This is a genomic window from Blastococcus atacamensis (assembly GCF_002938425.1).
GTDB classification, from domain to species: Bacteria; Actinomycetota; Actinomycetes; order Mycobacteriales; family Geodermatophilaceae; genus Blastococcus; species Blastococcus atacamensis.
Window position 1 is genome coordinate 1 of sequence record NZ_POQU01000008.1, and the last position, 55,692, is coordinate 55,692.

General features: G+C 72.6%; 58 protein-coding genes, 1 tRNA gene and 1 pseudogene (1 of these 60 only partly in view). 32 read left to right on the forward strand and 28 right to left on the reverse strand.

Annotation, left to right across the window (positions count from 1 at the left end):
* The first annotated feature begins 24 nt into the window (after nt 1–24).
* On the forward strand, nt 25–882 hold the full coding sequence (locus C5508_RS03610) for a Cof-type HAD-IIB family hydrolase (RefSeq protein WP_104523593.1): 858 nt from the start codon (nt 25–27) through the stop codon (nt 880–882).
* Nucleotides 883–926: 44 nt separating this feature from the next.
* Here C5508_RS03610 and arc read toward each other — a convergent pair whose 3' ends face one another.
* Nucleotides 927–2,705 carry a proteasome ATPase gene (arc, locus tag C5508_RS03615; protein ID WP_104523594.1) on the reverse strand — a complete coding sequence of 593 codons (1,779 nt, stop codon included), beginning with the start codon at nt 2,703–2,705 and terminating at the stop codon, nt 927–929.
* Nucleotides 2,706–2,878: 173 nt separating this feature from the next.
* Nucleotides 2,879–3,814, reverse strand: coding sequence for a tRNA (adenine-N1)-methyltransferase (locus C5508_RS03620; protein ID WP_269801750.1), 936 nt, complete (start codon nt 3,812–3,814; stop codon nt 2,879–2,881).
* Between the two features lie 95 nt (nt 3,815–3,909).
* Here C5508_RS03620 and C5508_RS03625 point away from each other — a divergent pair, with 95 nt between their 5' ends.
* Nucleotides 3,910–4,860: a RecB family exonuclease gene (locus C5508_RS03625; RefSeq protein WP_104523596.1), complete on the forward strand. Its 951-nt coding sequence runs from the start codon at nt 3,910–3,912 to the stop codon at nt 4,858–4,860.
* A 12-nt stretch (nt 4,861–4,872) separates the two neighbouring features.
* Here the strand turns inward: C5508_RS03625 and C5508_RS03630 are convergent, their stop codons facing one another.
* Entirely contained in the window at nt 4,873–5,085 is a 213-nt protein-coding gene (locus tag C5508_RS03630) for a hypothetical protein (protein ID WP_157943968.1), read from the reverse strand.
* A gap of 166 nt (nt 5,086–5,251) precedes the next feature.
* Nucleotides 5,252–5,956 carry an HAD family hydrolase gene (locus C5508_RS03635; protein WP_104523598.1) on the reverse strand — a complete coding sequence of 235 codons (705 nt, stop codon included), beginning with the start codon at nt 5,954–5,956 and terminating at the stop codon, nt 5,252–5,254.
* A 263-nt stretch (nt 5,957–6,219) separates the two neighbouring features.
* Here C5508_RS03635 and C5508_RS19415 point away from each other — a divergent pair, with 263 nt between their 5' ends.
* Both C5508_RS19415 and C5508_RS03645 read left to right on the forward strand, forming a co-directional pair.
* Entirely contained in the window at nt 6,220–6,858 is a 639-nt protein-coding gene (locus tag C5508_RS19415) for a GGDEF domain-containing protein (RefSeq protein ID WP_157943969.1), read from the forward strand.
* A 3-nt stretch (nt 6,859–6,861) separates the two neighbouring features.
* Nucleotides 6,862–7,077 carry a nucleotidyl cyclase domain-containing protein gene (locus C5508_RS03645; protein ID WP_104523599.1) on the forward strand — a complete coding sequence of 72 codons (216 nt, stop codon included), beginning with the start codon at nt 6,862–6,864 and terminating at the stop codon, nt 7,075–7,077.
* Between the two features lie 85 nt (nt 7,078–7,162).
* On the opposite strand, the gene metH is transcribed toward C5508_RS03645, so the two are convergent.
* On the reverse strand, nt 7,163–10,957 hold the full coding sequence (metH, locus tag C5508_RS03650; protein WP_104523600.1) for a methionine synthase: 3,795 nt from the start codon (nt 10,955–10,957) through the stop codon (nt 7,163–7,165).
* A 213-nt stretch (nt 10,958–11,170) separates the two neighbouring features.
* Here metH and C5508_RS03655 point away from each other — a divergent pair, with 213 nt between their 5' ends.
* A complete protein-coding gene (locus tag C5508_RS03655; RefSeq protein WP_198597843.1) occupies nt 11,171–12,040 on the forward strand; it encodes a PAC2 family protein in 870 nt (289 codons plus the stop codon).
* A 90-nt stretch (nt 12,041–12,130) separates the two neighbouring features.
* Complete coding sequence (locus tag C5508_RS03660; RefSeq protein WP_104523601.1) at nt 12,131–12,418, forward strand: SHOCT domain-containing protein; 288 nt, start codon at nt 12,131–12,133, stop codon at nt 12,416–12,418.
* Between the two features lie 4 nt (nt 12,419–12,422).
* Here the strand turns inward: C5508_RS03660 and C5508_RS03665 are convergent, their stop codons facing one another.
* On the reverse strand, nt 12,423–13,478 hold the full coding sequence (locus tag C5508_RS03665; RefSeq protein ID WP_104523602.1) for an HD domain-containing protein: 1,056 nt from the start codon (nt 13,476–13,478) through the stop codon (nt 12,423–12,425).
* Nucleotides 13,475–14,728 carry a cysteine--1-D-myo-inosityl 2-amino-2-deoxy-alpha-D-glucopyranoside ligase gene (gene mshC / locus C5508_RS03670; protein WP_104523603.1) on the reverse strand — a complete coding sequence of 418 codons (1,254 nt, stop codon included), beginning with the start codon at nt 14,726–14,728 and terminating at the stop codon, nt 13,475–13,477. The genes C5508_RS03665 and mshC overlap by 4 nt, the downstream gene beginning before the upstream one ends.
* A 75-nt stretch (nt 14,729–14,803) precedes the next feature.
* Here mshC and C5508_RS03675 point away from each other — a divergent pair, with 75 nt between their 5' ends.
* Nucleotides 14,804–15,520 carry a maleylpyruvate isomerase family mycothiol-dependent enzyme gene (locus C5508_RS03675; protein WP_104523604.1) on the forward strand — a complete coding sequence of 239 codons (717 nt, stop codon included), beginning with the start codon at nt 14,804–14,806 and terminating at the stop codon, nt 15,518–15,520.
* A gap of 137 nt (nt 15,521–15,657) precedes the next feature.
* Here the strand turns inward: C5508_RS03675 and C5508_RS03680 are convergent, their stop codons facing one another.
* From C5508_RS03680 to C5508_RS03705, 6 genes are all read right to left on the reverse strand, one after another.
* A complete protein-coding gene (locus tag C5508_RS03680; RefSeq protein WP_232796897.1) occupies nt 15,658–15,942 on the reverse strand; it encodes a VOC family protein in 285 nt (94 codons plus the stop codon).
* A 141-nt stretch (nt 15,943–16,083) separates the two neighbouring features.
* Nucleotides 16,084–16,833 carry an SCO1664 family protein gene (locus C5508_RS03685; protein WP_104523605.1) on the reverse strand — a complete coding sequence of 250 codons (750 nt, stop codon included), beginning with the start codon at nt 16,831–16,833 and terminating at the stop codon, nt 16,084–16,086.
* A 14-nt stretch (nt 16,834–16,847) separates the two neighbouring features.
* Nucleotides 16,848–17,399, reverse strand: a complete 552-nt coding sequence (locus tag C5508_RS03690) for a DUF3090 family protein (protein WP_104523606.1) — start codon at nt 17,397–17,399, stop codon at nt 16,848–16,850.
* A gap of 63 nt (nt 17,400–17,462) precedes the next feature.
* Nucleotides 17,463–18,161, reverse strand: a complete 699-nt coding sequence (locus tag C5508_RS03695; protein WP_104523607.1) for a histidine phosphatase family protein — start codon at nt 18,159–18,161, stop codon at nt 17,463–17,465.
* 123 nt (nt 18,162–18,284) lie between these two features.
* The gene (locus C5508_RS03700; protein WP_104523608.1) at nt 18,285–19,139 is read right to left on the reverse strand and encodes an alpha/beta fold hydrolase; all 855 of its coding nucleotides are present in this window, start codon (nt 19,137–19,139) and stop codon (nt 18,285–18,287) included.
* A gap of 42 nt (nt 19,140–19,181) precedes the next feature.
* Nucleotides 19,182–20,024, reverse strand: coding sequence for an undecaprenyl-diphosphate phosphatase (locus tag C5508_RS03705; protein ID WP_104523609.1), 843 nt, complete (start codon nt 20,022–20,024; stop codon nt 19,182–19,184).
* Nucleotides 20,025–20,185: 161 nt separating this feature from the next.
* Here C5508_RS03705 and C5508_RS03710 point away from each other — a divergent pair, with 161 nt between their 5' ends.
* Nucleotides 20,186–21,166 carry an aldo/keto reductase gene (locus C5508_RS03710; protein ID WP_104523610.1) on the forward strand — a complete coding sequence of 327 codons (981 nt, stop codon included), beginning with the start codon at nt 20,186–20,188 and terminating at the stop codon, nt 21,164–21,166.
* Entirely contained in the window at nt 21,163–23,115 is a 1,953-nt protein-coding gene (locus tag C5508_RS03715; RefSeq protein WP_104523611.1) for an AAA family ATPase, read from the forward strand. The genes C5508_RS03710 and C5508_RS03715 overlap by 4 nt, the downstream gene beginning before the upstream one ends.
* A 12-nt stretch (nt 23,116–23,127) precedes the next feature.
* Here C5508_RS03715 and C5508_RS03720 read toward each other — a convergent pair whose 3' ends face one another.
* From C5508_RS03720 to C5508_RS03735, 4 genes and pseudogenes are all read right to left on the reverse strand, one after another.
* Complete coding sequence (locus tag C5508_RS03720) at nt 23,128–23,754, reverse strand: maleylpyruvate isomerase family mycothiol-dependent enzyme (RefSeq protein WP_104523660.1); 627 nt, start codon at nt 23,752–23,754, stop codon at nt 23,128–23,130.
* Nucleotides 23,755–23,918: 164 nt separating this feature from the next.
* Nucleotides 23,919–24,203, reverse strand: a pseudogene (locus tag C5508_RS20175) (DUF2470 domain-containing protein); the annotation flags it as partial.
* A gap of 231 nt (nt 24,204–24,434) precedes the next feature.
* A complete protein-coding gene (locus tag C5508_RS03730; RefSeq protein ID WP_104523612.1) occupies nt 24,435–24,737 on the reverse strand; it encodes a hypothetical protein in 303 nt (100 codons plus the stop codon).
* Nucleotides 24,738–24,804: 67 nt separating this feature from the next.
* A complete protein-coding gene (locus C5508_RS03735) occupies nt 24,805–25,077 on the reverse strand; it encodes a hypothetical protein (RefSeq protein ID WP_104523613.1) in 273 nt (90 codons plus the stop codon).
* A gap of 130 nt (nt 25,078–25,207) precedes the next feature.
* On the opposite strand from C5508_RS03735, the gene C5508_RS03740 reads away from it, so the two are divergent.
* The gene (locus C5508_RS03740; protein WP_104523614.1) at nt 25,208–25,411 is read left to right on the forward strand and encodes a DUF5703 family protein; all 204 of its coding nucleotides are present in this window, start codon (nt 25,208–25,210) and stop codon (nt 25,409–25,411) included.
* Here the strand turns inward: C5508_RS03740 and C5508_RS03745 are convergent.
* Together C5508_RS03745 and C5508_RS03750 are read right to left on the reverse strand one after the other, a co-directional pair.
* Nucleotides 25,404–26,240 carry a pentapeptide repeat-containing protein gene (locus C5508_RS03745; RefSeq protein ID WP_104523615.1) on the reverse strand — a complete coding sequence of 279 codons (837 nt, stop codon included), beginning with the start codon at nt 26,238–26,240 and terminating at the stop codon, nt 25,404–25,406. The two genes, C5508_RS03740 and C5508_RS03745, sit on opposite strands and share 8 nt — an antisense overlap.
* A 39-nt stretch (nt 26,241–26,279) precedes the next feature.
* Nucleotides 26,280–27,236 (reverse strand): NADPH:quinone oxidoreductase family protein, encoded by a 957-nt coding sequence (locus C5508_RS03750; RefSeq protein ID WP_104523616.1) that lies wholly within the window; start codon nt 27,234–27,236, stop codon nt 26,280–26,282.
* A 133-nt stretch (nt 27,237–27,369) separates the two neighbouring features.
* Here C5508_RS03750 and C5508_RS03755 point away from each other — a divergent pair, with 133 nt between their 5' ends.
* Complete coding sequence (locus C5508_RS03755) at nt 27,370–27,942, forward strand: class I SAM-dependent methyltransferase (RefSeq protein ID WP_104523617.1); 573 nt, start codon at nt 27,370–27,372, stop codon at nt 27,940–27,942.
* A 4-nt stretch (nt 27,943–27,946) separates the two neighbouring features.
* On the opposite strand, the gene C5508_RS03760 is transcribed toward C5508_RS03755, so the two are convergent.
* Nucleotides 27,947–28,210, reverse strand: a complete 264-nt coding sequence (locus tag C5508_RS03760; protein ID WP_104523618.1) for a hypothetical protein — start codon at nt 28,208–28,210, stop codon at nt 27,947–27,949.
* A 486-nt stretch (nt 28,211–28,696) separates the two neighbouring features.
* Here C5508_RS03760 and C5508_RS03765 point away from each other — a divergent pair, with 486 nt between their 5' ends.
* Nucleotides 28,697–28,912 carry a hypothetical protein gene (locus C5508_RS03765; protein WP_157943970.1) on the forward strand — a complete coding sequence of 72 codons (216 nt, stop codon included), beginning with the start codon at nt 28,697–28,699 and terminating at the stop codon, nt 28,910–28,912.
* Between the two features lie 965 nt (nt 28,913–29,877).
* Here C5508_RS03765 and C5508_RS03775 read toward each other — a convergent pair.
* Both C5508_RS03775 and C5508_RS03780 read right to left on the reverse strand, forming a co-directional pair.
* Nucleotides 29,878–30,681: an SDR family oxidoreductase gene (locus C5508_RS03775; RefSeq protein WP_104523621.1), complete on the reverse strand. Its 804-nt coding sequence runs from the start codon at nt 30,679–30,681 to the stop codon at nt 29,878–29,880.
* A 12-nt stretch (nt 30,682–30,693) separates the two neighbouring features.
* Nucleotides 30,694–32,019, reverse strand: coding sequence for a M20/M25/M40 family metallo-hydrolase (locus tag C5508_RS03780; RefSeq protein WP_104523622.1), 1,326 nt, complete (start codon nt 32,017–32,019; stop codon nt 30,694–30,696).
* Between C5508_RS03780 and C5508_RS03785 the strand changes: the two genes are divergently transcribed.
* The 3 genes from C5508_RS03785 (at nt 32,018) to C5508_RS03795 (ending at nt 34,106) form a co-directional block, all read left to right on the forward strand.
* Nucleotides 32,018–32,902: a GGDEF domain-containing protein gene (locus C5508_RS03785; RefSeq protein WP_104523661.1), complete on the forward strand. Its 885-nt coding sequence runs from the start codon at nt 32,018–32,020 to the stop codon at nt 32,900–32,902. The two genes, C5508_RS03780 and C5508_RS03785, sit on opposite strands and share 2 nt — an antisense overlap.
* Nucleotides 32,903–32,969: 67 nt before the next feature.
* Nucleotides 32,970–33,054, forward strand: a tRNA-Leu gene (locus tag C5508_RS03790).
* A 251-nt stretch (nt 33,055–33,305) separates the two neighbouring features.
* A complete protein-coding gene (locus C5508_RS03795; RefSeq protein ID WP_104523623.1) occupies nt 33,306–34,106 on the forward strand; it encodes a hypothetical protein in 801 nt (266 codons plus the stop codon).
* 158 nt (nt 34,107–34,264) lie between these two features.
* Here C5508_RS03795 and C5508_RS03800 read toward each other — a convergent pair whose 3' ends face one another.
* Nucleotides 34,265–35,092 carry a GIY-YIG nuclease family protein gene (locus C5508_RS03800; protein ID WP_104523624.1) on the reverse strand — a complete coding sequence of 276 codons (828 nt, stop codon included), beginning with the start codon at nt 35,090–35,092 and terminating at the stop codon, nt 34,265–34,267.
* Nucleotides 35,093–35,844: 752 nt separating this feature from the next.
* Here C5508_RS03800 and C5508_RS03805 point away from each other — a divergent pair.
* A complete protein-coding gene (locus C5508_RS03805; protein ID WP_198597844.1) occupies nt 35,845–36,627 on the forward strand; it encodes a DUF6544 family protein in 783 nt (260 codons plus the stop codon).
* Here C5508_RS03805 and C5508_RS19420 read toward each other — a convergent pair.
* Nucleotides 36,593–36,838, reverse strand: a complete 246-nt coding sequence (locus C5508_RS19420; RefSeq protein ID WP_232796898.1) for a phosphatase PAP2 family protein — start codon at nt 36,836–36,838, stop codon at nt 36,593–36,595. The genes C5508_RS03805 and C5508_RS19420 overlap by 35 nt on opposite strands.
* Entirely contained in the window at nt 36,835–37,242 is a 408-nt protein-coding gene (locus C5508_RS19425; RefSeq protein ID WP_157943972.1) for a hypothetical protein, read from the reverse strand. The genes C5508_RS19420 and C5508_RS19425 overlap by 4 nt, the downstream gene beginning before the upstream one ends.
* Before the next feature lie 242 nt (nt 37,243–37,484).
* On the opposite strand from C5508_RS19425, the gene C5508_RS03815 reads away from it, so the two are divergent.
* Together C5508_RS03815 and C5508_RS03820 are read left to right on the forward strand one after the other, a co-directional pair.
* Nucleotides 37,485–38,288 (forward strand): ABC transporter ATP-binding protein, encoded by an 804-nt coding sequence (locus C5508_RS03815; RefSeq protein WP_232796899.1) that lies wholly within the window; start codon nt 37,485–37,487, stop codon nt 38,286–38,288.
* Between the two features lies 1 nt (nt 38,289).
* Nucleotides 38,290–40,821 (forward strand): ABC transporter permease, encoded by a 2,532-nt coding sequence (locus C5508_RS03820; RefSeq protein WP_104523626.1) that lies wholly within the window; start codon nt 38,290–38,292, stop codon nt 40,819–40,821.
* Nucleotides 40,822–40,873: 52 nt separating this feature from the next.
* On the opposite strand, the gene C5508_RS03825 is transcribed toward C5508_RS03820, so the two are convergent.
* A complete protein-coding gene (locus C5508_RS03825) occupies nt 40,874–42,376 on the reverse strand; it encodes a PAS domain-containing sensor histidine kinase (protein ID WP_157943973.1) in 1,503 nt (500 codons plus the stop codon).
* Between the two features lie 280 nt (nt 42,377–42,656).
* Here C5508_RS03825 and C5508_RS03830 point away from each other — a divergent pair, with 280 nt between their 5' ends.
* From C5508_RS03830 to C5508_RS19430, 14 genes are all read left to right on the forward strand, one after another.
* Nucleotides 42,657–43,850, forward strand: coding sequence for a sensor histidine kinase (locus C5508_RS03830; protein WP_104523628.1), 1,194 nt, complete (start codon nt 42,657–42,659; stop codon nt 43,848–43,850).
* Nucleotides 43,847–44,515 carry a response regulator gene (locus C5508_RS03835; protein ID WP_104523629.1) on the forward strand — a complete coding sequence of 223 codons (669 nt, stop codon included), beginning with the start codon at nt 43,847–43,849 and terminating at the stop codon, nt 44,513–44,515. Before C5508_RS03830 ends, C5508_RS03835 begins: the two co-directional genes overlap by 4 nt.
* Nucleotides 44,516–44,654: 139 nt before the next feature.
* Nucleotides 44,655–45,035: a hypothetical protein gene (locus tag C5508_RS03840; protein ID WP_104523630.1), complete on the forward strand. Its 381-nt coding sequence runs from the start codon at nt 44,655–44,657 to the stop codon at nt 45,033–45,035.
* A 72-nt stretch (nt 45,036–45,107) separates the two neighbouring features.
* Nucleotides 45,108–45,341, forward strand: coding sequence for an FBP domain-containing protein (locus C5508_RS03845; protein ID WP_232796900.1), 234 nt, complete (start codon nt 45,108–45,110; stop codon nt 45,339–45,341).
* 140 nt (nt 45,342–45,481) lie between these two features.
* The gene (locus C5508_RS03850; protein ID WP_104523632.1) at nt 45,482–45,676 is read left to right on the forward strand and encodes a PLDc N-terminal domain-containing protein; all 195 of its coding nucleotides are present in this window, start codon (nt 45,482–45,484) and stop codon (nt 45,674–45,676) included.
* Complete coding sequence (locus C5508_RS03855; RefSeq protein ID WP_104523633.1) at nt 45,673–46,635, forward strand: ABC transporter ATP-binding protein; 963 nt, start codon at nt 45,673–45,675, stop codon at nt 46,633–46,635. The genes C5508_RS03850 and C5508_RS03855 overlap by 4 nt, the downstream gene beginning before the upstream one ends.
* Nucleotides 46,632–47,453: a hypothetical protein gene (locus C5508_RS03860; protein ID WP_104523634.1), complete on the forward strand. Its 822-nt coding sequence runs from the start codon at nt 46,632–46,634 to the stop codon at nt 47,451–47,453. The genes C5508_RS03855 and C5508_RS03860 overlap by 4 nt, the downstream gene beginning before the upstream one ends.
* A gap of 116 nt (nt 47,454–47,569) precedes the next feature.
* Nucleotides 47,570–48,034, forward strand: a complete 465-nt coding sequence (locus C5508_RS03865) for a DinB family protein (RefSeq protein ID WP_157943974.1) — start codon at nt 47,570–47,572, stop codon at nt 48,032–48,034.
* A gap of 701 nt (nt 48,035–48,735) precedes the next feature.
* Complete coding sequence (locus tag C5508_RS03870) at nt 48,736–49,539, forward strand: hypothetical protein (RefSeq protein ID WP_157943975.1); 804 nt, start codon at nt 48,736–48,738, stop codon at nt 49,537–49,539.
* A gap of 114 nt (nt 49,540–49,653) precedes the next feature.
* Nucleotides 49,654–50,313, forward strand: a complete 660-nt coding sequence (locus C5508_RS03875) for an SDR family NAD(P)-dependent oxidoreductase (protein WP_104523636.1) — start codon at nt 49,654–49,656, stop codon at nt 50,311–50,313.
* Nucleotides 50,314–50,363: 50 nt separating this feature from the next.
* Complete coding sequence (locus C5508_RS03880) at nt 50,364–51,071, forward strand: head GIN domain-containing protein (protein ID WP_157943977.1); 708 nt, start codon at nt 50,364–50,366, stop codon at nt 51,069–51,071.
* Nucleotides 51,072–51,096: 25 nt separating this feature from the next.
* On the forward strand, nt 51,097–51,318 hold the full coding sequence (locus C5508_RS20665) for an alkyl sulfatase C-terminal domain-containing protein (protein WP_408607756.1): 222 nt from the start codon (nt 51,097–51,099) through the stop codon (nt 51,316–51,318).
* A gap of 517 nt (nt 51,319–51,835) precedes the next feature.
* Nucleotides 51,836–52,702 carry a Rieske 2Fe-2S domain-containing protein gene (locus C5508_RS03885; RefSeq protein WP_104523638.1) on the forward strand — a complete coding sequence of 289 codons (867 nt, stop codon included), beginning with the start codon at nt 51,836–51,838 and terminating at the stop codon, nt 52,700–52,702.
* A gap of 318 nt (nt 52,703–53,020) precedes the next feature.
* Nucleotides 53,021–53,674, forward strand: a complete 654-nt coding sequence (locus C5508_RS19430; RefSeq protein WP_157943978.1) for a hypothetical protein — start codon at nt 53,021–53,023, stop codon at nt 53,672–53,674.
* 373 nt (nt 53,675–54,047) lie between these two features.
* On the opposite strand, the gene C5508_RS03890 is transcribed toward C5508_RS19430, so the two are convergent.
* Both C5508_RS03890 and C5508_RS03895 read right to left on the reverse strand, forming a co-directional pair.
* The gene (locus C5508_RS03890; protein WP_232796901.1) at nt 54,048–54,563 is read right to left on the reverse strand and encodes a universal stress protein; all 516 of its coding nucleotides are present in this window, start codon (nt 54,561–54,563) and stop codon (nt 54,048–54,050) included.
* A gap of 555 nt (nt 54,564–55,118) precedes the next feature.
* Nucleotides 55,119–55,692, reverse strand: the 3' portion of a protein-coding gene (locus tag C5508_RS03895) for an Acg family FMN-binding oxidoreductase (protein WP_104523640.1). The gene runs 461 nt beyond the window's last position; the window shows 574 of its 1,035 coding nt (coding positions 462–1,035); the start codon falls outside the window, past its right edge; its stop codon occupies nt 55,119–55,121.

The window sequence follows — 55,692 nt, forward strand, 5'->3', positions numbered from 1 at the left end:
GCCGGGGGCCGGGAGGATGGGCGCATGCAGCCACCCCTCGGGCTCCTCCTGGACGTCGACGGGCCGGTGGTGAGCCCGGCCACGCGCACGGTGGCGCAGGCGCTGCTGGCCGACCTGGCGGCCCTCCTCGACGCCGGCGTGCCGGTGGTCCTCAACACCGGTCGCTCGGTCGCCTTCACCCGTGAGCACGTGCTGGAGCCCCTCGTCGCCACCGGGCTGACGGAGGCGGCCAGGTTGCATGCGGTGTGCGAGAAGGGTGGCGCGTGGACGACGGCCCGTCCCGACCGTGTCGACGACGCCCGCACCGACCTCTCGCTGCGGGTGCCGGACGTGTGCCACTCCCTGCTCGCCGAGCTCGCACGGAGCTATGGCGACGCGCTGTTCGTCGACCACACGAAGCAGGTCATGGCCACGGTCGAGGCGCGCAGCGACGTGCCGCTGGCCCGCTACCGGGGGCGGCAGCGGGCCTTCGACGCGGAGCTGCTCGCGGGGCTCACCGCCGCCGGCCTCGGCGTGCGGCTGGGCGACGAGCGGTTCCCTGACCGCGACGGCCGCACGCCGTGGCGGATCGATCCGTCGGTCATCGCCACGGACGTCGAGGCGAGCACCTCGGGCAAGGCCCTCGGTGCCCGGCGGGCGCTGGAGCTCCTGGCGGACGACGGGCCGCTGCCGCACACCTGGCACACGGTCGGGGACTCCCGCTCCGACTACGCGATGGCCGATCACCTGCTCGAGCAGGGCTACGCCGTCACCCACGTCGACGTCGGGCCGCTGCCGCCCCTCGTCGATCGCCCCTACGCCGTTCTCACTGTGCCGGGGCTGGCCGACGAGCAGGCGGGTGCCGCGCACCTGCGCGCGGTGTTGGACCGGATCTTGGGCTGACGAGGCGCCCGGCTCCTGGGTGCGGAGCCGGGCACCCTCGCCCGCTAGAGGTACTGGCCGGTGTTCGTGGCCGTGTCGATGGCGCGGCCGGACTCGTTGCCCTTGCCGCTGATGAGCGTGCGGATGTAGACGATCCGCTCGCCCTTCTTGCCCGAGATCCGCGCCCAGTCGTCGGGGTTGGTCGTGTTGGGCAGGTCCTCGTTCTCCTTGAACTCGTCCACGCAGGCCTGCATCAGGTGGCCGACCCGCAGACCCGACGTCCCGGTCTCCAGGTGCTCCTTGATGGCCATCTTCTTGCCGCGGTCGACGATGTTCTGCAGCATCGCGCCGGAGTTGAAGTCCTTGAAGTACAGGACTTCTTTGTCACCGTTGGCGTAGGTGACCTCGAGGAAGCGGTTCTCCTCGCTCTCGGTGTACATGCGCTCGACGGTGCGCTGGATCATCCCGGCGATCGTGGCCTCGCGGCTGCCGCCGTGCTCGGCCAGGTCGTCAGGGTTGATCGGCAGCGACGTCTTCAGGTACTTGCTGAAGATGTCGCGCGCCGCCTCGGCGTCCGGTCGCTCGATCTTGATCTTCACGTCGAGCCGGCCGGGCCGCAGGATCGCCGGGTCGATCATGTCCTCGCGGTTGGAGGCGCCGATGACGATGACGTTCTCCAGGCCCTCGACGCCGTCGATCTCGCTGAGCAGCTGCGGGACGATCGTCGACTCGACGTCGGAGGAGACACCCGACCCGCGGGTGCGGAAGATCGAGTCCATCTCGTCGAAGAACACGATGACCGGCGTGCCCTCGCTGGCCTTCTCGCGAGCCCGCTGGAACACCAGCCGGATGTGCCGCTCGGTCTCCCCCACGTACTTGTTGAGCAGCTCCGGGCCCTTGATGTTGAGGAAGTAGGACTTCCCCTGGCTCGTGTCTCCATCACCCTTGGCGGCGGCGACCTTCTTGGCCAGTGAGTTCGCGACCGCCTTGGCGATCAGCGTCTTGCCGCAGCCGGGCGGGCCGTACAGCAGGATGCCCTTGGGCGGCCGCAGCTCGTAGGTGCGGAACAGATCGGCGTGCAGGAACGGCAGCTCGACGGCGTCACGGATCTGCTCGATCTGCCGGGACAGGCCACCGATGTCCTCGTAGTCGATGTCGGGGACCTCTTCGAGGACGAGCTCCTCGACCTCGCTCTTGGGGATCCGCTCGTACACGTAGCCCGAGCGGCTCTCCAGCAGCAGCGAGTCGCCGACGCGCAGCGGCTGGTCGGCCAGCGAGTCGGCGAGGTAGACCACGCGCTCCTCGTCGGTGTGCCCGATCACCAGCGCGCGCCGGGTGACGCCGTCGATCGGCTCGAGCAGCTCCTTCAGCATGACGACGTCGCCCTGGCGCTCGAAGGACCGCGCCTCGACGACGTTCATCGCCTCGTTGAGCATGACCTCCTGGCCGACGCGCAGCTCCGCCACCTCGACGTTCGGGGAGACCGAGACCCGCAGCTTGCGACCACCGGTGAACACGTCGACGGTGCCGTCGTCGTACCGGGTCAGGAAGACGCCGTAGCCCGACGGCGGCTGGCCGAGCCGGTCGACCTCCTCCTTGAGGTTCACCAGCTGCTCGCGGGCCTCCCGCAGCGTGCTGGCGAGCTTGTCGTTGCGTTCGGAGAGGAAGGCTGCCCGCCCTTCGGCCTCGCCGATCCGCTCCTCCAGCGCGCGCACCTGGCGCGGGCTGTCGGCCACCTTGCGGCGGAGCAGACCGATCTCTTCCTCGAGGTAGGAGATCTGAGTGAGCAGCGCAGCGACGTCGCGCTCGCGCCGCGCGTTCGTCTCGTCAGGACCCAGGCCCATCGCGCACCTCCGCAGTGTCGGGGGAGCCAGGACGCAAATCTATACACGCGCGCCGACACTTCGCCGTCGCCTCGCCAAGGCCGGTACGGGGTGCTAGTGCGGTGTCGTGCGCGCGGCCGCGGCCACCCCCTGGGCCCCCGCCGAGCCCAGGAAGGGGAAACGGTGGACCTTCTTCAGTGCTTCTGGGCGCGTCGCTGTCGGATCGGGGCGACGGCGCCCTCGGCCAGGCGGCGAGCGGTCACCAGGAACGCCGTGTGGGCCACCATCCGGTGCTCGGGACGCACCGCGAGGCCCACGGCGTGCCACGGGCGCAGCAGCGACTCCCAGGCGTAGGGCTCAGTCCAGACGCCCTGCGCGCGCAGCGCCTCCACGTAGGTCGACAGCTGGGTCACCGTGGCGACGTAGCCGACCAGCACCCCGCCGGGACGCAGCGCCGCGGCGACCGTGGGCAGCACCGCCCACGGCTCGAGCATGTCCAGGACGACGCGGTCGACGACCTCCTCGGCCGGGTGGTCGGCCAGGTCGCCCAGCCGCAGTTTCCAGTTGTCCGGGACCTCGCCGAAGAACGCCCCGACGTTGCCGCGGGCGACGTCGAGGAAGTCCTCGCGCCGCTCGTAGCTGGTGAGCGAGCCTTCCGAGCCGACGGCCCGGAGCAGCGAGCAGCTGAGGGCACCCGAGCCGGCGCCTGCCTCGAGCACCCGCATGCCGGGACCGACGTCGCCGAAGCCGACGATCTGGGCGGCGTCCTTGGGGTAGATGACCTGCGCGCCGCGCGGCATCGAGAGCACGTAGTCGGCCAGCAGCGGGCGCAGCGCCAGGTAGCCGGTGTTCGCCGTCGAGTGGACGACGGAGCCCTCGGGGGCACCGATGAGGTCGTCGTGCTCGATGGCCCCGCGGTGGGTGTGGAACTGCTTGCCCGGCGTCAGGACCACGGTGTGGTGACGGCCCTTGGGATCGGTGAGCTGCACCCGGTCACCGGCCACGAACGCGCCCTCGACCGCGGAAGGACCCTCCTGCCCCCCACCGCTCGCAAGCTCGCGGCGGGCCCCTGCAGAAGGGCCGTCGATCGCACTGCTGACTTCGATGTCGGGCTCGGGCTGTGTGTCCACGGGCGGTCAGCGTACGGACGGCGCGGGTGTGACCCGGAACGCCGATGCGGCGCGGACACTCGGAAGTGTCGGAGGGGCGACCTAGCCTCGGGTGCATGACGGCGATGGTGCACACCGACCCCCAGGCCGACGCGTCCGCTGCAGTGGTCGCGCCGCCGGTCGAGCAGGCGGCTGCGCCGCGTCGCCCGTCGCTGTCCCCCAGCCGGGCGGCAGACTTCAAGACCTGTCCGCTGCTGTACCGATTCCGTACCATCGACCGGCTGCCCGAGCGCAAGAGTCTCGCCGCCGTGCGCGGCACGCTGGTGCACTCGGTCCTGGAGCGGCTCTACGACCTGCCACCCGCCCGGCGCACGCCCGAGGGTGCGCTGGAGCTGCTGGAGCCGGCCTGGGCCGAGCTGCGCGAGGAGCCGGGGATCGCCGAGCTGTTCGAGACGGCCGACGAAGCCGGTGCCGAGACCGACGTGAACGCGCCCGAGTCGGTGGAGGCGTGGCTGGCCTCGGCGGGGAAGCTCGTCGAGCGCTACTTCACGCTGGAGGACCCCCGCCGCATCCAGCCCGAGGGGCGCGAGGAGCTGGTCGAGGTCACGCTGCCCGACGGGCTGCTGCTGCGCGGCTACGTCGACCGGCTCGACGTCGCTCCGAACGGCGCGCTCCGGGTGGTTGATTACAAGACCGGCTCGATGCCGCGGGAGGCGTTCGAGTCCAAGGCGCTGTTCCAGATGAAGTTCTACGCGCTGGTGCTCTGGCGCACCCGCGGCGTGGTGGCCGCCCAGCTCAAGCTCATCTACCTCGGCGACGGCGACGCGCTCACCTACGCCCCGGACGAGCAGGAGCTCCTCCGCTTCGAGCGGACGCTGCTGGCCATCTGGTCGGCGATCGAGCGGGCGGTCGCCACCGGGGAGTTCCGGCCCAACAAGAGCCGGCTGTGCGGCTGGTGCGACCACCAGGCGGTCTGCCCCGCGTTCGGGGGCACTCCCCCGCCCTTCCCCGCCGACGCCGCCGCCGCGGCCGGCTGGCGGACGACCCTGCCGGTCACGCCCGTCTGACATCCGAGCGGGTCAGCGGGTCAGGCTCACGACCACGAACCCGATCCCGACGATCACCAGGAAGGCGCCGCCGAGCCGCTGGAGCCGGCGGTGCTCCGCGGGCGGGACGTCGTGCATGCTGTGCCGCTGGTAGAGCGAGAACCTCGTGCGATCCATCTTGCCCAATACGCCTGCGCCGCCGAGCAGCACGGCACCGATGCCGACGATCACGAGCACCACGTCCATGGCGCCGGACGCTAGTGACGTGGCGATCGCTCGGCGGCCGATCACGCCCTCGGTCACCCGACCGGGTTGCCGAGCTCCTCCCCGGCCCCCGCCGGAGGCCGCGCCCGCTCTCGCGGGCTCATCGGCCGGCCGGACCCGCGGCCGGCAGGGGCTACCGCCGGCGGGTTCAGCGGTCGGCGGGCTCCACCGCCGGGCCACCGGCCAGCACCTCGATCAGCGCCTCGGCGTCCGTACCGAGCAGTGTGTCGACCAGCGTGAGCCCGGGCGCGGGCGGCACCGGCTGCAGCGCGGGCACACCGAGGACCGCCATCCCCGCCGCCAGCCCGGAGGTCACCCCGACCAGCGAGTCCTCGACGACCACGCAGGACGCCGCGTCCACGCCGAGCGCGGCGGCCGCCTGCAGGTAGGGCGCGGGGTCGGGCTTGCGCGCGGGCACCTCGTCGCCGCAGACGGTCAGGTCGAACGGGTCGGCCCCCAGATCGGCGGTGATGCTGCCCAGCACGATGTCGGCGAGGCGGCGCGGCGTCGTCGTCACCAGGGCGGTGCTCAGCCCCGCGTCGCGCACCGACTCCAGCAGCTCGCGGGCGCCCGGCCGCCACGGGATGCCGGTGGACATCAGCTCACCGGCCCGGTCCTCGACCCAGCGGGCGTCGGCCAGCAGCTGCTCCTCGGTGCGCTCGACGTCCAGATCGGCGTAGAGCACCTCCATGGAGCGGCGCATGGACGTCCCGACCGTCGCCGCGCGCGCCTCGGGCGACATGACGCCGCCGAGGGAGTCCGCGAGCTCGAACATCGCCTCGCCCCAGTACTCCTCGGTCTGGACGAGGGTGCCGTCCATGTCGAACAGGACGGCGGCAAGGGTGCGCGGCATGGGAGAGCAGTCTTCCTCGGCTACTGGTTTCCCGGGCGCGGATCGCAAGAGGCCGGGTCGGTCTTCGGCGCATGGCCTGGGCCCGAGTCTCCCAGCCGGTGCCGGACGGGCGGGCGGAACCCCCGGCGGGCCGGTCGGGACAGGCGGCCGGCCGGCGTCGTCGGACTCCCTCTCGGAGGGAGGTACCTCGACAAGGCGCAGCTCAGGGGTCCAGCTGGCGCCGGCGGCTCAGCCCCACGCGGGACGTCGCCTCCCCGCGGGCGATGGCGCACACGCTGGCCCCGTACTTCGTCGCGGGTGGCTCCGCCGCCGTCCTGGCCGCAGCCCGTGGGACCGATGAGGTCGGTCGCCGCTGGTCCGTCGCCGGAGCCGGTGTGCTGGCCCTCACGGTGGGCACCGCCCTGTTCCGCTGGGGCGTCCGCCTGCCGCGCGTCGTCCTGGGCGGCCTGGTCACCGTGGGCTCGTCGCTGATCAGCCTCGTCGTGCTGCCAGCCCCGACGCGGCCACCGACGTCGGTCGCCCACATGGCCACCACGGTCGCGGGCACCTCGGCGGCGCTGCTCCTCCTCGGCGATGCGCCGGCGATCCACGCGGTCGCGCTGGCCGTCGTCGTCGTCACCCTCGCCTCGGTCACCCGCACCCTGGTCCTGCGCGCCTCCGACGCCGGATCGGACGCGCTCACGGGCCTGGCGAACCGGCGCGGGTTCGACGAGGCACTCGACGAGCGCACGAGGAACGGGACGACGCTGTCGGCCGCCCTGCTGGACCTCGACCACTTCAAGCAGATCAACGACACCGACGGGCACGAGGCCGGCGACCGGCTGCTGCGACGGGTCGCCGACAGCTGGCGGCAGGCGCTGCCTGCGGGAGCCCTGCCGGCGCGGCACGGCGGGGACGAGTGAGCCGTGCTGATGCCCGGGGTCTCCGGTCCCGAGGCACTGGCCCTGGCGCGCCGCCTCTGCGGCCTCGTCCCCGACGTGAGCGTGTCGGTCGGTGTCACCGAGCGCCGGGCCGGCGACACCGCCGCGCGGCTCATGCGGCGCGCCGACCTGACGCTCCACCAGGGCAAGGTCGACGGCCGCGGCGCCGCCGCCCTGCACACCGAGACCGCCACCGCCTGAGCCGGTCCCCGGTGACGCACTGGAACGGCCCTCGTGCAGGGACCCACGGCGAGCGGAGCGAGCCGTGGGGGGCACGAGGGCCCTTCTATTCGTTCTCGGTGCGGTAGCCCAGGTTCGGCGACAGCCACTTCTCCGCCTCGTCGACCGTCCAGCCCTTGCGGCGGGCGTAGTCCTCGACCTGGTCGCGACCGACCCGGCCGAGCACGAAGTACCGCGACTCCGGGTGTGAGAAGTAGAAGCCGCTGACCGCGGCACCCGGCCACATCGCCAGGTTCTCGGTCAGCTCGATGCCGGCGGTGGCCTCGACGTCGAGCAGGTCCCAGATGGTCCGCTTCTCGGTGTGCTCCGGGCACGCGGGGTAGCCGGGAGCCGGGCGGATGCCCTGGTACTTCTCGGCGATGAGCTCCTGGTTGTCGCGTGTCTCGTCCGGTGCGTAGCCCCAGAACTCCTTGCGCACCCGCTCGTGCAGCCGCTCGGCGAACGCCTCGGCCAGCCGGTCGGCCAGCGCCTCCAGCATGATCGCGCTGTAGTCGTCGAGCTCCTTCTTGAACGCCTTCACGCGCTCGGCCGACCCCAGCCCCGCGGTGACGGCGAACGCGCCGACGTAATCGGCCAGCCCGGTCCCCTTCGGGGCCACGAAGTCCGCCAGCGACTTGCGCGGTGAACCGTCACGGCCCTCCGTCTGCTGCCGCAGCTGGTGCAGCGTGGTGCGGACCTCCGCGCGCGACTCGTCGGTGTAGACCTCGATGTCGTCGCTGCCCACCTGGTTGGCCGGGAAGAGGCCGAAGACGCCGCTGGCCCGGAGCCACTTCTCCTCGACGATCCGGTCCAGCATCTGCTGCGCGTCCTCGTACAGCCGGCGCGCGGCCTCGCCGGTCGTGGGGTTGTGCAGGATGTCGGGGAACCGTCCGCGCATCTCCCACGCGCTGAAGAACGGCTGCCAGTCGATGTAGTCGCGCAGCTCCGCGAGCGGGTAGTCGTGGAAGTGCCGCACGAACTGGGTGGCCTCCCCGAGGGCGCAGGCCGGACCGTCGCACACGTCCTTGGCCTGCTGCAGCAGCATCCGCGGCCGCGGCGGCGTGTAGCCGGTCCAGTCGATCGGGGTCGCGGCGGCCCGGGCGGCCGCGATCGGCAGCAGCTTGCGGGTGTCCTGGCGCGCCGCGTGCCGCTCGCGCAGGGTGTCGTAGTCGCGGTCGGTCTCGGCCAGCAGCGTCGGGCGCTGCTCGTCGGACAGCAGCGCGGCGACCACCGGCACCGACCGGGACGCGTCCTTCACCCAGATGACGGGACCGTGGTACTTCTTGTCGATCTTGACGGCGGTGTGCGCGCGCGACGTCGTCGCCCCGCCGATGAGGAGCGGGATCTCGAAGCCCTGCCGCTCCATCTCCGAGGCGAGGGTGACCATCTCGTCCAGCGACGGGGTGATCAGCCCGGAGAGGCCGATGATGTCGGCGCCCTCCTCCTTGGCGGCGTCCAGGATCTTCTGCGGCGGCACCATGACGCCGAGGTCCACGACGTCGTAGTTGTTGCACTGCAGGACGACGCCGACGATGTTCTTGCCGATGTCGTGGACGTCGCCCTTGGCCGTCGCCATGAGGACCTTGCCGTTGCTGCGCTCGGCGTCGCCGGGCTGCTTCTCCGCCTCGATGAACGGGATCAGGTACGCGACGGCCTTCTTCATGACCCGTGCGGACTTCACCACCTGCGGCAGGAACATCTTGCCGGCGCCGAACAGGTCGCCGACGACGTTCATGCCGTCCATCAGCGGGCCCTCGATGACCTCGATGGGCCGCCCGCCACGGTCGGCGATCTCCTGGCGCAGCTCCTCGGTGTCGTCCTCGACGTGCGCGTCGATGCCCTTCACCAGCGCGTGGGTGATCCGCTCGCCCACGGGCAGCGAGCGCCACTCCTCGGTGGCGACCTCCTTGACCGAGCCGTCACCGGCGTAGTCCCCGGCGATCTCGAGCAGCCGCTCGGTGCTGTCCGGGCGGCGGTTGAGGATCACGTCCTCGATCCGCTCGCGCAGCAGCTCCGGCACCTCGCTGTAGACCTCGAGCTGGCCGGCGTTGACGATCGCCATGTCCAGGCCTGCGGCGATGGCGTGGTACAGGAAGACGGAGTGGATCGCCTCGCGGACGGGGTTGTTGCCGCGGAAGGAGAACGAGACGTTCGAGACACCGCCGGACACCAGCGCGCCAGGCAGGTTCTCCTTGATCCAGCGGGTCGCCTCGATGAAGTCCAGCCCGTAGTTGGCGTGCTCCTCGATGCCCGTCGCGACGGCGAAGATGTTCGGGTCGAAGATGATGTCCTCGGCGGGGAAGCCGACCTGCTCGACGAGGATGTCGTAGGCCCGGCGGCTGATCTGGGTGCGGCGCTCGAAGGTGTCGCCCTGGCCGTCCTCGTCGAAGGCCATGACGACGATCGCGGCGCCGTACTTGCGGCACAGCCGCGCGTGGTGGACGAACTTCTCCTCGCCCTCCTTGAGGGAGATGGAGTTGACGATCGCCTTGCCCTGGATGTTCTTGAGGCCGGCCTCCATGACCTCCCACTTGGAGGAGTCGACCATCACGGGCACGCGGGAGATGTCGGGCTCGGCGGCGATCAGCTTGGTGAAGCGGTCCATCGCCTCGACGCCGTCGATCATCCCCTCGTCCATGTTGACGTCGATGACCTGCGCGCCGGCCTCCACCTGCTGCCGCGCCACGGTGAGGGCGGTCGCGTAGTCCCCGGCCTTGATCAGGTTCCGGAAGCGCGCCGAGCCGGTGATGTTGGTGCGCTCGCCGACGTTGACGAACAGCGACTCCTCGGTGACCGTCAGCGGCTCGAGCCCCGACAGCCGCAGCGCCGGCCTGACCTCCACCGGGGTGCGGGGAGCCCGGCCCTCGACGGCCCGCGCGATCGCCGCGATGTGCGCCGGCGTGGTGCCGCAGCAGCCGCCCACCAGGTTGACGAAGCCGCTCTCGGCGAACTCGGCGAGGATGGCGGCCGTCTCCTCCGGCGCCTCGTCGTACTCACCGAAGGCGTTGGGCAGTCCGGCGTTGGGATAGCAGGAGACGAACGTGTCGGCGACGCGCGAGATCTCGGCGATGTAGGGGCGCATCTCCTTGGCCCCGAGCGCGCAGTTGAGCCCCACCAGCAGCGGGTGCACGTGCCGCACGGAGTGCCAGAAGGCTTCGGTCACCTGCCCGGACAGCGTGCGTCCGGAGGCGTCGGTGATCGTGCCGGAGATGAGGACCGGCCAGCGGCGGCCACGCTCCTCGAACAATGTCTCCAGGGCGAAGATCGCCGCCTTGGCGTTGAGGGTGTCGAAGATCGTCTCGACCAGCAGTGCGTCCGAGCCGCCGTCGACCAGCCCGTTGGCCTGCTCCAGGTAGGCGGCCACCAGCTGGTCGTAGGTGACGTTGCGGGCGCCGGGGTCGTTGACGTCCGGGGAGATCGACGCCGTCCGGCTGGTGGGGCCGATCGCCCCGACGACGTAGCGCGGCTTGTCCGGCGTCCGGGCCGTGGCAGCGTCCGCCTCGGCGCGGGCCAGGCGGGCCGAGGCCACGTTCAGCTCGTAGGCCAGCTCCTCCATGCCGTAGTCGGACAGCGAGATCGACGTCGCGTTGAAGGTGTTGGTCTCGATGAGGTCGGCGCCGGCGTCGAGGTACTCGCGGTGGATGCCGGCGATGATCGCCGGCTGGGTGAGGCTCAGCAGGTCGTTGTTGCCCTGGACCTCGCTCGGCCAGCCGGCGAACCGCTCGCCGCGGTAACCGGCCTCGTCGGGGCGGTTCCGCTGGATCGCCGTCCCCATGGCGCCGTCGAGGACCAGGATGCGCTGCTGCAGCGCGGCGGTGAGCGCCTCGGTGGCGTCGGGCCGGAGGGCGGAAGAATCGGACACGGCAGATCCCCAAGGGCAATCTCGATGGGCGTGCGGGCTGCGTCCCGGGTGTGGGCGCTCCGTCACCCCGGCGGGCTGGCCCAGGCCTGGGCGTCCCCGATGTCGCGACCATGGTCTCATCCCGGCGCCCGCGAGCCCAGCAGCCCCGGTGCCCGGGGGGTATGGCGCACCGGCCGGCCGGGGGCGGCGACGGATCGACGTAGGCTGACAGGGGTGACCGACCCGATGTCCAGTGCTGATGACCTGCCGCAGCTCACCGACCCGGTGGTCGTCGTCGCCTTCGAGGGCTGGAACGACGCCGGTGACGCCGCGACGGGCGCCATCGAGCACCTGGAGCTGATCTGGGACGCCAAGCCGCTCGCCGCCCTGGACCCCGAGGACTACTACGACTTCCAGGTCAACCGCCCCACCGTCTCGCTGGTGGGCGGGGTCAGCCGCCGCATCGAGTGGCCGACCACCCGCATCTCGGTGGCCCGCCCGGAGGGGCTGGACCGCGACGTCGTCCTCATCCGCGGCATCGAGCCGAACATGCGCTGGCGCGGCTTCTGCGAGGAGCTCCTCGAGATCCTGCACGAGCTCGACGCCGGCATCGTCGTCGCGCTCGGGGCGCTGCTGGCCGACACGCCGCACACCCGGCCCACTCCGGTGACCGGCTCGGCCTACGACACCGAGTCGGCGCGGGCCTACGGGCTGGAGACGTCGCGGTACGAGGGGCCGACCGGCATCCTCGGCGTCTTCCAGGACGCGTGCGTCCAGGCCGGGCTGCCCGCGATCAGCTTCTGGGCCGCGGTGCCGCACTACGTCTCGCAGCCGCCGTCGCCGCGGGCCACGGTCGCCCTGCTGCAGCGGCTCGAGGAGGTCCTGGAGACCACCGTGCCGCTGGGCGCCCTCCCGACCCAGGCCGACGAGTGGGTCAAGACCGTCGACGAGATGGCCAACGAGGACGAGGAGGTCGTCGAGTACGTGCGCTCCCTGGAGGAGCGGGCCACCGAGGTCGACCTCTCCCAGGCCAACGGCGACACGATCGCCCGGGAGTTCGAGCGGTACTTGCGCCGCCGCGGCGGCTCCGCCGGCGGAGCGTGAGCTCGGCCTCGTCGCAGGGGCCCGCGCGAGCGTTCGAGCGGTGGGGAGCGGCGAGGTCCTTCGGCTGGCTTTCCTGAGCTCCCCGGCTTCATGCTGGCCGCGCTCGGCGTGTTCGCGGTCTTCTTCCTCGGCGTGGTCGCCTTCATCGTGACGAGCGCCGTGCGCAGCCGGAGGGTCCTGCGGGCCGCCGGGCTCGATCCGGTGGCGGCGCACGCGCAGCTCACCGCCCGCATCGCCCAGGGTCCCCTGGCGTCGCCGATCCAGGGCCTGGAGCAGCGGCTGGCGGAGCTGGACGAGCTGCGCCGTCGTGGTCTGATCACCGCCGAGGAGCACACGGCCGCCCGGGCGGCGGCGCTCAGCGGCCCTCGCCCGACCTGAGCGGTCAGCGCTCGCCGAGCAGGGGCCGCATCTGCGCCGACGCGTCGGCGTCGAACAGCCGGTCGTGCGTCGCCAGGGCGAAGCGGTCGGTCATCCCGGAGACGTAGTCGACGACCTGGGTGAGCACCGGTGCCTCCGTGTCGCGGTAGGTCGCCGGGATCAGCTCGGGGTGCGCCAGGTGGTGATCGACCAGACGGCGGATGACGTCGACGGCGACGTGCTTCTGGCCGGCGGCGACGTCGGAGGCGTAGACGCGGGCGAACATGAAGTCGCGCAGCTCGTGCATGGCGGCCAGGGCCTCCGGGGCCATGACGACCGCCCCGGCGGCGGTGTCGGCAGCGGCCAGCGACCCCTGGACGACGGCGTCGATCATGGACCCGACCATCTCGCTGCCGGGCTGCCCGAAGACGGCCAGTGCGCGGGCGGGCAGGTCACCGGCGCGAATCACCCCGGCCCGGGCGGCGTCCAGGGCGTCGTGGGACAGGTAGCCGATCCGGTCGGCGTACCGGACGCACTCGGCCTCGCGGGTCGACGGCGGCGGGTCGATCTTCCAGCTGTGCGCGCGGATGCCGTCGCGCACCTCCCAGGTGAGGTTGAGGTTCTCGAGCACCTCGACGATCCGGACGCCCTGCGCCGCGTGGTGCCACCCGCCCTCGACGTAGGGGTCGAACGCGTCCTCGCCGATGTGGCCGAACGGTGAGTGCCCGACGTCGTGGCCCAGCGCGATGGCCTCGGCGAGGGACTCGTTGAGCCCCAGCGCCCGGGCCAGCGACCGCGCCACCTGGGTGACCTGCAGCGTGTGCGTGAGGCGGGTGACGAAGTGGTCGCCGTCGGGGTGCAGGAAGACCTGCGTCTTGTGCTTGAGGCGGCGGAAGGCCTTGGCGTGCAGGATGCGGTCGCGGTCGCGCTCGAACGCCGTCCGCAGGGAGTCCTCCGCCTCGGGGCGGGCGCGCCCCCGCGAGTCGGCCGCCCGGGTGGCGGCGGGCGCCAGCTGCTCCTCGGCCCGCTCCCGCGCGGCCCGATCGGTCAGCCGGAACGGGCCGGCGGGCGCACCGGTCATCCGCAGTCGCCCAGGTCCACGCCGAGCAGTGCGTCGACGGCGTCGCAGATGACCCGGGGAGCCTCCTCCTCGAGGTCCGCTCCCCCGGCCAGGGTGCGTCGGGCCCAGTCGTCGATCAGCGCGATCGCGCCCGGGCTGTCCAGGTCGTCGGTCAGCCGCTCGCGGAGCCCGTGCAGCACCGGCCCGGCCGGCGCGCCGGCATCCAGGTCGACGGCTCGCCGCCAGGTGTCCAGCCGCTCCTCGGCCTCCTGCAGCAGGGCCGGTGTCCACGCGCGGTCGGTCCGGTAGTGCCCCGACAGCAGTGCCAGGCGGATGGCCATCGGGTCCACGCCCTCGCCCCGCAGCTTGGAGACGAACACCAGGTTGCCCCGGCTCTTGCTCATCTTCTCGCCGTCGAGGCCGATCATGGCGGCGTGCACGTAGGCCCGCGCGAAGGGCTTGGTCGCGGTCAGTGCCTCGGCGTGCACGGCGGAGAACTCGTGGTGCGGGAACACCAGGTCACTGCCACCGCCCTGGACGTCGAAACCCATCCCGATGGTGTCCAGCGCGATGGTGGCGCACTCGATGTGCCAGCCCGGCCGGCCCTCGGCGCCGCGCGGCCCGGCCCAGGTGGGCTCGCCCTCCCGGCGCCCGCGCCACAGGAGTGGGTCCAGGCGGTTGCGCTTGCCCGGCCGGTCGGGGTCTCCCCCGCGCTCGGCGAAGAAGCCCAGCATCGTCGGCTCGTCGTAGCCGGACTCGCTGCCGAAGCCCGGGGCCTGCGAGACGTCGTGGTAGACGTCACCGGTGCCGTCGTCCAGCACGTAGGCCAGGCCCTCGTCCAGGAGCTGCTCGACGTGCGCGACGACGCGTGGGATCGCCTCGACCGCGCCGACGTAGTCCTCCGGCGGGAGCACCCGCAGCGCCGTCATGTCCTCGCGGAACAGCGCGGTCTCGCGCATGCCGAGCACGACCCAGTCCTCGCCGTCGCGGTCGGCCCGGTCCAGCAGCGGGTCGTCGATGTCGGTGACGTTCTGCACGTAGTGCACCGCGTGGCCGGCGTCGCGCCACAGCCGGTTGACGAGGTCGAACGCCAGGTAGGTGGCCGCGTGCCCGAGGTGCGTCGCGTCGTACGGGGTGATGCCGCAGACGTACATGCGCGCCGTGCGATCGGGCGTCGTCGCGACGATCTCGCCACGGGCGGTGTCGTAGACCTTGAGGACGGGACCGGTGCCGGGCAGGGTCGGCAGCAGCGGGGCGGGCCAGGAGAGCACGACACGAGCCTAGAGGCGAGGTCCGACGCCGTCGGGCCGCACGTCCGTGCGGGTCATCCGGTCGGAGGGGGCACGATGGAGATCGGCGAGTACCTGCCGGCCCTGCGACGCGTGGACGCCCGGTTCGCCGACGCCGCCGCGGAGGCCGTCCTGGCCCGCGGCTGGGCGGCTCCGGTGCCCGCGTGCCCGGGGTGGTCGCTGGCCGACCTGGTGTGGCACCTCGCGGAGGTCCAGCACTTCTGGGCGTGGATCGTGCGCACCCGTGCGCAGGACCCGTCGGCCTACGCGGCTCCTGCGCGGCGCGAGGACGGTGAGTTGCTCGCGTACGGAGCGGCGCGGAGCGCGGAGCTCGAGACCGCACTCGCCGGCGTCGACCCCACGGAGCACGTGTGGACCTGGGCGCCGCGCAAGGACATCGCCTTCGTGCTGCGGCGGCAGCTGCAGGAGGCGACGGTGCACACCGTCGACGTGCAGCAGCTGCTCGGCGATGTCCGCCCGATCCCGCCCGACGTCGCACTCGACGGCCTGGACGAGTGGCTCGAGGTGATGGTCCCGGGCGCGCTGCCGCAGGGTCCCCGGGAGGACGCGCAGCCGGTCGTTCTGCACGCCGTGGACGCCGACGCCGAGCGGACGCTATTCCCGGGCGCCGGGCCCCTGCCGGTCGCCACGCTGACCGGCACCGCCGGGGACCTCCTGCTGGCTGTCTGGCGGCGGCTCCCGCTGGACGCGCTCACCGTCGACGGCGACGCGGCGCAGGCGGCGGCGATGATCGACCTGGTGGACCTGGGGTAGGCCTTCGGCGCACGACGTCCTGTCGGCGGCCACAACTGGTTCGAGGCCTGCGGCCGCCCCGCCCATCGCGAGATCCGCTCCCGCAACCGCGTGATGCACCGGTGCGCGGAGCACGCTCCCGACTGACCGACGACACCTCACGGCCAGGTGACGGCGTGGCGGTCGCATTCCTCGCCGGTCTGGACGCCGACGACGCAGAGCACCAGCCCCGCCGGGTCGAGCATCTGCCAGAACGACCCCATGTCCCGGTGGCGGGTGGCACCCAGCGTCTCCAGCAGCGCCACCTCGGCCTCGACGTCGTCGCTCTCGATGTCCACGTGCCAGCGGAGCGGCGTCCACTCCCCGGTCCGCTGCACCTCGACGTGGAACCCGCCGGCGAACGAGCCGAGAGAGGCCCACTTCCCGTCGTCGGGGTCCGGCACGGGGGAGCGACCCGTGGCACACCCGCCCAGAAGTCGCGACCGGGCCGGATCCCCGCGTTCTCACGCCAGCGGGCGGCTCTCCGCGGCGAGGTAGCAGCGCGCATGCGCACGCGGGCGAGTCCGAGCCGCCGGGTCAGCGGCTCAGAAGGGCGGCCAGGGCAGCGCGGGCCAGTCGCCGCTGGGCTCGGGGTGGCGGCCGGTGCGCAGCAGGTCGGCCACCCGCCGCTGCGTGCAGCGCACCTCGGTGCGCGTGAGGTGCTCGTGCAGCTGCTCCCCGAGGTCGCCGCGAAGCTCCTCGGCGATGCGCTCCAGCACCTCGACCGCCTCGGCCGGCAGCCGCTTGCCCGCCCAGCGCCACAGCAGCGTGCGCAGCTTCGGGTCCACGGAGAAGCAGATGCCGTGGTCGACGCCGTACACGTGGCCGTCGGCCATCGGGATGATGTGGCCGCCCTTGCGGTCGGCGTTGTTGACCACCGCGTCGAAGACGGCCATCCGGCGCAGCGCGGGGTCGTCGCGCCGCACGAACTCGGCGAGGTCGACGTCCTCGTCGCCGTCCATCCAGAGCTGCACCATGCCGGGGCCGAACTGCCCCTCGCGCAGCACCGTCGGGGGCACGACCCGCCAGCCGGTGGCCTCCGAGACCAGGTACGCCGAGATCTCCCGCCCGGCCAGGGTGCCGTCGGGGAAGTCCCAGAGCGGCCGCTCTCCCGCCACCGGCTTGTAGACGCACTCGGCGGCGAGTTCGTCGGTGCGGATGGTCCCGACGAGCGTCACGTTGGAGGCGTCGAGCATCCGGCCCTCGAGGTCGATCTCGCCGTCGCGCAGCAGCGTCAGGGCCTCGGCGTCGTCGGCCGGTGAGCGCAGGTCGGGCTCGGCCGGCTGCTCGTTCATCGGGGCGCCGCCGGTCAGCGGCGGTAGCCGTTCTGCCGGGGGCACACGTGCCCGACCGGATCCAGCGGCAGCGAGCACAGCGGGCACGCGGGACGGCCGGCGGCGACGACGCGGCGGGCCCGTGCGATGAAGGCGCGGGCGGCCATCGGTGTGATGGTCACCCGGAGCGCGTCGGGGCCCTCGTCGCTGTCGGAGAGGATCGCGTCCTCCTCGATCGGCTCCTCGCCGGCGGCGACGGCCTCCACGACGACGGCCTCGGCCGACGCGTCCCAGGCCAGCCCCATGGCCGCGACCCGGAACTCCTCCTCGACCGGCGCGGTCAGCGGCTCCAGGTCGTCGACGTCGGCCTCGGGCGGGATGACCGTGTTCGCCCGGCCGCTCACTTCGTCGAGGAGCTCGTTCATCCGGTCGGCGAGCACCTGCACCTGCGTCTTCTCCAGGGCCACGCTCACGGTGCGGCCGGCGTCGTCGGAGGCCTGCAGGTAGAACGTCCGGTCCCCTGGCTGGCCCACCGTCCCCGCGACGAAGCGGGTGGGGCGTTCGAAGAGATGGACCTGGCGTGGCACGCGCCCCACGTTACGCGGGAGCGGTGTCGCCCCGCCGTCCGCGACGCGGTCCGAAAGCCGACGTCAGGCCGGTGCCCCGGCGCCGCCGCCCACCACGGCGTCGGAGGAGGCCTTGCGACGGCGTCCCTTGCGGGTAGTGCGGATCAGGGCCGAGACGTCGCCGCCGGCGTCGTTGATCCGCGCCACGAACGGCCGGGTGTCGGTGTAGGTCACCACCGAGATCGACGCGGGGTCGACGACGATGCGCTGGAACTGGTCGAGGTGCAGGCCCAGCGCGTCGGCGAGGATCGCCTTGATGACGTCGCCGTGGCTGCAGGCGAGCCACACCGCGTCGGGGCCCAGGCGCGCGTTCCACTCGCGGACGGCGGCCACCGCCCGTGCCTGGGTCTGCGCCAACCCCTCGCCGTCGGGACCGGGGAACACGGCAGCGGAGGGGTGCTGCTGCACGACCTTCCACAGTGGCTCCTTGGCCAGCTCCTTGATGGCGCGGCCGGTCCAGTCGCCGTAGCGGGCCTCGCCGAGCCGGTCGTCGGTCCGCAGCTCCAGCTCGCGGCCGGCCAGGACCGCGCCGGCGGTCTGCCGGCAGCGCTCCAGCGGGCTGCTGACGACGGCCGCGAGCGGGACCTTCGCCAGCCGCTCCCCCACCGCCTGCACCTGCGCCTGGCCGGTCTCGTCGAGCTGCACGCCCGGTGTCCACCCGGCGAGCACCCCGCCGGCGTTGGCGGTCGTGCGGCCGTGGCGCAGAAGGATGACCGTCGTCATCGGGCTCGCCTCATCGACCGGCCGGCGAGCAGGGGCCCGACGCGAGCGTGCGAGCGGTGGGGGGCTCGGGGGTCCTTGTGCACGCCGTGGAGCCTAGTGACCGCGCCTGGGAGTTCCGGCCGCTCAGGAGGCGTCGAAGACCTCGCGCAGCCGCGCGGCGAACGCCTCCGGCTTCCCGGGCTGCCCGAACTCCGGTCCGAGGAAGCCGCCGTGGCCACCGGGGAAGACGACCGGCTCCTGCCCGAGCGCCCGGGCGACCGCGACCGACGTGCGGCCGGTCAGCAGCTCCGCCGACTCCTCGCCGACGGCGACCACGATCCGCGTCGGAGCGGCGGCGAGGGCGGCGACGTCGGGCCGGTAGGCGGTCACCGGGTTCGAGGCGCCCGAGAGCAGCGGGTCCTCGCGCGCGCCGTCGTCGTCCGCCGGCAGGCCGAAGGCGGCGGGGTCCGGCAGCCGGACCCCGAAGTCCTCGGGGAACTCGCCGGTCCAGGAGGTGAGCGCGAGAAAGGCGGCCATGCCGTGGCCCCAGCCCTTCTCGCGGTAGGCGGCCTGGACGGCGCGCTCGGCGGCGACGGCCCGGTCGGCGTCGGGGAGCAGCGTGATCAGCGGGGGTTCGTGGGCCACGACCGTGGTCACGTCCCCGGGGTGCGCGGCCACGAGCGCCAGCGCCGTCACCGCTCCACCGCTGCTGGCGAACATCTCCACCGGTCCGCCGATGACCTCGATGATGCGGTGCACGTCGTCGGCGTTCTGCTCCGGCGTGTGCTCGCTCCGGCCGTCCTTCCGCGTGCTGCGGTCCATGCCGCGCGGGTCGTAGGTGACGACGGTGCGGTCGGCCAGGTATCCCGCCAGCGTGCCGAAGCCGCCGGCGCCCATGGGCGCTCCGACGAGGAACAACGGGGGCCGGCCGTCGGCCGGCGGCAGCGAACCGTGGACGTCGTAGGCGAGCGTGGCCTCGGAGAGCTCGAGCATGGTCATGCGGGGCAGACCGTTTCGGCGCCCGGAACTCATCGGCGGGGCTCAGGCGCCGGCCGCGGGGTCCAGCACGCCGGAGAACACCAGGCCGAGGATGAGCAGGCCGAGCAGGATCCGGTAGACGACGAACGGCGTGAAGCTGCCGCGGTCGAGGTAGCGCAGCAGCCAGGCGATGACGGTGAGCCCCACGCCGAAGGCCAGCACGGTGGCGAGGATCGTCGGCCCCCAGGAGACCGGCGTGCCGCCGTCCTGGTCACCGCCGAGCTCCTCGTAGACCTGGTAGAAGCCCGAGGCCAGGACGGCGGGGACGGCGAGCAGGAACGAGTACCGCGCGGCCGCGGCCCGCGAGTAGCCGAGGAAGAGCCCGGCGGTGATCGTGCCGCCGGAACGCGAGACGCCCGGGATGAGGGCCATCGCCTGGGCGAAGCCGTAGCCGATGCCGTGCGGCACGGTGAGCTGGTCGAGCTCGCGCTGCTTGGCCCCGATCCGGTCGGCGGCGAAGAGGACCAGCGAGAAGACGATCAGCGCGGTGGCGACGATGCGCAGGTCGCGGAACGTCGTCTCGATGTCGTCCTGGAACAGCAGGCCGAGGATGCCGATCGGCAGGCTGCCGATGATGATCAGCCAGCCCATCCGGGCGTCCGGGTCGCCCTTCCGCCGGCCGCCGAGCGAGGCGATCCAGGCGGTGATGATCCGCCCGATGTCGCGCCGGAAGTACAGCAGGACGGCGGCCTCGGTGCCGATCTGGGTGATGGCGGTGAACGCCGCACCCGGGTCGCCCCAGCCGAACCCCTCGCCGACGACCCGCAGGTGGGCGCTGGAGGAGATCGGCAGGAACTCGGTGAGCCCCTGCACGATCCCGAGGACGACGGCTTCGATCCAGCCCATGTCAGCGGTCCCCGGGGAGGACGGCGGCGGCCGGACGGCGGAGGGATCGTTCGGGCACGACCCGGAACCCTAGGCGGCGGCACGCGGACCCGCGGCGCGGCACCCCGGGCGGGCCGGTCCCTGCGGGTGGACGTCGTCCGGCGACGGTAGGTTGGCCGGTCGTGGAGCAACGGGCGCTGGGTCGCAGCGGACTGGTCGTCTCCCGGCTCGCGCTGGGCACGATGACGTGGGGCGGCGACACCGACGAGGACGAGGCCGCCATGCAGCTGACGGCCTTCGTCGACGCCGGCGGCACGCTCGTCGACACCGCCGACGTCTACTGCGACGGGGAGAGCGAGCGGATCCTCGGGCACCTGCTCACCGACGTCGTCCCGCGGGCGGACGTGCTGGTCGCGACCAAGGCCGTGGGCCGCACCGGCAAGGGGCCGATGGGGCGGGGCGCGTCCCGTGGGCACCTGATCTCGGCGCTGGACGCCTCCCTGGAGCGCCTGGGCCTGGACCACGTCGATCTGTGGCAGCTGCACGCCTGGGACGAGACGACGCCGCTCGAGGAGACCCTGGCGGCCTGCGATCTCGCCGTCTCCTCCGGACGGGCCCGCTACATCGGGGTGAGCAACTACACCGGCTGGCAGACCGCGCAGGCCGCCACCTGGCAGAAGGCATGGCCGGGTCGCACGCCGGTCGTGAGCACGCAGGTCGAGTACTCGCTGCTGCAGCGCGGGGTGGAGCGCGAGGTGGTCCCCGCCGCGGAGGCGCTGGGCGTCGGCGTGCTCGCCTGGTCACCACTGGGCCGCGGCATCCTCACCGGCAAGTACCGGCACAGCACGCCGTCGGAGTCCCGGGGCGCGTCGCAGCAGTGGCAGGGCTTCATCGACGGCCTGCGGTCGGCGAAGTCCGACCGCATCGTCGAGGCGGTGATCACCGCCGCCCAGGGGCTGGGCACCACGCCGCTGGCCGTCGCCCTGGCATGGGTGCGGGACCGGCCGGGCGTCGTCGCCCCGGTGGTCGGCGCGCGCACCGCCCAGCAGCTCCAGGCGTCGCTGGACGCCGACGGCGTGCGGCTGCCCGCCGCGATCCGCACCGCCCTGGAGGACGTGTCGGCTCCGCCGTTCAGCTATCCCGAGCGCCGGTCGGACCGGTGAGCGCCGCACCCTCCTCCCCCGGCGGCGACCAGGTCTTCGCCGCCTTCTGCGCGGCCGGGCTCTGGCCGGGCCTGGGCAAGCGCGCGGCCGCGGAGCTCCCTGGCGCGGGGATCACCGGACCGGACGACGTCACCGCCGACCGGCTGACGAAGCTGCCCCGCGTCGGGCGGCAGCGCGCCGAGCGGCTGTTCTCCAGCTTCCTGGCCGCTGCGCCGACCTACGAGGTGGTGGGGCTGCTGGTCGCCGCCGGGCTGCCGGCCAAGCTGGCCGCGGGGGTCGCGGACGGCCTGGGGCCCGACGCCGCCCGCCGGCTGCGCGACGACCCCTGGGCGCTGCTCGGGCTCCCCGGTGTGACCCTGGGTGACGCCGACCGGCTGGCGATCGCCGTCCTCAAGGGCGCCGACCGGCAGGACAGCCGGCGCGGCCGGGCGATCGTCGTCCTCACCCTGCGGACGGCGACCCGCGACGGGCACACCGTGCTGCCCGCGGACCTGGTCGTCTCGGCGCTGCAGGCCGAGGGCATCAGCGACCCGGTGGCCGCGATCGTTGCTGCGGTCGACGGCGGCGAGGTGCTGGAGCACGAGCCGCCGGAGCCGGAGTTCGACGAGGACGCGGACGAGCAGCCCGAGCCGGATCCGGCGCTGCGGATGCTGTCGCTGGCCCGCTTCGGCATGGCGGAGGAGGCCGTGGCGGAGAACGTGGCCCGCCTGGCCGCCGCCGCGGAGCGGATCGCCGACCCCGCCTCCGTGCGCTCGGTGGCCAAGGGGCTGGACGAGGCGCAGAAGCAGGCCGTCGCCCAGGTGCTCTCCGCCGGCGTCAGCCTGCTGACCGGTGGACCGGGCACCGGCAAGAGCCGCACGGTCGCCTCGATCGTGAAGCTGCTGCGGGCCAAGGGCACCGACATCGCGCTGGCCGCGCCCACCGGCCGGGCGGCCAAGCGCCTGGAGGAACTCACCGACCACCCGGCGACCACGGTGCACCGGCTGCTCGGCGCGCAGGGCGCCTCGGGCGGGTTCTCCCGCAACGAGGAGTGGCCGCTGGACGCCGACGTGATCGTCGTCGACGAGGCCTCGATGCTCGACGTCGAGCTGACCGCGGCGCTGCTGGAGGCGTGCCCGGACGGCACCCACCTGCTGCTCGTCGGGGACCCGGCGCAGCTGCCCTCGATCGGCCCCGGCCACGTGCTCGGGGACCTCATCGACTCGGGAACCGTGCCGGTCACCGAGCTGACCACCCTCTACCGGCAGGCCGAGGGCGGCGCGATCGCCCGGCTGGCCTCCGCGGTCCGCGCGGGCGAGCTGCCGCCGGTGGACTCCCCCGACCGGGAGGTCGTCGTGGTGCCGGCCGCCGGCAGCGCGGAGGCGGCACGGCGGGTGGTGCAGCTGGTCACCGACTCCATCCCGCGCGCGCTGGGCATCGAGCCGGGCTCGGTGCAGGTCGTGACCCCCGTGCACCGCGGACCGGCCGGCACGATCGAGCTGAACAAGGCGCTCAAGGACAAGCTCAACCCCGGCGAGGGCGCGGTCTTCGGCTTCGACCCGGGCGACCGCGTCGTCGCCACCGCCAACCACCTGGACCTCGACCCGATCGGCTTCGCCAACGGCGAGGTCGGCGTGGTCACCGGCACCGGTGACGGCTCGCTGACCGTCGACTTCAGCTCCGGCCCGGTCACGTGCACCGGCCAGGCGCTGTTCGACCTCCGCCACGGCTGGGCGATCACCGTGCACCGGGCGCAGGGCTCGGAGTGGCCGGGCGTCGTCGTCGTGCTCCCGCCGGAGGCCGGCGGCATGCTGTCGCGGCCACTGGTCTACACGGCCCTCACGCGGGCGCAGAAGCACCTCTCGATCGTGCCGGCGAGCGGGGCCGCCCTGGCCCGGGCGGTCCGCGACGTCGAGGCGCGACCGCGCCGGACCAGACTGGCCGAGCTGCTGCGGGAGATGGCCGGCTGACGGCGCCCCGGGTCAGGCCAGTCGGCTGCGCAGCGTCGGCACGCCGTCGCCGCTGAGGGAGTCGAGCGCGGCGGTGCGGCCGGTGATGCCCAGCAGCACCGCGTCCGCCCGGCCGCTCACGGTGGGACCGCTGCCGTGCGCCCAGTCCAGGTCCTCCGCGACGAACCGCAGCCCGTCGAGCGTGCCGTCGGCGACGAAGCTCCTGGCGCCGGCCGAGGTCAGGAAGGTCAGCGACGTGCGCAGGCGCGCCTCGGGGATCTCCCGTGGCAGCCCCAGTGGCCGGCGGATGTCCAGGCCGTGCACCAGCAGGTCGGTGAGGGGCGCCTCGGGCCCGGCCCCGGGAGGGGTGAACCGCGAGTCGGCCTTCCGCCGCAGCACCTCGACGAGTTCACCGTAGGGCCGGCGGGCCTGCTGGCGGGTCAGCCGGACGTTGGCCCGGTCGAAGTTCCCGCGGCAGATCAGCATGGCCACCGCGAACCGCGCGAGCCCCACCTCCAGCGGGACGACGAGGTGCGCCAGTACGTCGTGCACGGTCCACGCGCTGCACAGGCTCGGCGTGGCCCGCTGCTCCTCGGTGAGGCCGGACAGCAGGTCGGCGAGGCAGCGGCGCTCCTCGGCGATCTCGGCAAATGCGTCCACGGAGCCACCCTGGCACGAGGAGGAGCGCGCGTAGCCCTGCTCCCGCGCCGCCCGCTGGGCCCGACGGGCCGCGCAGAGCACCTGTCCGACGGCGGCGCCGAGCTGCCTCGCGCAGTGAGCGGCCCGGCGAAGGGCACGCGGACGTCGGTGTGCCCCAGCGGGCGCTCGACGCGCAGCCGGAACCCGAAGCGGTCCAGACCGAGCGGCCGGACGACGTCGGCGGCCCCGACCAGGCCCGCAGGCAGGCGCCCGGCCAGCAGCCCGAGGACGTCGGCGTGGTCGGAGGCCAGGTGCCGCAGGGTGTCGGACCCGATGCCGGCCAGCGGGTCGGGACGGGCGGCGAGGAAGTCGCCGGGGCTCACGTCGACGGTCGTTCCGCACTCCCCCAGCACGACCTCGGCCAGGCCGAGCCGCAGCAGCGCGGCGGTGCGGCCGACGACGAGCAGCACCTGTCCCGCCGCGGTGACGGTGTGGGCCGGCAGCCGGCTGCCGCCGATACCGCTGGCGCAGACGGTGGCGGCGGCGCGGGTGGCGACGGTCCGGGGGGGCTCGGCGGCCCGGGGGCGAAGGTCGTCGTCGGAACGGCGTCCGTGCGCGGGCGGGCTCGGGCGGATCTGCGCGACCCCTCCTCGGCTGAGTTAGGGCAGCCTGACGACGGCAGTGCCCCAGGGGCCAGGAGGTCAGCGGGCGGAACCGCTCCGATGCTGCGCGATCCGCAGCAGGAGCACCAGCACGGCACAGACGAGGACCAGGCGGACACCGTTCCCCGCCTCCCCGGCCCAGCCGAGGGCGATCACCGGCAGCCCGACGGCCAGGCCCAGCAGGAAGCCGCGAAGAACACGCCTGCCGACGGAGGTGCGGGACTCGAAGCCCTGCGCGACGGAGACCGGGATCCCCGCGGCCGCTGCCCAACGGGCGACGGCAGCGTCGACGTCGGTCCCGGCATCGTCCCGGATTGCCTGGGTCGTCGTCCCGCGCTCCACCCGCCCACCATGACGGAGAGTGACGGCGGGGGCAGCCCGGACCGGAGGATTCACCCGCCCGGCGGACTCAGTCGCGGACGTCGTCCTCGTCCAGCGGCACGTCGGCCTCCTGCTCCAGGACGTCGGCGTCGTTCGCCTCGCGGTCGCCGAGCGGGCCCCGCGGGGTGCCGGCCTCCCCCGGCCGGGCCGAGAGCTGCTGCTCCAGGGCGTCGGCCTCGGTCGCCTCCCCGATCGGCGCGCCGGCCTCGGCCGCGCGGCTCACCGCCGGCGGGTCGAGCAGCGCCTGCTGCTCCGCGCGGTCGGCGTCGGGCACGTCGCTCGAGAACCCGGGCTCGGTCACGTCGTCTCCCCTCGAAGCAGGTCAGGTCTCCCCCATCGTGCCGGTCCGGCCGCCTCCCGGCAGGCCGAGCTGGTGTGACGGAGACGACCAACCCGTGACGGGCCGCCGGATGCCAGGCACAATCGGATCGATGGACACGCCCGGGGACTACGAGTTCGCGCCGCTGCGGATCCCTCCGGGCACGTCCCGGTCGGCGGCGGCGACCATGCTGAGCCTGCAGTCCGAGGTCGGTGGCTGGGAACTCGCCCGCCTGCAGCTGCACGCCGACGGCACGCGCAAGGTGATCATGCGCCGCCGCGCCCGGCTGTCCTACCTGCCCAAGCCGGTCATCTAGGCAGCGGTCCCCTCCAGTGCGGCGGGTGCTCGAGCGCGGCCGGCAGCCTCGTGCTCGCATCCCCCCGGGCGGCGGTCACCTGCGGCCGGGTGAGGAACAGGCACCGGCTCAGGTCCGCGCCCCGGAGGTCGGCGGCGCGCAGATCGGCGCCGAGCAGGTCGGCGGAGCCGAGGTCCGCGCCGCGCAGATCGGCACCGATGAGGTAGGCGCCCCGCAGGCTCGCGTCGCGCAGGTCGGTGCGGCGCAGGTCCCGGCCCATCAGCTCGGCACCCCGCCGGTTCCGGGCTCGGGGCCCGCGCACGAGCTCGCTCACCCGGCCCAGCAGCTCGCCCACGGGTGCGCGGTGTGCCCCGGCGTCCAGGGCGGCGAGCTCCTCGGCGCTCCGCCGGGTGAGCTGCTCGATCTCCCGTCGACGGGCAGCGGCCTCCGCGTGCAGCGGCGAGGCCGCCGGCAGGGCGAGCACCTCGGAGAGATACCACAGCGTCTCGTGCAGCTGGCGCATCACCGGCAGGACGGCGAACTGCTGCGACGCCAGCTCCGGCGAGTCGCGCCAGCTGCGGCCGCCGAAGGTGCCCTGGGTGATGTGCTGGCCGGCGCCGAAGCAGTCGAACACCGTGCACCCCGGGAAGCCGCGCTCGCGCAGCTCGCCGTGGATGCCGCAGCGGAAGTCCCCGCCCAGGTGGCGGCACGGGGTGCCCGCCGGCTTGTCGATCGCGAAGTCCGCCGAGGCGGCGAAGGCCGGCGCGACGCAGCACAGCCCGGCGCACCGCGAGCAGTCCGCCCGGAGGGAGGACCGGTCGTCGACGAGGGGTAGCGGATCGGACGGCATGGCGGGCACCAGGCTAGGCGCCCGCCCCGCCCGGCCGGCTCAGGGAACGAGCACGACCTTGCCGACGGTGTCCCGGCTGGCCAGCTTCAGCAACGCCTGCGGAGCCTGGTCCAGGGGCAGCACCTCGCCGACGAGGGGGTCGACGGCGCCCTGCTCGACCAGCGCGACCAGCGCCTCGTGGGTCTCGGTGAAGACCGACGGCTCGTACTTGCGGTACAGGCCCCAGTGCAGGCCGACGACGCTGTAGTTCTTCACCAGCAGGTGGTTGGCCGGGGCATCGGGGATGCGGCCGCTGGTGAAGCCGACGACGACGATGCGACCCTCGAACGCGACGCACTTGCGCGACTTGTCGAAGACGTCGCCACCGACCGGGTCGTAGATGACGTCGGCGCCGCGGCCGCCGGTGACCTCCTTGACGATCGGGACGAAGTCCTCGGTCGTGTAGTCGATGACGTGGTCGGCGCCGAGGTCCGTGCAGACCTGGGTCTTGCGCGCGCCGCCCGCGGTGGCGATGACCGTGGCGCCGGCGGCCTTGCCCAGCTGGATCGCCGCGGTGCCGACCCCACCGGCACCGGCGTGCACCAGCAGGGTCTCGCCCGCCTGCAGGTGCGCGCGGCGGTGCAGGCCGACGTAGCCGGTCTGGTAGGTCAGGTAGAGCGACGCGGCCTTCTCGTCGGACATGGAGTCGGGCACCGGGAAGGCGGCCGCGGCGTCCATGAGCGCGTACTCGGCGAACGCGCCGGGACCACCGGCGGGCGAACCGATGACCCGCTGCCCGGTTCCGACGATCTCGCCGCACAGCTCGACGCCGGGCGTGTAGGGCAGCGGAGGCTTCTCCTGGTACATGCCCATGGCCATCAGCACGTCGGGGAAGTTCAGCGCGGCCGCCCGCACCTTGACCAGCACCTGGCCCTCCCCGGGGGTGGGCTGGTCCACCTCGTCGAAGGACATGACCTGGGAGGGGTCGCCGAGCTCGTGGACTCGCCATGCACGCATGCCCCCGACCTTGCCAGAGCGCTGGTGACCGTCGTCACGGGGGCCGGGGGTTCCTCTCGCCGGAGCGGCGCGGGCGTGTCAGGGTGCGGTTCGTTCGGCCGCCCGTCCCAGCGGCGGCCCGGGAGGGGACCTGATGCTCCAGCAGCTGACCGACCGCCTGCGATTCCTGGGGGCGTTCGCCGCCAACCCGCGGCAGGTCGGTGCCGTTCTTCCGACGTCACGGACGGCGGTGCGGGACATGCTGGACCTCGCCGACGTCCCCGGCGCCGACCTGGTCGTCGAACTGGGCGCCGGCACCGGCGCGCAGACCCAGGAGATCCTGGCCCGGATGAAGCCCGGCGCCCGCCTGGTGACCCTCGAGATCGATCCGCGGCTGGCCAAGCTGCTCGACCAGCGGTTCGACGACCCGCGGGTGCAGGTGGTGTGCGACTCCGCGGAGAACCTGGCCGAGCACCTGGGCGGGGACAAGGCCGACGTCATGGTCTCCGCGCTGCCCTACACCTCGCTGGAGCAGCGGCTGCGGCAGCGGATCCTCGACGTGCTGCCCGGCGCGCTGGCCGAGGACGGCACCGTCGTCGTCATCCAGTACTCGCCGCTGATGCTGGCCGACTTCCGCAGGCGGTTCCGCACCGTGACCTGGCGGATCACACCGTGGAACGTGCCGCCGGCATTCCTCTTCGCCTGCCGCGGACCCGTCGTCGACTGACGGGTCAGCGCGTCGACCGCGGTTCCTCGTCGTCGCCGGACACGAAGTTGCTGGGCACGAAGGTCCCCAGCGAGCCGTTCTTCGAGAAGGCGGCCCACGTGTTCAGGCCCGTGGCGGCCACGACCATCAGGCACCAGAAGGCCAGGAACGCCTTCCCGCCACCCTCGGCGTCGCGGAGCATGCTGATGCCGAACACCAGCATGCCGATACCCATGACGATGCCGAGGACCGCGAAGGGCTTGCTCGGCTTGTAGCGCATCGTGCGCATGGCGGGGGTCCTTCCGTTCCTGTCGACGTCGTCCAGGCGGGTCGATCCCCCTCCCACCGGCCGCCATCCTGACGGGGAACGGGCGGCCGCGCACGCGGAGGCGCCCCCCCTTACGGTGAAAGTGTGATGCCTGGTCAAGGGCGGGTTAGGCGGGGACCCTGTGGCCGCCCCCGACCCTTGATGCAGGTCGCGCAGGCGGCCGGCGTGTCGTCGGCGTGCCGCAGCGCCCTGCCGTGCCAGACCCCTGGCGGAGAGTGAGACGACCTTCAGGGCACATCCGCACCCCCAGTGGCTCGTTGGAGCAGCCGTGAATCATCTCTCCCGGCTTCTGCCCCCTCGCTCTCCCCGGCGACAGGGGGCACGGACCTGAGGTTTCGGCCGATGCACCCGAGACGGGCGGATGCCCCTGGCGGCGCCCACCGCAACCGTCCCGGTGTTGCTTCCTGGCTCGCCGCAGCCACCCTGCTGGCCCTCGCGGTGCCGGTGATGTTTGTCAGCGCGTTCGGCGTGTACTACTTCGACGACCCCGGCCTCGCACGGCTGCGCAACATGGCGCCCGGTTTGACCTTGTCGGCGGTCATCGGCCTCGGCACCGCCACCGCTATCCGCTGGCTCCTGGGCGGCCCCTTGCCTGTCTGGCTGCTGCTCGGGGTGGCCCCCGCGCTGGTGGCCGGGCTCAACCACGCCGGGCTCATCCGCTGAGGTTGTGGTGCCCGTGGAAGTGCCGCAGGGAGCGGTCGCCTTCCTACGGTGAAAGAGCGATGCTGGTCGGCTTCTTGGCCGGGAACCGGGTGCGTGGCGGGCCGGCTGCTGCGGCATCCAGGCGCGCAGGCTGGATGCCGAGAGGGGTTCGCACAGGTGAATGGGCACGCCCTTGCGGCCTCGCCCCCACCGGGCCTGGACACCGCCGATGGCCCCGTAGTCCCGGTCGATGACCACCAGTTCGGGGCGCCCGGGCAGCTCGGCCAGGAACTCCTCCCAGGTCGCGCGGTCCTGAAGCGGGTAGGCGCGTAGCCGCCACAGCCGACCTCGTTGGGCTCCTGCCGGGTAGCCCCAGGCGGCCAGGACGCAGAACAGCTGGTTGGACGTCCCGGTGAAGCGGTCGGTGTACATGAAGCGGGTCGAGTCGAGCACCACGGACTCGGGCCACTCGGTTTCGGCGTGCGGCGCGGCGACGATCGGCCCGAGCTTCGACAGCCAGTCCGCGACCATCTGGTCGGACGCGACGGTCTTCTCGGCGCGCTGCACGGCCCCGTCGTCACCCCACGCCCGCCGACGCACCCGGGCGGCGGCGTCGGTGTAGGAGACCCCGCCGGCCAGGGACCACAGCGCGGTCGCGACTTCCTTCACGAGGTAGCGGCTGCTCCACAGCGCGGCCGGTCCGCCATCGACCTCCAGTGGGCGATCGCACTCCTCGCAGGAATGGCCGTCACCAGGGTCCGACTCAAGCTGCCTTCGCCCATGAAGCGGTGGAAGGTGCCGTCGGGCTTGACGCAGCGATACCGCTGGCGGTGCCGCCCTTCGGTGCGCTGCGGGCCGTCGCGCACAACCTTCACCGAGGGGCAACCACGCGGGCACTTCGGCATTTCAGTCATCAGCCCGGCAATCGGCAGTGAAGGCCCCTTATTTCAGGAATCCATCACACTTCCACCGTGGGGGGGCGCCGCTCAGCGCATGGACGGCGGGCGCAGCGCCTCCGGGACGACGGCCGTCTCGCCGGCCTCGGTGCGGGCCGCGGGCACGCCCTTGAACTTGTAGGGCACCGTCCCGACGCCGGGCTGGATGACGTAGGCCGCACCGGGCTCCCCCGCCTCCCACGCTCTGATCATCGCGTCGGCGACCTCCTCGGCGCTGAGCACCGGGAAGCCCGCGGCGGTGAACTGGTCGCGGATCCGGTCGATGATCGCGGTGTCGGCGAATCCGGGGCAGATCGCGGTGATCGTCGTCCCCTCGGCGGTCAGCCGCGGCGCCATGGAGCGCACGAAGGCGATCGCCCCGCCCTTGGCGACGCTGTACCCGGGGTCGGTCGCCATCGGCGAGAGCCCGGCCAGCGACGCCGTCACCACGATCGCCCCTCCCCCGGCCCGCTTGATCGCCGGGCGGGCGGCGGCGACGCCGTAGACGACGCCGAACAGGTCGATCTCGACCACGCGCATGAACTCCTCGAGGTCGAGGACGTCCTCGCTCTTGGCCGCCGAGATGCCGGCGTTGAGGTAGGCGGCGTCGAGCCGGCCGTGATCGCCCTCGATGCGGGAGACGAGCGCTTCGTTGGCCGCGCGGTCGGTGACGTCGAGGACCGCGAACTCGCAGCCCAGGTCGGCCGCGACCTGGCGGTTGCGCTCGCTGTCGAGGTCGGCGAGGACGACGGTGACCTCCCGCTCGCGCAGCTTCTTCGCCAGTGCTCGGCCGAAGCCACCGGTCCCACCGGTGATCAGCGCGACGGATCCGGGGCCAGGAGTGTTCTCGGTCACCCCCGCATCACATCACGCGTTGCGGAGGAAGCGGTCGAGCACCCGGATGCCGAACTTCAGCGACTCCACCGGCACCCGCTCGTCGATGCCGTGGAACAACGAGGCGAAGTCCAGGTCCGGGGGCAGTCGCAGCGGGGAGAACCCGAAGCAGCGCATGCCCAGTCGCTCGAAGCTCTTGGCGTCCGTGCCGCCGCTCATGGTGAAGGGCACCGGCCGCGCGCCGTCGTCCTCGGCCTTGAGCGCGGCGACCATCTGGTCGACCAGCGGGCCGTCGAACGTCGTCTCCACCGCCTGGTTGTGCACCAGCCATTCGCGCCGCACGCCCTGGCCCATGAGCGCGTCGAGCTGGCGCTCGAACTCCTCCTCCTGGCCGTAGAGGAAGCGGCCGTCGACGGTGGCGCTCGCCGTGCCGGGCACGACGTTGGCCTTGTAGCCGGCCTGCAGCATCGTGGGGTTCGCCGTGTTGCGCAGCGCCGCGCCGATCATCCGGCTGAGGCTGCCGAGCCGGGCGAGGGCCAGCTCCGGCTCGGCCGGGTCGATCTCGATGCCGTACGCGTCCTCGACGGCGGCCAGGAACTCCCGCATCGGCGGGGTCAGGGTCAGCGGGAACCGGTGGTTGCCGATCCGCGCGACCGCCTCGGACAGCCGGGTGACGGCGTTGTCGTCGTGCACGAAGGAGCCGTGGCCGGGCTTGCCACCGACCGTCAGCCGCATCCAGCCCATGCCCTTCTCGGCGGTCTGGACGAGGTAGAGGCGCAGGTCGTCGCGGACGGTGATGCTGAAACCGCCGACCTCGCTGATGGCCTCGGTGCAGCCCGCGAACAGCTCCGGGTGCTCGTCGACCATGAAGGTCGCGCCGAGCCTGCCCCCGGCCTCCTCGTCGGCGAGGAACGCCAGGACGATGTCGCGCGGCGGCTGGACGCCGGTGCGCGCCCAGTCGCGCACGAGTGCCAGCACCATGCAGTCCATGTCCTTCATGTCCACCGCGCCGCGACCCCAGATGTAGCCGTCGCGCTCCTCGCCGGAGAACGGGTGCACCGTCCACTCGGCGGGGTCGGCGGGAACGACGTCGAGGTGCCCGTGGACGAGCAGCGCGGGGCGGTTGCGGTCGGCGCCGGGAATCCGGGCGACCAGGCTGGCCCTCCCCCGCTCGGACTCGAAGATCTGCGAGGCGATGCCGACCTCGTCGAGCTTGACGGCGACCCACTCGGCGGCCTTGCGCTCCCCGGCGCCGGTCGCCGTGTCACCGGTGTTGGTGGTGTCGATCCGGATCAGGTCGCTGAGCAGCTCGGCCACCTCGGCCTGGGCGCCGGACAGCGGAGCGGGGGTCTCGGCCATGGGCCGATCGTGCCCCACCTCGCTCGCCCCTGCCTCCTTCCTCTCCCCCGAGGTGCTCGACCGGTGGCACGCCGTCGCCCTTCTCGCGCTGGCCGGAGTGGCCCTCATCGGCACGCTGAACGTCCTGACCGGCGACACGTCCGCCGGGTGGCAGGCCTTCTACGCCTTTCCCGTCCTGTGGGCGGCTTTCCACCTCCGGCCCCGGGCGGTGGCGCTGGTGACGGGTGCCGCGCTCGCGTCGGACCTGGTCACGCTGGTCCACCTCCTGCCCCTTGCGGCGGCGCTGAACGACTTCACGTTCTTCGGCGCCGTGCTCGCCGTCAACGCCCTGCTGCTGGCGCGGCCCAACCGGGCCCAGGAGCGGCTGGTCGACGCCCTGCAGCGGCAGGTCACGGTGGACTCGCTCACCGGGCTCGCGACGCGGCGGGCCTTCGACGACGCCCTGCAGACGGCGCTGACCGTCCCCGTGCCGGACGGGACGGCCCTGGTGCTCATCGACGTCGACCCGTTCAAGTCGATCAACGACAACCACGGGCACCCCGTCGGTGACGACGTGCTCGTGCACCTGGCGGCGGTGCTCCGGGACAACGTCCGTGCCGACGACGCCGTCCTCTCCCGTCTGGGTGGCGACGAGCTGGCCGTCCTCCTGCCGGGCTGCGACCGCGACACCGCCTCACGGCGGGGCGCAGAGCTGCTGGACGCCGTCCTGGCGCAGCCCATGGCGCTGGCGGACGGGACGCTGCTCTCGCTGTCGATCAGCGTGGGCGTCGCGCATGTGCAGGAGTACGGCAGCGACCGGCGGGCGGTGTACATCGCCGCGGACGCCGCGCTGTACGAGGCCAAGCGTGCGGGTCGCGGCCGGGTGGCACTGGCCCCCGCCTGACTTCCGACGAGCGCCGAGGGGGTGCGTGATCGGCCCCAGGGAGTCGGGTAGTCTTCAGCTCGCACTCGTCCGGGTGGCGGAATGGCAGACGCGCTAGCTTGAGGTGCTAGTGCCCTTTATCGGGCGTGGGGGTTCAAGTCCCCCCTCGGACACCGAGTTGAACCCCCACGGCCTCTGCGCCGGCGGGGGTTCTGCTGTTTCTGGTGTCGGTCAGTTCCTCCGTTGCCTTGACGATCGTCGCCTTCCCCGACCACGAGGACGAGGCCGCGACCACGCCGAGGTCGCGGCAAACCTGCGCCGGGTGCTCGCCGCCCCACGCAGGGCCTGCGCGCCCACATAGCAGCCTGCGCCCGCCGGTCCCACCCCGCCGCCTTGTGTCGGTGCCCCAGGCCACGATGGCCTCGTGGAACCGATCGCCCCTGACGCTGTGCTCGCCGGTGTCTGGCTCAAGCTGGCCCATGCCCACGATGTGCTGACGCTGCTCGACAGCGAGATCAGCCGGGTGCTGAGCGCCGGTGGCCGTTCGGAGCCCCGGGACAACCACGACGGCAGCTTCTCAGCGTTGTATGCGCCGCCCGAGCAGCCCTACCCTGAGATGGGGCTGATGCTCGGGGATTTCGCGCACTGCGCACGGTCGGCTCTTGACAACCTCATCACGGTTCTGGTCCTACGGAATGGGCAGGAGCCGATCCGTGACAACGCCTTCCCGATCTACGACGACCCCGACAAGTGGGCTGACAGCGTCGCGAAGCGCTACTCGAAGAATCGTGGCCCGCTCGCTCATGTAAGCCAGGCCGCCTACGACACCATTGAGTCGCTACAACCCTTCCACGACGCCCCCGCGGGAGACCCCGAGGACAACCTGCTGGCCGTCCTGGCCAGGGTCAACAACGCCGACAAGCACGCGATGTTGCTCACCGCCGCCGTGACGTCGGCCCCGGTCGACCAGGAAGTGCTCCGGGTCGAGCCCGAGACGGCGGAGGTCGAGATCATCTGGACCCGGCCGCCCCTAGAGCCGCTGGTGTTCGGCTCCGAGCAGACCCGCTACAGGTTCGTGAGCGCGATGCCAAGTCAGTGGGTCGTGCTCATCAACTGGCCCTTGGTCGTGCACTTCACTGACCACCTTGGCCGGACCGTGCCGTCGCCCAATCTGGGCGACATCTACAACGCGGTAGGCCGAACCATCGACGCCTGCCTCGACTGAGGGCCGGTGCTAACCCTGTTGCTAACGGATGGGCGAGCACCAGGCGACACCAGCTGGCACCGACCAGGTCGAACGCGGTCTCTCAGCGACCTCAACGAGCACCGTTCACCGCCGCGTTCAAGCGCTTCTCGGTGAACAGGGGTGCACCGCGCTGCTGACTAGTTGGCGTTGAGACCGAACCGCCGGGTGAGCAGCTTGGATTTCCAGTACGACTCGATCTGCTCGATGGTGTCGTCGGGGGTGTTGCCGTCAACGACCTCCAGCACTGACACCTGGTACTGCCGTCGGCCGTGACGGGCGACGGCCTTGAGGCGGACGTCCCCGCCGTCACCCCCGTTGGCGTACTCCAGCCAGCGGCCGAGCAGGCTGTCGGCTCCCTTCGCCGAGCCGACGTACTGCTGTCCGGACTCCACGTCGACCAGTAGGTACACGCCCTTCACGGCGCGCAGCACCTGCTGCCAGCCGTGAGGGAGGGTGGGGATGTCGTCGACCGGTCGGACGAACTCGCGGAAGCCGGGGAAACGGGGTTCGTACTGCTCGGTGATCTCGACGACCGGCTTGGGCTGGTTGGCGGCTCGCTGGACCCAGGTCCGAGTGCCGGCGCCCCAGTCGATGACCACCTTGTCGGTGTAGTCGCCGAGTTGCTGGAGCAGCCGCAGGTCATAGCTGTGGTAGCCGGACACGTCAGCGCCGGTCAGGGCGTCGACGATGCCGGCCGGGCAGATGTCGATACCGGCGACCTCGTACAGACCGGCGAACACGGTCTTGCGGGCCTCGGTCACGATGAAGCTGGCGAGCCGGTCGCCCACGTCGAACACGTTGCGCTGCTGGACGCTCTGGTACCGCTCGAACGAGATTCTGTCGTTGCGCCAGGCCTCGTAGAGCCGGCCGGGCTTCAACCGGTTGTCCTGGTGCCGGACCAGGCGGACCTGCGCCGGGTCGACACCCTCGAGGGACAGCAGGTCGTTGAACGTCAGCATCGGCATCCCCCGCGACAGTGCCTCGGCGCCACGATCTCGAAACGCCCGGCTAGCTGCACGGTAGCTGCGCTTCCGGACCGCTCGACACGCCTGCGCTTCACCGCCGCGTCCGACGAGGCCTTCCGTGACGACTTCGCGCAAGTCGCCGCAGGCGGCCTCGACGCCCCCACGCTCGACATGGCGGCTCGCGAGGGCGTCGACGCCCTCGCAGACGACAACCTCGTCTTCATTCTGTCACTGCCAGGAGAGCGGGACGCCCGGCGGAGTAGCTGAGCTGCCAGACCGGACGACAGTCAGGTTCATCATCCCGACGCGGACCGCTTGCGACGCGAGCATCAGCTACTTCGGCGTTCTCCCGGGACTTCGGGGGCACGGCTACGTGCATGACCTTCTCGCAGAGATGGTCCACGTCCACCACGACGGCGCGCAGGCACGAATCGTCGACACGACCGACGCTGCGAACACACCCATACGGCAAGCCTTCGACGGAGCCGGGTTCGCTGTCACCCGGGTGCGAATCCCCACCTCCGGCGGTCTGCGTGAGCCGGTAGCGTCCGCACGGTGGCCGTGAGCGGCTCGCGGACGGGAACCGCCTTTCGCTGCTACTGCGACTCATGAGCTGCGGGGGCGCGCTGTGTCCATCTCGGCGCTGCCGTCGGCGATCGTGGCATGAGATGACCTGTCTATGGACCAGCCGTTGTCCTGGCCGTCGCCGCAGCGGACCGCAGCCGCCGACCCGTCGGCACGAGGAGGAACCCGTGACCACTCCCCCGGTCCCCCGAGCGGCTCGGAGCGTCAGGCGAGACTGGGAGTTGCTCGCCGACGCCGGCCCAGAAGCACCGGAACCGTTCGACCTCGCCATGGTCGCCGACCTGCCCGAGGCGGCTCGCCGGTGGCTCACCCATGCCATCGCTCCCGGGACCCCGCTGTGGCCGTCGGTGGTCTTGTCCATGGGCGGGGAGATCCGCCTCGGGGCCTGGCGAGCGTTCACCGCCACGCAGGTCCTCGCCCCGCCGCATGGGTTCATCTGGGCCGCAACCGCCCGGTTCCTCGGCGTGCCGGTCACCGGCTTCGACCGGTACAGCTCTGGATCCGGCCAGATGAACTGGCGGCTCGGCGGCCTGGTTCCGGTCATGACCGCGACCGGAACCGACGTCACGCGGAGTGCTGCGGGGCGCCTCGCCGGCGAGATGGCGCTCGCCCCCACCACGTTCCGCGGCGCGACCTGGACGCCCGGCGCCGACGACGACCACGCCGTGGCGACCTGGCGCATCGACGACCAGGTCGAGAGCGCCGAGTTGTCCGTCAGCGCCGACGACCGGCTGCGCGAGGTGGTCATGCAGCGCTGGGGCAACCCGGGCGGGGAACCCTTCGGCCGGTACCCGTTCGGCGTGGCCATCGAGGAGGAGAAGACCTTCGGCGGGGTGACCGTCGGCTCGCGGCTGCGCGCCGGGTGGTGGTGGGGCACCGACCGGCAGGCCGAGGGCGAGTTCTTCCGGGCCACCATCACCGGGGCCGAGTTCCCCACGCCAGGCAGCTGAGGGGCCGGACTCTGCGGCAGCCCGCGGTCACCCAGCGGGTCGCGGGACGTCGCAGCAGCAGGACGAGCACCGATCCGACCACGCCACCGAAGACTGAGCCGTCGACGACGTCGTGCGGGTAGTGCACGCCGAGACCGACGCGCGCCGCGGCGACCCCGAGGGCCAGTGGGGCGACCAGCGGCCACCACCGGGGGGCCGACCAGATGATCACCGCGGCGAGTGCCGCAGCGAGAGTCGCGTGATTGCTTGGGAGCGACAGTCCCCCACCGGAGGGCACGGGGCGACGGCGTCCAGGCCGGCGACCGAGCGGCACGGCCGGTCCCGCGCAACGAGCACCTTGATCAGCTCGCTGGTGCCGAAAGCGAGCACGACCCCGACGCCTCCGACGAGCGCCGTCGCGACCTGCCGCGATTCCCGAGATCGCACACGCCAGGCCGAGACCGCGAGGAGCAGTTCGAGCACGACGAGGCTGCCCTCGCTGACGGCGGTGACGGCCTGGTGGGCCCAGGCGGGCCGGTCAGCCACCGCCCCGGCGACGGATCGGGCCGCATCAGGACTAGTGGTGTCATTGGTGAGGAAGAAGGCGACGGTGACGCCCAGCAGGAGCGCCGGCACCGCTCATGCCCGCACCGTCGACAAAGTCGTCGTCATGGGTCCGATGCTTTGCACCCCGGGCGCCCGGCAACTCCTGCACCCGGACCCACCGGTACTCCTCCTGACGGATGAGGGCGACCGGCCCCTCGTCCTCGAGACCCACCCACAGGTCACTTCCTGCGGCCGATGGGCGGAGGCGGTCGCGGCCCCAGAGTTCGGTACGCCGCAGTCGGTGCGGCGTCACCGGACCTGGAGGAGAGATCGTGACAACGGTCCAGCAGGCGACGACCGCAGCCGATGCGCTCGCGGCCGCCCACACGTACGCCGCTCGTGGAGCGGCGCTGACCAAGGTGTACGGGCACGGCGACACGCGCGTCGTCGCCCTGGACGACGTCGACGTCGACTTCCGCCGCGGGGAGTTCACCGCGATCATGGGCCCGTCGGGCTCCGGCAAGTCGACGTTGATGCACTGCATGGCCGGTCTGGACGGGCTGACGTCGGGGCAGGCCTGGATCGGCGAGACCGCGATCGGCGGACTGGACGACAAGGGTCTGACCCGGCTGCGCCGGGACAAGGTCGGCTTCATCTTCCAGGCCTTCAACCTGCTCCCCACGCTGACCGCGCTGGAGAACATCACGCTGCCGATGGACATCGCCGGCCGCACCCCGGACCGCGCCTGGCTCGACGGCGTCATCGACGCCGTGGGACTGCGGGAGCGTCTGGGGCACCGGCCGACGGAGCTCTCCGGGGGGCAGCAGCAACGGGTGGCGTGCGCGCGGGCCCTGGCGAGCCGCCCGGACATCATCTTCGCCGACGAGCCCACCGGGAACCTTGACTCCCGCAGCGGGGCCTCGGTGCTGGCGTTCCTGCGGACCTCCGTGCGGGAGATGGGTCAGACCGTCGTGATGGTCACCCACGACCCGTCCGCCGCCTCCTACGCCGACCGCGTGCTCTTCCTGGCCGACGGCCGCATCGTCGACGAGATGCTTGCGCCGACGGCCGACCGCGTCCTCGAGCGCATGAAGGCCTTCGACACCGCCGGCCGCGTCGCAACGAAGGAGATCTGACATGTGGCGCACCACCTGGCGCAACCTGCTGGCCCACAAGCTCCGGCTGGCGTTCTCCGGACTCGCCATCGTCCTGGGCGTCGCCTTCGTGAGCGGCACCATGATTTTCACCGACACCCTCAACCGCACCTTCACGGCGCTGTTCGAGAGCACCGCCGCCGACGTCAGCGTGCACCCGGCAGCGGCGTTCGCCACCGGCGTCACCGGTCCCGGCGGCGGAGTCGACCGGCTGCCCTCCGCCGTGGTCGGGCAGGTCCGCGCTGTCGACGGCGTCGCCGCGGCCGAGGGCTACGTGCGGACCGAGGGCGTCTACGTCCTGGACCAGGACGGCGAGGTGCTCGACACGGGTGGAGCGCCCGGCGTGGGCATCAGCTGGTTCGAGGAGCGCGCGCTGTCACCGAGCGAGCTCGTCGACGGGCGGGCGCCGGAACGGGAGGGTGAGGTGGCCCTGGACCGCGCGACCGCCGAGAGAACCGGCTACGCCGTCGGCGACCGGGTCTCGCTGCTCACCCCCGGGCCCCGGGTCGAGGCCGTGGTCGTCGGCGTCTTCACCTTTGGGGAGGACGGCGGCCTGGCCGGGGCCTCGCTGACCGCCTTCGATCTCGGCACCGCTCAGGCGATGCTCGGACTCGGGGACGAGTTCACCGGCATCGACGTCCGTACCGCCCAGGGGAACCCGGACGAGCAGGTGCGCGACCGGATCGCGGCGGCCGTCGGGGACGACTACGACGTGACGACGGCCCAGGAGCAGGCCGACGAACGGGCCGCCGCGCTGGAGGAGGGGCTGTCGTTCATCACTGTCCTGCTCACCGCGTTCGCCGGCATCGCCCTGTTCGTCGGCTCGTTCATCATCCTCAACACCTTCTCGATGCTGGTGGCGCAGCGGACGCGGGAGCTGGCGCTGCTGCGGGCCCTGGGCGCCGGCCGGGGTCAGGTCACGCGGTCGGTGCTCGTCGAAGCCCTGGTGCTCGGGGTCACGGGGTCGACGCTGGGCGTGCTCGGCGGCTTCGGCATCGCCTCCGCGCTGCGCGCGATGTTCTCGACCTTCGGTCTGACCCTGGACGGCGGACTCGTGCTGTCGGCGAGCACGGTCGCGTGGAGCTACGCCGTCGGCGTCCTGGTCACGCTGGTCGCGGCCTACCTTCCCGCCCGCCGCGCCGCGGCCACGCCGCCGGTCGCGGCGATGCGCGAGGACCACGTCACGGTGGAGCGGTCCCTTCGCAGGCGCACTCTCGTCGGCACCGTCGCGACGGTGGTCGGTGTGACCGGCCTCGTGGGAAGCTTCCTGGTCGATGGCGGCACCGCCGCCCAGCTCGTCGGCATCGGCGGGCTGGGGCTGGTCCTGGCGGTGATCGCGTTGAGCCCCGTCCTCGCCCGGCCCTTCGCCCGGTCCGTCGGCGCGGTGCTCCCCCGCCTGTGGGGCACGACCGGGCACCTCGCCCGGCAGAACGCCCAGCGCAACCCTCGCCGGATCGCGGCCACCGCCTCGGCGCTGATGGTCGGGCTGGCCCTGGTCACCGCCTTCAGCATCCTCGGCGCATCAGCCAACGCCTCGGTCGACAAGCTGATCGGCACGTCCCTGCGTGCGGACTTCGTCGTCTCGACCGCGGTCGGACAGCCCTTCACGCCGGAGGTCGCCGAGCGGTTGCGGTCGGTCGACAGCGTGGACGCGGTGACGCAAGTGCGCTTCGGCTCGGCGCTCCTGGCCGACGAGGAGACGCTGATCGCCGCCGTGGACGACACGACGCTGGACCGGACGTTGGGACTGGACTACAGCGACGGCGGAAGCGCGGAGCTGGCGGGTTCCGGGCTGCTGGTCGACCAGCCCACGGCCGACCGTCACGGCTGGGCCGTCGGGGACACCGTCGAGATGGTCACACCGACCGGCCAGGCCGCCGAGCTGACCGTCGGCGGCATCTTCGCCAGCAACCAGGCGGTCGCGCCGGCGCTCGTGTCGCTGGAGACCTTCACCGCCACCGGTGGCTCGGACCTGGACCGCTACCTCTACCTCGATGTCGCTGACGGCGCCGAGCAGTCGGTCCGGTCGGCCGTCCAGGCGGCCATCGACCCCTACCCCGTGGTCACCCTGAAGGACCGCGACGAGTTCGCCGACGAGCAGAAGGGTCAGGTCGACCAGATCCTGATGCTCATCAACGCCCTGCTGGTGCTCTCGGTGCTGATCGCCGTGCTCGGGATCGTCAACACCCTGGCGATGTCGGTGCTGGAACGGACGCGGGAAATCGGACTGCTGCGGGCCATCGGCATGACCCGCGAACAGCTGCGCCGGACCGTGCGCCTGGAGTCGGTGCTCATCTCGGTGTACGGCTCGGTGCTGGGCCTGCTGCTGGGCGGGCTGCTCGGGGTCAGCCTCACACGGGCGCTGTCCGACCAGGGCATCTCCGAGCTGGTGGTCCCCGGCGTGCGACTGGCCCTCTTCCTCGCCCTGGGCGCGCTGATCGGCGTCCTCGCCGCCGTCTGGCCTGCCCGCCGAGCCGCACGGATGGAGGTTCTCGACGCCATCGCCACCGCCTGACGGAGATGGACGGAGGGGCACCCCTGGTCGGGGGTGCCCCTCCGGTCGTCCGTCAGAGGGACACAGGGACGCGGACGACGACTCGGGTGCCACGCCCCGGCGCGCTGTCCACGGCGAGGCTGCCGCCGCACAGCTGCGCCCGTTCCCGCATGGTCCGCTGGCCGTGACCGCCGCCGCCTGCGGTGGGGTCGAAGCCGCAGCCGTCGTCGGTGACCATGAGCACGAGCCCGTCCCCACCCGCGTCCAGCGACACGGTGGCAGCGGATGCGCCCGCGTGCTTCACGCAGTTGTGCAGCGCCTCGCCCGCGATGCGGACCAGGTGCTCGATCGTCCCGGCGGCGACCGGCGGCATCGCCCCTGCCACCCGCACGTCCACGGGCAAGCCGTCGCGCGTCGTGCAGGCGCGCGCCAGTGCCCCCAGCTCGACGGCGAGGTCATCGGTGGACGTCTCGGGGCGCATGCCGGTCACCATCGCCCGCAGCTGGGCGATCGCCTGCTGCGACAGCGCCTCCAGGTCCCGCGCCGCCTCCTCGACCACGCCCGGCGCCCCAGACCGCAGCCCGCGCTGCACCGCCTGCGCCCGGGCATGCACGGAGAAGAGGGCAGCGATCACTGAGTCGTGCAGATCCCGACCGAGTCGGTGCCGTTCGAGCTCGGCGGCGTGCGCCGCGGCCTGCTCGCGCAGCCGCTCCTCGGCCAGCGCCACCGACGCGTGCGCCCCGAGGGCGGACCACGCGATCAGCTCTCCCTTTGTCGCAGCCGTCACCGAGCGCGGCAAGAGCAGCACCAGGCAGCCGACGACCATCCCGCCCCGGTGTAGCGGGACCTTGACGGATCCTTCCCACCCGAGGTCGCCCGTCAGGTCCGCGATCATCGCCGTCGACGGGGACGCCGCCAGACGCGTGCGTCCGTCCGACAGCAGGAGGAGCCGCCCGGCCGTGAGCAGGTCGCCTCCGGGCAGGTCGGTCAACCGCAGGTCCGCATCCCACAGCGCATCGCTGACCTCGTCGAGCACCCCGGCTCCCGCGAGCAGGGCCAGTCGCCCGTCCGGGCACTCGACCAGGACCAGGCAGGCCACCGCGCGGGACCGCGCCACCGCCTCCTCCGCCAGGCTCCCGAGGACCTCGCCGACCGATCCGCCCGCGGCGAGCCGGGCCGGCGCGGCGCCGAGGACGACCGCGTCCTGATCAGTCCTCGCCAGGCCGAATGTCGGGTGGAAGAAGGCAGGAGCCAACTCCTTGCCGTCGGCGTGCAGCACCGACCCGGACCAGGTGATGCCCACCTCGCTGCCGTCGGGACGGACGATCGTGTTGGCGTAGAAGCCGGAGTCCCCGTCCCGCTGGTCCTGCTCGAGCGCAAGCAGGTAGGCCCGCTCGTGCTCCGCGAAGGAGAGCAGGTAGTCCGCACCCTCGAGTTCCGCGAAGGGCCGGCCGACCAACCGGCACCCGGTGGGGTTCAGGTACACCCACCGGTGGTCGTCCCCGGTCACGCACACGCCGTAGCCGGACGTCTCCAGCATCTCCACCAGGGCATCGAGGCCCAGTCTGCGGAGCACGGCAGCACTGTCGCCAGCCGGCACCGGGGCCTCGGAGGTCCGCGGTCGCGGCACGTCCACCTCGTTCCCGGCCCCGGGCGGGAACCCAGGGCCCGGCTGCCGCTGCGCGGTCTGCTCGGCCGTCCCGTCGGAGTCCCCCACGGCTCGACAGGTTAGCCAGTGCCGACGAGCGTGGGGGTGCCTGCGGCCCGCGCGTCCTCCTCCACAGGGAGGAGAACGTGCCCCGCGACCGGTCCCGACGGAGGACCAGCTCGCGTCCGCCCTGGCCTAGCGTGGTCGCGTGCAACGACTGACCACCTCGATCTCGGGCTTCGCCGGGCGGCATGCCGCCCGGCTCGACGTGGCTCTGGGCTTGCTGGTGGCCGTCTTCGGCGTCCTGTCGTTCTGGCTGACCCCGGACTCGGTGGTCGTCGACCAGCGCTCGTTCGACGCGCTGGGCGCGGGCCTCACGCTGCTCGCCGGCAGCGCGGTGGCGATGCGCGGCCGGTGGCCCGTCGGGGCGCTCGTACTTGCGTCCGCCGCTGCGTTGGTCCCGCTGCAGCTCGGCTACCCCCAGAGCGTCGCCACCTACGCGCCGTTGCTCGTCCTCTACACCGTCGCGGCGTGGCGGCCGGTGCGGGTGAGCGCGCCGGCCGCCGTTGGTGTCTACCTGCTGGTCGGCTCGCTGCTGATCGCCGGCCCGGTGGCGACCACCGTCACCGACTGGGTCAACAACACCTTCATGATCGTCGCCGTCTGGGCCGTCGGCTGGTCCGTGCGCAGCCGCCGTGCCCAGAACGCCCGCCGGGAGGAGCGCAACCGTGCGGTGTTCGAGGCACGCGAGGCCCGTGCCCGGGCCACCGAGGTGGACGAGCGGGCGGCGATCGCCCGGGAGATGCAGGATCTGGTGACCCACGGCATCACCGCCCTGACCGTCCACACGGCCGCGGCCCGGCGGATGCTGCGCAGCGATCCCGACACGGCCGAGCACCTGCTGGCACAGGCCGAGCGCGCCGGCCACGAGGCAGTGACCGAGATGCGCCGCATCTTCGGGGTGCTGCGCCCGTCGGACGACGTCGCGCACCTGCGTCCGCAACCGAGTCTCGCCGACCTCGCGGCGCTCGTCGACGGTGCTCGCGCCGACGGGATGGACGTCGAGCTGGTCAACCGCGGCACGCCGGTCGAGGTCGACCCGGGAGTGGCGCTGACCGCCTACCGCGTCGTCCAGGAGGCGCTGGGCAACGTCCGCCAGCACGCCGGCCGTGCCGTCGCCCGCATCACCCTGGACTGGTGCGACGGCAGCCTGTCCCTGGGGGTGTCGGACGACGGCCGCGGATCCCTCATCTGGTCTGCCGACCAGCCTCCTGGCGGCCACGGCCTCACCTCGCTAAGCGAACGGGTCCGCGCCTACGGCGGAGCGCTCTCGGCGGGCCCGCGAGCCGGCGGCGGCTTCGTCGTGACCGCCCGCCTCCCCCTCGATCGGAGCCCGTCGTGACGATCCGCGTCCTGCTCGTGGACGACCAGCCGCTCCTGCGGACCGGCTTCCGCCTCATCCTCCAGACCGAGCCCGACATGGAGGTCGTCGGCGAGGCCGCCGACGGCGAGGTCGCCCTCGCCCAAGTCCGGGCTTTGCAACCCGACGTCGTCCTCATGGACATCCGGATGCCCCGCATGGACGGCGTGGAGACCACCCGCCGGCTGGGCCAGCTGGACTCCCCGCCGCGCGTGCTGATCCTCACCACCTACGACCTGGACGAGTACGTCGTCGAGTCGCTGCGCGCAGGGGCGTCGGGGTTCCTCCTCAAGGACGCCCCCGCCGACGACCTGGTCGACGCCGTCCGCGTGGTTCACCGCGGGGACGCCGTGATCGCCCCGCAGGTCACGCGTCGGCTGCTCGATCGCTTCGCCCAGCAGCTGCCTGCCACGACCGCCGCGACGTCGAAGGCGCCGTTGCCCCAGCTCACCGACCGCGAGCACCAGGTCCTGCTGCTCGTTGCCCGCGGCCTCTCCAACGCCGAGATCGCCGCCGAGCTGGTTCTCAGCGAGACCACCGTGAAGACCCACGTCAGCAACCTCCTCATGAAGCTCGGGCTCCGCGACCGGGTGCAGGCCGTCGTGCTCGCCTACGAGCGCGGCCTCGTCACGCCATCCGGGTCGTGAGGACGAGCGCCCCCTCGTGCCTCCTCCTCGCGGAGGAGCGCAGGACGGGACCGGCGGAGGACGCCCCGCCCCGTTCGCCTCCCTAGCGTCGAGGACGAGCGGGACAGGTGGTCCCGACGCCGATCCGCTGGAGGCCCTGATGACCTCGATCCTCGTGTCCGATGAGGCGCTAACCGTCCGCCTTCCCTTGGTGAGCCGGATCGCCGGAGTGCTGGGCGAGCAGGTCGTACCGCGCTCAGCCATCACCGGTGCCGACGTCGTGACCGACGGGCTCGCCGCGGCCCGCGGCCTGCGCGCGCCGGGCCTCGCCATCCCCGGCCGGCGCGAGATCGGCACCTGGCGTGGCCGCGGGGCGCGACGCTTCGTCGACGTCCGCCGGGGCCAGCCGGCCCTGCGCCTGCGCCTACGCGGACAGCGCTACGACGAGCTGCTCATCGGCCACGATGACGCCGCCGCGCTGGTCGCCCAGCTGGCCCCGTCCACCGGCTCCCCCCTCCCCCAGAAGAGATCGCGGGGATGAGACCACTGACCGAGACGGAGAACCGCCGCACGTTGACTGGCGGGACCCCCGACGCCGCTGCGCGGCTACGCCGTGTTTCAGCGCGACGACCGGCCCTTGGGCATCGCGCTGCGAGCGGCGGACTGCCGGATGTCCAGCACGACCGCAGCAATGTGCCTGCTGTGCGAGAGCGCCCAGGCCGGAGCCGACGTCTCGCTCTTCACCGCGAAGCGCGCGAGTGCAGCCGGCGCCCATCACCACGCTGAGGGGCACGCAGTGCCTCCTGCTCGCGCAGTCCTGCCCGCCGCAGAACCCACGAGCTGCTGACCGCTCCCGCGGACGGGAGATCCTGCGCATCGTCACCGGCCGGGGGACCTTCGCCGGCGGACCTCATACCGCCGTCTGTCTCGTGCCTGCCATCCCCATGGTTCCTTTCCCTGCCCGTTCTCGTCCCGGAAGGACCTGCCATGCCTTCGAGCACCGTGCTGGCCCTGGCACCGCTGCTCCTGCTCGCCATCGGCGTCGTCGTCTACGCCTTGGTAGACCTCGCGCGCTCACCAGATCCGCGGTGGCTGCCGCGGTGGGGGTGGACCCTGATCTGCTTGCTCTCCATCCCCTTCGGCGCCGTCGCCTACCTCGTCCTCGGGCGTCAGCAGCGATGAGCAACCGCACGTCGCTCTGGGCCAGCCTGGCTCGCTACCCGACCGTCGACCCCGGCCACCCGTGGGCCATCAGTACCTCCGGCCTCACCCGGAACTACCCGGGTGGGGCGGGCGTCCACGACATCGACCTGCGCGTGCCCCGGGGCAGCGTCTACGGCCTCGTCGGCCCCAACGGCGCCGGCAAGACGACCCTCCTGTCCATCCTCACCGGCCTGCGGCGCGCCGACGCCGGGTCGGTCACGACCGCAGTACCGGTCGAGCGCATCGCCGTCTGCCCCGACGTTCCCGACCTCGAGCCGTGGCTGACCGCCGCCGAGGTCGTCGAGCTCGCCCGCTCCCTGAGCGCCCCGCGCATCCCCGCCACAGGCGTGCTCGAGGCACTGGCCCACGCCGGCCTGGGGGACGTGGCGCACCGCCGGGTCGGAGGGTTCAGCCGCGGCATGCGGCAGCGGGTCGGCCTGGCCGCGGCCCTGGTGACCGACCCGGAGATCTTGGTGCTCGACGAGCCCACCAGCGCCCTGGACCCTGCCGGCCGGGCGGGGATGCTCGGCCTGATCGCCGCGATGGCCGGCGACCGCACGGTCATCATGTCCACGCACATCCTCGCCGACGTGGAACGGGTGGCCGACACCATCGGCGTGCTACGCGACGGTCGCCTGCTCTACCAGGGCGCCACCCAGGATCTGCTCGCCGACCACGCCCGGCCCGGGTGGACGGTGCGGCTGCGCGAGGGAGCAGACCGGGCTCGGGCGGCTCTCGAGGGCCAGCCCTGGGTCACGCGGGTCACCAGCCCCGCCCGCACCGTCCTGCACGTCGACGTCACCAGCGCCGACGCTGCCGAGACCGGTCTGGTGCCCGTGCTCGCCGCCTGCGGCGCACGGATCGTGGCGATCGAGCCGCACACCGCCGACCTGGAGACCGCGTTCCTGTCCCTGACCTCAACCCGGGAGAACCCGTGATCCCCACCACCGACCGTCCGCCGGCGGCTCTCGACGTGCACCGCGGGGCCACCAGCGTCCGGCCGCTCGGGCCGTGGCGGCTGGAATGGCTGCGCCTGACCCGCACCCGACGGTGGATCGGGTTGGCCGTTCCGTTTCTCCTCTTCGCGTGCACCGGCCCGCTGATGGCCCGCTACGCCGACGAGCTCCTGTCCGCGGTCGGCACGGCCGGGAACATCACCGTGCAGGCGACCGCGCCCACGCCCGCCGACGCCATGGACGGCTACACCGGCAATGCGCTGCAGCTGGGACTCCTTGCGGCGCTGGTCGTCGCCGCCGCGGCACTGACCGTGAACGCCCGCCCCACGCTGGCCGTCTTCTACCGCACCCGAGTCCCCTCCGCCGCCCGCCTGGTCCTCCCCCGCTGGACAGTGGTCACCGGCGCTGCCGTGGCCGCCCACGCGGCCGGCACCGCCCTGGCGGTGTACGAGACCGGCGTCCTGATCGGCCTACCCGACATCCCGGCCGTGCTGACAGGGTGGGCACTGAGTTCCCTGTACCTCGTCTTCGCCCTCGCAGTCACCGCTGCGGTCGCCACCCGCGCCCGGAGCACGCTGTCAGCAGTCGCCGTCACCCTCGCCGTCGTCCTGGTCCTTCCGCTGCTCGCCGCGATCCCGGCACTGGAGCCTTGGATGCCCTCGACTCTGGCCGGCGCCCCCACTGCGCTCCTCCAGGGCGCCGGCCCCGGCGATTACGCACGTGCCGCTTCCGTCGCCGCCGTAGTCAGCGGTGCCGCGCTGCTGCTCGCCATCCGCGGCGTAGCCCGCCGGGAACTGTGACTGGACGACCCGCCGTCCACTACGTGGGCGGCATGACGTTGACCGATTCGCTACCGGACTTGGTCGCAAGGTCCGCGGTCACATTGAGAGTTCAGCAGTCGAGGGTCGCCGTGCTCGTGGCTGCCGCGGCCTCCGGCGAACGCTGGCACGCGACCCTCCAGCCCGAGGACCGGCAGCGGCTGGTCCATCTCGGTCACTTCCCCGACTACTCCTCGGAACTGGACTGGACCGTGGGTGACGTTGCCGGACACCTGCGCGACAGTGCCCAGGTCTTCACCGAACGACTGAGGCGCATGTGCACGGAGCGCCAGCCGCAACTGGCCGACTTCGTCACCGACGCCCCGGAGCGGCTGGCCGGCTACCGATCCCCTCCGCCGGCGCAACTGCTCAGGCAGCTACGTAGGGCGCAGGACGAGTTGCTGCAGACCGTGGCCGGCGTGGGCGCCACGGAACTGGACCGAACCGGTCTCCACGCCGTCGACGGGCGGATCAGCGTCGCTGAGGTGCTCGACTTCCTGCCGAGACACCAGCTCGATCACGCCCAGCAGTTGGCCGCCCAGCTTCGGTGCCCACAGTCTTGACGGTCGGGTCGCGCTTATCACCGCCGTCAGCCGACGAATGGCGTTCGGCGCCACCCTCGCCCGACGGCTGATGGGCGACGGCGCCGCGTCGCGCCGCGATGCGGACAGACACTGGGACCAGCCGTGTGCGTATGTACCGTGTCCCCCCTCGGGCACCGAGTTGGAGCCCCACGGTCTTCAGGCCGGTGGGGGTTCTCCTGCTTCTGACGTCGGCACGTCCGCTCGATACCTGAAAACCACATCGACCGCTGGGCCGGCACTAGGTCTCGGACGTCCTTCGGGTGCCCCTTCACAGGCAAGGGTCAACGCAACCGGATAACTCGTCTCATGCGCGCGGCCGGTGGGATCAGGCTGACCTCCCCGTGCCCCGCGCCGGAGGTCGGACCACTCGATGTTCCCGGCGACGCCTTGAGCCGAGGTTGCGGGAAACGTCCGTGGAACGGTTTTCTCTCACGGTGTCCCAGTCCCTCCGGCGTGGCCTTCGACGACGCGCGCCGGTGGCGGTCCACGACCGGCTGGACGCCGACGCGGTGCCCGGTCTGAACTAGGCGGGCAGCACGTCTGGCCCTCGTTCTCGCCGAGCGGTTCACCTACGGCCATCTACGTCCTCCTCGACGGGCTTGGAAAGCCAGCGGTCCGCAGGGGCCTGCCGGGCGAAAACGGGGCCCGGAACCCATCGGACCGACCGTAGGCTGTTGGGCGTGGCAGGTATCGCGCGCTGGCGGCGCTGGGTGCCCACTCCCCGGGCGGACTCGGCTGCAGTCCCCTCCCCCGTCGCTCCGGCTCCAGCCACGGACGTGCTGTACGCCGTCCTCCTGCCCGGCCCTGGGCCGGACCCGAACCGCGTCGATCTGCTCGCCGGGCTGCTGCGCGAGCACCAGGGCATGCTGGCCGCCGAGCGGCTCGCGGCCGGGGTCGAGGCTCAGACGTTCTGGCTGCAGCACCTGGACGAGGCCGACGTCCTGTTGGTGCACCTCCGTGCCGGAGATCCGTGGGGCGCGGCAGGCCGGCTGGCCCAACCGGCCGACGAGGAGACGGCCCGGGTCCACGCCCTGGTCACCGCCGCCCTTGGGGCCGATCCGTGGCATGCCGGTGACACGCTTCCCGTCGAGGTGCGCCGGTTCTCCGCCACCGGCACCGCGGACGAGTTCCCGGAGGTCATGGCGTTCGCCACAGTGCTCCTGCCGGGGGTCTCCGCTGGCATCGCCGAGCGACGTCGCGCGATCGACCGGTTCGACGACGTCCGCCACGAGCTCACGGGCTCGCGGCGGGAGGCGCACTTCGTCCAGCCCACCCGGATCGGCGAGCTGTACCTGATCTACGCGCGCGGTGAGGTGTCCCGGCTCCTGGAGGTCATCCGGACCTCCGACCACCCGTTGCTCCAGGCCGAGCGCGACATGAGCGTCTTCCTCTACGGGATCGACCTCACCCAGCGGTTCATGCCGATCCCCTCACCACTGCACGCGTGGACCGCACCGGCACCCCAGGCCGCTCCCCGCTCCTGAGCTGGGCGCACCGAGGGGCACCGTCCGTCCGGACGGCACCCCTCGGGCGGCACCGTCAGTCCCGGCTCGGCAGGAGCTCCTCCGCGGGCCTGCGGGGGGCAGGCACGGCAGCGGGTGCTGCCACCGGCTCCACGTCGTGCCGCAGGGTCGGCAGCCACTGCAGCCAGCGCGGCAGGTACCGAGGAAGCGCAGGTCGTGGAGCTCGTCGACGCTGTCCGGCGTCGCTTCGGCGACCTGCACATCGCGGTCAACGGGGCCGCCAACGCCGAAGGGGCCGCAGACAGCGGGCCAGCCTTCACGAACATGTCGCTGCTGGCCTTCGAGTCTGTCATCCGGACGACTCTGGTCAGCGTCTGGCTGTGCATGCGCCATCAGTTGCCCGCCATCGCCGCCAGCGGCGGCGGCTCCATCATCAACATCAGCTCGATCGACGCGCTCCTGGCCGCACCTGGTACCGGCTCGTACGCCGCCGGCAAGGCGGGCGTGAACGCGCTCAGTCGCGCGGCGGCAGCCGAGTACGCCTCGCAGGGCATCCGGATCAACGTCATCAGCCCGGGCGCGGGCAGGACGCCGATGCTCGAGGCCAACCTCGCAGCCGACAGCGAGGAGGGACGAGCGGCCCTCCTCGACGGCTACCTGTCCCGGATCGCGGCCCGTCGCCTCGGTGAGCCGCAGGGAATGGCGGCCGCGGCCGTGTGGCTGGCGTCCGAGCACGCCTCCTACGTGATCGGTCACAACTTCGTCATCGACGGCGCCGTCGACGGTGCCTGGTGAGCCGCCGCGCCGCCCGCGCCATCCGATCGGCACCGAGCGTTTGGAGGACAGTGCTGATCCGCTGTACCACCGTCGTAGCCGCCGCGACGCTGGCGGTCCTCAGCACCACCGGCTGCTCGCTCGTCACTGACACCGGCCCTGTCACCACCCAAGATCGTGCGGTCGCCGGCGTCACCGGCGTCCGGCTGGAGACCAGCGGAACACTGTCCATCACTCCTGGCGCCAGCCCCGCCCTCACCGTGACCGCCGGCAGCAAGGTCATCGCCAGGCTCACCAGCGAAGTGGATGGAGAGGTTCTGGTACTCGCGTTCGACGGCCGGGCCCTCACGCTCGGCGACGTCCACTACTCGCTGACCCTCCCTCGCCTCAACAGTCTCGTCGTGACCGGTTCCGGACAGACCGTCGCCGAGTCCGTACCGGCCGACGCGTTGTCGGTCACGGTCGACGGGTCCGGCGACGTCGAGATGCGCGGCCTGGACGTCGCCGAACTGCACGTGGCGTTGACGGGCTCAGGAACCGTCGAGGCCGAGGGCGACGCCACCACCCAACAGGTGCGAGTGGAAGGGTCCGGGGACTACGCGGCTGACCTCCTCGACAGCGCCGTGGCCACGGTCATCGTGGCCGGCTCCGGCAGCGCCGACGTCCGGGCCACCGATACCCTCACCGCGACCGTCCGGGGAAGCGGGGACATCAGTCACACCGGCGGCCCCCGGGTCACGAGCACAGTCGACGGCTCCGGCGAGGTCGTCGCGCGGTAGCCTCCGTCCCGACCTGCACGCGCGTCTGGTCGACGGCGCCTTCACCGTCGAGCCGGTCACGGCCGACGATCCGGACGCCACGCTGGCCGGCGGGCACGAGGCGCTGGCAAGCCTCGTCTACGACGGGCGGGACCTCGACGCCGCCGTGCGGGCCGGTGAGGTGTCGGTCAGCGGCGACGACGCGGCGGCCCGGCGGTTCCTCACCTTGTTCAGCCTCCCCGAGAAGGTCGGGACGGCGACGAGCTGACGCTCCCGAGGTGTCCGGGCGGGGCAGTCGGCACAGCGCGAGTTCGGGGCACCCCCTCGACGCACCTGCCCGGGAAGCCGGCCACTCAGCTCTCGCACGACCTCCGCTCGTGCCTCGGCCCGCCGCCGAGCCGTGACCGCCGACGCCGTGCACCGCACTCCCCGCTTCGCTCCCGCACGCGCAACCTCAGGGGTTGAGCCGTGTGCGTATGTAGCGTGTCGCCCCTCGGACACCGAGTTGGACCCCCACGGCGACCGCCATGGGGGTTCTGCTGGTTCTGAGGTGAGCAGGTTCGTCCGTGCTCAACGGCTGCACCGAACTGACGACTCTCCCTTGAGCGGCGATTGCCTGCGGCCATCGCTTCGCGGCTCCACCGGCCCCTCGACATCCCCGCAGGACAGGAGCAGCTCGAGCGGGTGCCCGGGGCATCCTTCGGCCTCCCCACACAGGAGCGCCCGGCCAGGGACGATCGTGAGCGGCGTCGGATAGTCGGCCTCGCTCCGGGTAGAAGCCCGGGATGACAGCGCCGGAAGCCTCCGCACCCGCACCACCCGAAGAGGGCGAGATGATCGCCGTCGAGCACGAGGGTTCGGTGGTGGCGGTCGCCATGCTGGCGGGCGAACTCCACGCCTTCGACGACACCTGCCCGCACGCCGGCTGTTCCCTCGCGGAGGGCGAGCTCGACGGAACCACCGTCGAGTGCCCCTGCCACATGGCCACGTTCGACGTGACGACCGGCGAGGTCGTGGACGGCCCGGCGACCTCCGGGGTCGCCACCTGGTCGGCCGCGATCGCCAACGGGGCTCTGGTTCTCAGCGAGCCGCAGAGCCCCGAGCGGGACGCGGACGCCGAAGCAGGTCGCGAGCAGGGGTTCCACTCGGCGACTGCGGGTCCCGACATGGACATCACCATCCTCGTCGAGCTGGAACACGACGCCATGCGCAGCCAGTTCGACGCCATCGATGCCCTGACCGACGCGGACGAGCTAACCGAGGCGTGGGCGGTCCTGGCCGAACTCCTGGAGGTCCACGCGAGCGGTGAGGAGTCGGTGCTGTACCCGAGACTGGCAAGAGCCGCCGACGAGGGAGCGGAGGAGGCCGACCACGCCGTCCGAGAGCACAACGAGCTGCGTGACAGCGTCGCCGCCGTGCAGCGGCACCCCGCCGGCAGTGAGGAATGGTGGCAGGCCCTGCGGAGCGCCCGCCAGGTCAACGAAGAACACCTGCAGGATGAGGAACGCGACGCCCTCCCGCTGTTCCGGGAGAGCACTGACCGGGCACACCGAGAGCAACTCGGCCGGGAGTGGGTCGCCTTCCACGAGCAGCACCAGCACGCGCGGGGGCTCAGCGGGGAGCATGTCGACCCCGAGGACGTGGTTTCCTGACGCGGACGGATCGAGCGATGGGCTTGCCGGGTGGCGGGCGTCCTGATCGCCAGGCCCGTCCACTGGTCACTCGTCACCGTGACCCAGGCGTGTGCGTATGTAGCGTGTCGCCCCTCGGACACCACAGAGTGGGAGCTCTCCCACCTTCCAGGCCCACAGACGGGCCCTGCTCAGCAACCCGCCGGCACGGTCCCTGCCGGGACCGGTGCCGCCACTATCCCGCCCCCCGTCCCCCCATCGGGTGACTCCGACGCGGCAATCTTGCGCAGACTCCTCGCGGCGAATGCCGTTCCTGGAACGACCGGCACGGGTCCGTCCATGCCGAACGCCGCTCCCCCACTGCCCCGGGCCGCCCGCCGCCGGGTGACCGACCCGGCGTCCCCGTCCGTCCACCGCTCGACTCCGCCCTTCGTCCCCACCAGCTCAGCTCAGCCGGCAGCGCCGTGGCGCTGGCGGCGGCGCATCGGCGCCGGCTCGGCCACCTACCAGGCCACGCCGCCAGGACCGCTCGGTGACGACGGCGGCCTCGTCGTCATCGCACGCCAGCAACCGGTCAACCTGCCTTGCCTGACCTGTGGCCGGGCGGCTCTCACGTGGCGAGCCGTTCTCGAACTCCCCGCCCCGTTCCCTCGCACCCTTCCCGGGCACGGCAGCGGCTGCTCACGCAACCACGCCGCCAGCACCGTTCCGACCCGCTGGGACGCCGTCGCCCAGGTGCTCCACCACGCCGCCGCACAGCTGCGCGAGGACCGTGAGCCGTCGCTGTGGCACGAGCAGCTCGCCGAACAACGAACACGAGAAGCTGACCGCGCTCAATGGCTCGCCGGGCAGCCATCCCCGGCCCGCCAACTGGCCCTACGCCTGTGGATCGACGATGGACTCACCGTCACAGACACCGAGATCATCGTCGAAGCAGTGCTGGCCGATCGCTCACATGCGGCCCGCGGGCGCAGCGTGGCGGGCACGCCATGACCCCAGCCGCAGCCGCTTCAGCGGACGCTTGCTGAGCTTCCCGGCGGGACACGGGCCACCAGGCCCGTCGCGCTGCCGCGCGACGCACAAGGACGACACGGTCCGGCATCCGAGTCGAGCGTCGGCCCGCCCGCCAGTCACTGCACGTGTGGCTAGCCCCTCCGATTCGACCGCCCAGTCCGGCCGGCATTCCCCGCACACGCCGACACGCCGGTCGTGTCAACCACGCCGCCAGAGACCTGCAGTCGGGCCTGGAGCGCACACCGAACCGTGACGGCGAGTTCGTGCCCGGCCACCCCGGCTATCTCCACGACGACCGGCTGGCGTGGACCGCCGGACCGCACCACCTGGCGATACGGCTCCGGCGCCCCCATCACTGCGCCGGCGCAGCCGCGCGGGAGGCGACCGCAAACGGTGACATGGGCCGCCCGACGCCGCGCCGCACGACCGTCACGGGGCAGGGAGCGTGGTGCACGCACTGGTCGCTGACGGAACCCAGCAGCAGACCGGCGAACCCGCCGTGACCCCGGGCGCCCACGACAAGAAGGTCTGCGTTCTCCGCCGCGGCAATCAGCGAAGCAGCCGGCTGTGCGTGGACGACGTGCGTGTGCACGAGCACCGACGGGTCGAGCGCCGCGTGCGCGACACAGGCGTTGAGCTCATCGCGGACCGCCTCCTCGAAGTCGTCCAGCGGGGGCACGTACCCGGGCTCCCACGTGCGGGGCCTGGGCGCCGTGGTGAGACCCCAGGAGCGGACCACTTGCAGCGCCAGGCCTGTGCGAGCGGCCAGCCCCGCCGCCCAGACCAGTGCCTCCTGAGCGTTGGCCGACCCGTCGTGCCCGACGAGCACTCCGCCGTCGACGATGACCTTCTTGCAGACCTCTGCCACTGCACTTCCCGTCCCTCGGACCGATGACTTCCTCGATCTTCGAGCCCGCCGAGCCGAGTTGAGCAGGGCCGAAGGTGGTGATGCTCGGGACCTCGGTCCCGAGCTACCCACGTCGCCCGCGCCGTCGGCGAACCAGCGAGCGCAGCTCCCCGCAATCCCACCGGCAGCGACGCACGGAGGGTGGTCAGTGCCTTGAACGCTCATCGACGTCCGTCACGGGTGGCATCCGCCGCCACTGCCAGACCGGGCCCTGTCACGCTGCACCGCAGCCGAGCACCAGCCGAGTGACGGTCCGTGTCACACGAGGTGGTTTCGCGACCCCCGGCCCTCGCAGTACTCCTTCAGCGCGGCGTTGGTCCTGACGAACGGGCCGACCAGGATGAACAGCCCCGGGAGGAACCACAGTCCCGTGAGCGCGCTGGCCGGCTTCGCCCGCCTCTGCCGAAAGTCAGGAGGCCGGCCCGCTGAAGGTCCCCTTCGATCACCTCGCCATCGTCACCTCCGCCGGCATGCTGAGCGGCAGCGACCCGCTGGCCAGTGGCTTAGCACCGCCGCCTACTCCGCGAAGGTCAGGACATCGGCGAGGGGTCGCCGATTGGTGGATGGCGAACGGTCGCCGCCCGGGTAGCCCAGCCGGAGGAGCATCTGCGGGTGCCCGATGAGCGACAGCCGGGTCCCCAGCTGCGCGCGAGTGGCCGGCCAGTCCAGCGCCTGGGTGAGCGGCGAGGCGGCCAGTCCGGCCACGGTCACGCGCAGCAGCACCTGGCCGAGGCCCCGACCGGCGGTCAGCCAGGCCATCGCGTCGTCGTTGTCAGTGCCCAGCAGCACCACCGCCGGGCGCTCCACCGGCGGCGGCGGCGCATCCGGGTCCTCCGGGCTGTGGAACGGCGACCTGTCGCCCGGCCGCGAGCCGACGACGAAGTCCCGGATCAGCCAGTTGGACGGCCGGGTGGCCGGGTCCTCCTCGAGCACCGCGCCCACCGGGATGCCGTCGACGGCGGCCGGATCGGTTCGCATCCAGTGCTGCAGCTCGGCCACGTACTCGGGCTCGCTCTGCTCGATCTCCTCCGCCCGAGAGAGGAGGAAGGCTGTGGCTACCTCCTCGTCCGTCTCGGTGATCGGCTTGAGC

Bases quoted from the DNA above. Each gene is read 5' to 3' on its own strand.
- C5508_RS03610 (WP_104523593.1), top strand. From the start codon at position 25: ATGCAGCCACCCCTCGGGCTCCTCCTGGACGTCGACGGGCCGGTGGTG.
- arc (WP_104523594.1), bottom strand. From the start codon at position 2,705: ATGGGCCTGGGTCCTGACGAGACGAACGCGCGGCGCGAGCGCGACGTC.
- C5508_RS03625 (WP_104523596.1), top strand. From the start codon at position 3,910: ATGACGGCGATGGTGCACACCGACCCCCAGGCCGACGCGTCCGCTGCA.
- C5508_RS03630 (WP_157943968.1), bottom strand. From the start codon at position 5,085: ATGGACGTGGTGCTCGTGATCGTCGGCATCGGTGCCGTGCTGCTCGGC.
- C5508_RS03635 (WP_104523598.1), bottom strand. From the start codon at position 5,956: ATGCCGCGCACCCTTGCCGCCGTCCTGTTCGACATGGACGGCACCCTC.
- C5508_RS19415 (WP_157943969.1), top strand. From the start codon at position 6,220: ATGGCGCACACGCTGGCCCCGTACTTCGTCGCGGGTGGCTCCGCCGCC.
- C5508_RS03660 (WP_104523601.1), top strand. From the start codon at position 12,131: ATGCTGGCCGCGCTCGGCGTGTTCGCGGTCTTCTTCCTCGGCGTGGTC.
- C5508_RS03665 (WP_104523602.1), bottom strand. From the start codon at position 13,478: ATGACCGGTGCGCCCGCCGGCCCGTTCCGGCTGACCGATCGGGCCGCG.
- C5508_RS03675 (WP_104523604.1), top strand. From the start codon at position 14,804: ATGGAGATCGGCGAGTACCTGCCGGCCCTGCGACGCGTGGACGCCCGG.
- C5508_RS03685 (WP_104523605.1), bottom strand. From the start codon at position 16,833: ATGAACGAGCAGCCGGCCGAGCCCGACCTGCGCTCACCGGCCGACGAC.
- C5508_RS03695 (WP_104523607.1), bottom strand. From the start codon at position 18,161: ATGACGACGGTCATCCTTCTGCGCCACGGCCGCACGACCGCCAACGCC.
- C5508_RS03700 (WP_104523608.1), bottom strand. From the start codon at position 19,139: ATGACCATGCTCGAGCTCTCCGAGGCCACGCTCGCCTACGACGTCCAC.
- C5508_RS03705 (WP_104523609.1), bottom strand. From the start codon at position 20,024: ATGGGCTGGATCGAAGCCGTCGTCCTCGGGATCGTGCAGGGGCTCACC.
- C5508_RS03740 (WP_104523614.1), top strand. From the start codon at position 25,208: ATGGACACGCCCGGGGACTACGAGTTCGCGCCGCTGCGGATCCCTCCG.
- C5508_RS03745 (WP_104523615.1), bottom strand. From the start codon at position 26,240: ATGCCGTCCGATCCGCTACCCCTCGTCGACGACCGGTCCTCCCTCCGG.
- C5508_RS03750 (WP_104523616.1), bottom strand. From the start codon at position 27,236: ATGCGTGCATGGCGAGTCCACGAGCTCGGCGACCCCTCCCAGGTCATG.
- C5508_RS03755 (WP_104523617.1), top strand. From the start codon at position 27,370: ATGCTCCAGCAGCTGACCGACCGCCTGCGATTCCTGGGGGCGTTCGCC.
- C5508_RS03760 (WP_104523618.1), bottom strand. From the start codon at position 28,210: ATGCGCACGATGCGCTACAAGCCGAGCAAGCCCTTCGCGGTCCTCGGC.
- C5508_RS03765 (WP_157943970.1), top strand. From the start codon at position 28,697: ATGTTTGTCAGCGCGTTCGGCGTGTACTACTTCGACGACCCCGGCCTC.
- C5508_RS03785 (WP_104523661.1), top strand. From the start codon at position 32,018: ATGGGCCGATCGTGCCCCACCTCGCTCGCCCCTGCCTCCTTCCTCTCC.
- C5508_RS03780 (WP_104523622.1), bottom strand. From the start codon at position 32,019: ATGGCCGAGACCCCCGCTCCGCTGTCCGGCGCCCAGGCCGAGGTGGCC.
- C5508_RS03800 (WP_104523624.1), bottom strand. From the start codon at position 35,092: ATGCCGATGCTGACGTTCAACGACCTGCTGTCCCTCGAGGGTGTCGAC.
- C5508_RS03820 (WP_104523626.1), top strand. From the start codon at position 38,290: ATGTGGCGCACCACCTGGCGCAACCTGCTGGCCCACAAGCTCCGGCTG.
- C5508_RS03840 (WP_104523630.1), top strand. From the start codon at position 44,655: ATGACCTCGATCCTCGTGTCCGATGAGGCGCTAACCGTCCGCCTTCCC.
- C5508_RS03850 (WP_104523632.1), top strand. From the start codon at position 45,482: ATGCCTTCGAGCACCGTGCTGGCCCTGGCACCGCTGCTCCTGCTCGCC.
- C5508_RS03855 (WP_104523633.1), top strand. From the start codon at position 45,673: ATGAGCAACCGCACGTCGCTCTGGGCCAGCCTGGCTCGCTACCCGACC.
- C5508_RS03885 (WP_104523638.1), top strand. From the start codon at position 51,836: ATGACAGCGCCGGAAGCCTCCGCACCCGCACCACCCGAAGAGGGCGAG.
- C5508_RS19430 (WP_157943978.1), top strand. From the start codon at position 53,021: ATGCCGAACGCCGCTCCCCCACTGCCCCGGGCCGCCCGCCGCCGGGTG.